Source organism: Ensifer sp. Root142 (genome assembly GCF_001426785.1).
In the GTDB taxonomy this organism is placed as follows: Bacteria; Pseudomonadota; Alphaproteobacteria; order Rhizobiales; family Rhizobiaceae; genus Ensifer; species Ensifer canadensis.
Genome location: NZ_LMFK01000005.1, coordinates 84632 through 142302, shown reverse-complemented (window position 1 = coordinate 142302; position 57671 = coordinate 84632). Strand labels below are relative to the sequence as shown.

Genomic DNA, 57671 nt, shown 5'->3' with positions numbered 1-57671 from the left:
CTCCGAGGGAGCAGTGCCAAAGGCGCGTTTGAATGCGACCGCGAAATGACTTGAACTCCCGAACCCGCAATCGAGGGCAATGTCGGTGGCTGAGCGATCCGTCCCCCGCAGAAGGTCGACAGCGCGTTTCAGCCGCAGATCCGCGACAAAGGCGAAGGGTGACATCCCGGTAGACTGCTTAAACGCACGAAAGAAGTGGCGCCTGCTGACACCTACTTCCGCGGCGAGTTCATTTAGGTTTGGCGGGTTCACAAGACGCGCGTTGATCAGGGCGACGACCCGATTAAGGTCGAATGGTGAGAGCCCGCCTTTCAAAGGCTCCAATCCCGAGCCGTTCAACCTGGCGAGTTGGATAAACATCTGGACCGCCTGGCTCTCTGCCATGATGATGCTGGCCGGATCGGGATTCTTGAGTTCGGCCACGATCGTGTGGAGACAAGCCTCAATCATGCCGTCTCTAAATCCGATAGCTGGATGCAACCCTCGGACATGATCGGCGCCGAGCGTCTGCTCGATGAAGGTGGGGTCGATGGAGACAAAAAGGTAGCAGCCTCTAGCGTCCCCCTCGTCCCACCCGGTCCACTCGCTATGCGCCGGCAAAAAAACGACCGATCCGGGCCGCCGAGGGGTGAACGCCACACGCCGCCCATCCACATAGTCGTCCCCGGATCGCGCGTCACCCTGCAAATTGAACAATAAGGCGTGCTGCTCTGGCGCGAACCGAGTCTCCTGTCGGAGCAAACCGGTTCGCTTTACAACATGGGCCCGTACTACGCCCCAATCCATGTGCTGGTGTACGACCGTCTTGTGATTAGAACGGCGAACCTCATCAGGCTGGAAGCCAAGCGTCTCCGTCAAGAGAAGCAATCCCTCAATATTCGTTTCAAAATCACCCGGATCATAGAATCAACTTGAGCTGCCGAACAACTCTGGATAACCCGCAGTTGGGTGATCGTGGCACTTTCGTGCAAAAGTGGCATGCGCATGAAAGCGCGTTGCCGAAACCGGCGTTACCCCTGGAATAAGGCGCCGCCCGCGGAAAGGCAAATCTAAGCGCATGAAATTTGTGCGCCACTGCGGTTGCAGCTGGCAGCGTCGCCCCTCTGGTTATCTGCTTAGGTGTATTGCGATGCAAAATTTCAAAGAGTTTTTCACCGAATGCGATCGTGCCCCGCGTTTGAATCATCTAGCCGGTTTCTTCGCCGAGACAGCCGCCGGCAATGGTGGCGCACCAGTTCGCAAACCGACCGTGGATACGCGCCTCCTGCCCGACGACCCGTTGTTGCATCGGCTCGTCGAATTGCATTCGCGCCGCCAGGGCTTCTTCGATCAGCATTATCACGGCAGCATTCCCTATCGTCTCGAGGAAGAATTCCGTATGGCCCATGCGGTCCTGCGCTACAGCCAACTGAGCACGACCAAGGTCCTGCTTTATAGCCTCGGCACCGCCGAAGGGACGATGGCGCGCACGCTTTCCGAGATGAGCCGAGGCAAGATCCAGTCTTTGTCCTGCAGCCCTAACGAGGAAAACTACAAGTGCTTCCTGGCTTTTGGCGAGCCGCCGCACGCCAGTTTCTTTCTCGGCTCCTTTCATCGATTGACGAAAGAACATCTCCATTCCGAAATCCACCTTGAGCCGTTCACTGGCGGTTTCGATATCATCCTGGAAGATACGACATTCCAAATGTACTCACCCAACAGAAGTCAGCAGATCGCGTTCGTCGCGCAGCATCTCAAGGAAGATGGGATTCTGCTCTTCGTGGAGAAATTCCGTGCGGCGGATCTCCGGGAGTATCAGTTGCGGGAGTTTCAAAAGGACTACGGATTCAAGTCCCGGTACTTCGGGGCCGAGGAAATAGAGCGTAAGTCCAAGCTGGTGCTGGCGACAATGCGTCACAGCGAGGTCACGTTAGCCGAGATGGCAGCAGCGGTATACGCTCATTTCAGGCATTGCGTCATCACGTGGAATAGCGGGAACTTCTACGGGCTGGCCGCTAGCAACAGCAAGGAAAACCTCCAGCGCTATCTTTCATTGATGGCGCAGCCCGCAATCCCCGCCGAATACGTCTACGATCCTGAACCCTACACCGAACTGGCGACTTAGGCTGATGATCGCAGGACATAGCAGGCATCTCGTCTAGCAGCGTGACGCGAAAAAGCACGGACATAAATTATAATTTACATCACCATGCGTAATAGTTTGCTTTGTGAACCGCCGAGGACCTGCATCTAATAATTGAGCTCGTCCTTGGCGGTATCGTAAGGGTAAAATGGGAGGCCGCGATGCCAATCGAGAGTCCAGCAGACATTGTATCTCACCTGGCACAGCAAATGGTGGAGAAAGGAACGAGTCCCCGCAAGCTCGCGCTGCTGACTGGAGTTGCCGAAAACAGATTCGAACTCATTCAGATGGGCGACTGGAAAAATCTGACCATTCGGGAAATTGCGGTCATCTCCGAGGCGCTTGAGGTCGACCTGTGCAGCCTTATCGTAGGCGGTTCAGAAACCTTGTAACGACTGCTCGAAACTTGCGCCCGAAGCAAACGCGGTGGTTTTCTCCTGAGCAGGAGCCGCTGTCCACTGACGGCGATAAGAAGCAAAGCTTAGTGCGAATTGCGAAACCCCATGGACTGGGAAAGAGATTGCGATTCTTCAAGGTCAGGACGCCGGGAACGACCATCTTGCGTTCGTCCGATTGCAGCCAGGCCAAGGAAGACCATGCTGTCATCATCGTTCACGGTCCGGAAAGGCTCGCCCTTGCCGCCAACGAGCAGGAAACATGATGCTGGTATTGTTTCTCCCGCCGCCGGTGATAGCAGCAGGGTCTTACATAGGATGACGCTGGCGCGCCCGTTGTAGACAGCCTTGGCGTAATCGCGCGCGGCATCGACACAGCTCCATGTCTGCACACGATTATAGAGAACCTTTTCTGACGGGCAGGCGTTCAAGCCCCGTAGGCTGATCTCGCGGCCCCCTATCGTTCGCTTGACAGGGCCTTCGATCCCGACCTCGGCTTCCACCTTTTCTAAGGAACGTGCCACAAGCTTTCCCTCGGCGTCGAAGCGCTCCAGCACGAACATCTTCATCCCTTCCTGTACGAACTGCCGAAGGTAATTCGGGGACGGCTCCGCATAGGGATCCTCACCGTCCGCCCTCAAGAGCGTCGCGTTTACGGAAAGAAGCGTGACGGCAAGGCTGATAACCTTAAGTTGCTGTATGCGCGCGTGCATGGCCATTTCCAGGTTGACAGAGAAGTCTAATGCGAATTAATTATAGTTTACTCGGCGGCGTATCAACCTGGGGCCAAGAATTTGAAAATTACCCTGCTTCCTCTCCTCATCTCCGCGTCGACTGTAACGGCGAATGCTTGTGAAGCGGTCGACACTACCGACGTTCTGGAGATGGTGAGGACGATTGCCGCCGAGGAGGAGCTAGATCCGGATCTGGCCCTCGCCGTGGTCGACGTCGAGAGCGCCGGCGGCAAACATCAGGTCTCCGACGCGGGCGCTATCGGTGTCATGCAACTGATGCCGGAAACCGCGTCCGACTACGGCGTAACCGATCGCTGCGATCCTCGATCCAATATCCGCGGCGGCGTGCGTTATCTCAAGAAACTCTACGGGGAGTTCGAAGATCCGCTGCTGATGCTCGCTGCCTACAATGCCGGTCCAGAGCGGGTTTACCAGAAGGGTGGCATCCCCGAATTCAATGAAACCGCCCAGTACATTGTCAAGGTGATGAACCGGTGGAAGCTGAATGCAAAGGCAACAGCGGCCCTGGAAAAGCGCAGCGGTAGCGCGCATCGACAAGAGACGGTCGCATTGGCGCCCTCCCCATGGCGCGAGGAACACGTGTGGACCGCGGAGTAACGACGCTCACCACGACTTCCATCCTCCCAAAAATACGAAGGACATTCGAATGAACATTCTTCCCATGATGCAGCGATCGAGAAGCAAAGTTATTCTGTCACTGGCGCTGCTGGCAACGCCCGCCGCGTTGGTGCCGGAATTCGCCTATGCGCAATCTGCGGCCCCGATCGAAGGCATTCTTGACTGGTTCGTCGGTGTCCTGCAGGGCAACGTCGCGCGATCTTTCATGATCATCGCAGTGTGCTTCCTCGGCTTTCTGTTCCTCTCTGGACGCATGGCCTGGCAGGTTGCAATTTCGATCATCATCGGCATTGCGATCATTTTCGGTGCGGCCGAACTGGTCGACGCTATGAAGTCCTCGGCGGGCCTCTGATATGCAAGACGATGCTCCCGATGTCGAACCGCTCATCCTGCCGCTGACGAGGCCTCCAATGTATTTCGGGGTGGATATCATCGTGTTCGTGGTGAACGGCATCTTTGGGATCGTCATCTTCATCGCATCATCGAATTTCCTGGCGCCGCTGGTCGTCCTGCCGATCCACTTCGTCGCGCTCTACCTATGCCAGCGGGATATCCACATCGTCCGGGTCGTGCAGGTGTTCCTGTCGATGCGCAGAGCGATCCGCAACAGGCGCTTCTGGAAAGCGGGGAGCTACGCCCCATGAACATCGTCAATCGCGACTTGAAGTTCGGGCGCGAACGCGCCCGCGACATGGGGATCGGCACGCATGTCCCGTATCTCCGCCATGTCGATGAAGCGACGATCGTCACCAAATCCGGCCTGTTGCTGCAGGTAATCCGGTTATCCGGCCTCCCATACCAAACGATGGATCAGGCGGAGATCAATGCGCGCCTGGCCAACCGCAACATGACAGTTCGGTCGCTCGGATCGTCGCGTTTTGCCCTTTACGCCACTATCATCCGTCGCCAGATCGTGCCAGCAATCGACGGCGATTTCGATAATCCCTTCGCCGACGAGCTGAACGCCCGCTACATGGACGGGCTGAAGCACCGGACCATGTTCGTCAATGAGCTTTACCTCACGGTCATCCGACGGCCTATGACCGGGCGCGCCGGCAAGGTCGACCGCATGTTCGACGTCTTCCGCATGGCTGACAATGAGGTCGAAGCCAGCAGCGAGGCGTTGCGCGACCTCAACGACATGGTCTCTGGTATCGTCGGCGACTTTCGCTCCTATCGCCCGGAAATTCTTTCCTGTGTTACCCGTGACGGCGGTATTTATTCCGAGCCTGCCGAGTTCTTAGCCAAGATCCTCGCCGCCGGCGACGAGCGGACGATGCCGCTGCCTCGCATGTCGCTTGCCGACTATATCGGGACCGGGCGGATCATGTTCGGCCGCAAGGCAACAGAAATCTGGTCGGCGGATGGCTCGTCCTCCAAGGTCGCGGCGATGGTGTCGATCAAGGAATATCCGCCGATGACGACGCCCGGTCAGCTCGACGGATTGCTCCGCCTGCCTTACGAATTCATCGTTACCCATTCTTTCGCGCCGGAAGATCGGACAACGGTCACGGAGGCGATCGTGACGATCAGCAGGCAGATCGCAAACTCCGACGATGGCGGCACGGTGGTCGAAGACGACATCGAGACGGCGCGCGACCGGCTCGCCTCGGGCGAAGTCGTGTTCGGAAAACATCACATGACGGTTGCGGTGTTCGAGCGCGATCTCTCGCGGCTAAACCGTGCCGTCGCCGACGTTTCTGCCGAACTTGCGCGCATGGGCGTTGTCGCCGTTCGCGAGGACCTCAATCTAGAAGCCGCCTGGTGGGCGCAACTGCCAACCAACTTCTCCTATATCGCACGTCAAGGGCTGATCTCGTCGGTGAACTTCGCCGGGCTGTTCTCCGCGCATAACTTCCCTTCCGGCCAAACACATAAGGTCCATTGGGGCGTTCCCATCTCGTTGTTGGAGACCACCAGCCAAACCGCCTACTTCTTCAATTTCCACGAGGCCGATGTCGGCAACTTCACAATCATCGGCCCGACTGGATCGGGCAAGACGGTGGCGCTTTCCTTCCTCTTGGCGCAAGGCATGCGGGTCGAGCCACGGCCGCGCTGCGTCTTCATCGACAAGGACCGCGGCGGCGAGATTTTCGTCCGCGCCATGGGCGGGCGCTATGAACGACTTTCGCCGGGTGAGCCGACGGGCTTTGCACCGCTCCAGCTTGAAGACACGCCGGCCAACCGAAGCTTTGGCAAGACGCTCGTCTCCTATTTGGTCACACCTTCGGACCGCGTGCTCAATGCCGAAGAGATGGCCGTCATCTCCGATGCGGTTGATAGCATCTATACGGATTTTGACCGGCAACAGCGCCGGCTCGATATGCTCGCCGAGGCCATGCGAGGGCGCATGCGCTCTGGCATTGGCGACCTCGCCGACCGGCTGAAGGAATGGACTACCGGGGACAAGGGCTGGCTGTTCAACAATCCCGCCGACACACTGGACTTTTCTGGCTCGCTGATCGGCTTCGACATGACGGAGATCCTCTCCGACAAGCGGACGCGATCGGCAGCTCTCCTCTACATGTTCCACCGCATCCAGGAGATCCTCGACGGCCGACCGTCGATGATCTTTCTCGATGAAGGCTGGCGGCTGCTCGATGATGAGGTCTTCTCCGGCTTCATCAAGGATTGGCTGAAGACCATCCGCAAGATGAACGGCATCGTCGGCTTCGGCACGCAATCAGCAGCCGACGTGGTGCGCTCAGAACTGCGCAACACGATCATCGAACAGACGATGACCAACATCTTCTTCCCCAACGCCTCCGCCGACGAGGAGAGTTACCGCAAAGCTTTCGGGCTCTCGGATAAGGAGTTCCGCTTCGTCAAGCAGGCGGATAAAGCGAGCCGCACGTTCCTGATCAAGCATGCACAGGACTCAATTATCGCTCGGCTCGACCTGTCGGCGATGCCCGATCTGGTGAAGGTGTTGTCCGGTCGGCCGGACACGGTACGCGAATGCCAGACGCTACGCCTGAGCTATGGCGAGGAGCCTGCCGCCTGGCTCCCACATTTTTGTGGCTGGACCCTCCCGGAGGCGACCAGTGCGTAGAACGATCCTTCTCCTGCTCTCCGCTGCATTGGTCACAGCACCAGCACCCGCCCTCGCGGACGTTCCTGTTAACGACAACGACATGAAGGAAAAGCGCTCCGAGGATGAAGGGCATTCGAAGAAGGACACGGAGACACGAGGCCATCAACTCGAGGAGCAGACGATCACGAATTGCAACATCTCAAACAAGGAGAAGTACCGCCGTCTCTACCGCTCACCGGCGCAAGCCGTAAACGAGGATGCCAAAAACGTCGAGCTGATCAAGCACTATGCAAACAAGCACAATGTCCCGGTCGGCCTTGCCTTGTCTGTGGCCCACGCCGAGTCCGGAATTTCGACGTGCTCAGGCTCTCCGACCGGCGTGAAGGGCGTCATGCAGCTGACGAAGAAGACCGGCAAGGGTATGGGTTTCGACCGGGAGATCAATGAGGAGAACATTGAGGGCGGCGTCAAATATCTCGGCATGGGCGTAAACAAATGCGGCAGCACCGACTATGCGTGCCTGGCCTCCTGGTACAACGGCTCGACTGCTTCGGAGCAAAGCAACTGGGCCGGCAAGGTCGGTCGGAACCATTCCTGGTTCAACGCCTATGCCGGCGGCTCGAATATCGAGGACATTTCTTCGCCGTCGTTCAAATCCTATGTCGACTATGGATCCGGCGCTACGCGTAGCTCGAATAGCGCGGCAGTAGGCGCGGTCGGTCGCGTCGTTCCCGGCATCGATGCAAGCACGGCACGCGTCCAGGAGGCGGGCCGGCGCATTGATAGTCTTTCAGAGTCCGCTGGGGCCTCGGAAATCTATCAGGAGGCTTGGGATGACAATACACAGGCGCGAGCCTTCAATGCCGAACTGGTGAATAACCTGATCACGGCACGCACGCTCTTCAACGAGCTGCTTCAGGCCAGAATGCAGATGAAGCTGTCGAAGATCTCGGAGACAGCCAAAACCCTGAAGTCCGATCCAAAGGTCAATCCGTACAGCTGCGATCCGGTCATCCTAGAACAGATGACGTTGTCGCGCGACGACTGGCCACGCTGCGCCGTAGTCGTGGATGCAGATGCGGAAACCACGATCATGTCCCCCCAAGGCACCGACGGCGCGATCGGCAACAATCTTCTCCTCATCCAGAATGCCGCAAACGCGGCCGATCAAGGAGGTCTGCAATGAAAAAGACGTTCGCCGTGGCTACCGTCCTCGCCTTCTCGACACCGGTCCTCGCCGACGTTCTAGTGATCGATAAAAAGAACCTGGCGATCGCCAGGAAGAACGCCGAAAACACCGGCGAGATCATGAAAACCAACACCAACATCCTCGAAAAGACCAAGGAGATCCTCGGCGCGCTGTCCGGCAGTCGCGACGGGTCGATGGGGATTTCCTCGACCGGCCTCGGCGGCAACATGTCCGTTTCGGCGGCGCCATCGTTCTCCTCGATCATGAACGGCGGCACGCTGTCATTCGGCGGTCTTGGCTCCGACGCACAGAACGTTGCGGCGACGCTGATCAACGGGCTGCAGCTCGTCAAGCAAGTGAAGGCGATCGTCGAAGGCGAGGATGCCGGGGCGATGAACCATGCCTTTTCCGGTACAGTCAACACGGCCGCCCTGCTCTCGGCGCTGACCCAGCAGGCATCGCAAGGCGTTTCGCAGCGTGAGCAATCGCTGCAGTCGGCAACTGGCCAGATCGGCTCGGCCGAAGACGTCAAGGGTTCGGTCGACGCCAATACCCGCATGCAGCTGGAAACGGCGCGCACGATCAACGAGCTGATCAGTGTCTCGAACGGCGGGGTTTCGGCGCTGAACACAGAAATGCAGATGCGGCTCACTCAGCAGTCGGAGACAGCCAAGATGCTGCAGTACAAAGACGTCAACCCGTTCAAGTGAGGCCGCATGCCATTGCTCGTCGCGATAATGCTTTCTGGTCTCGCGCTGGTTGCCGGATGCCAGACGAAGGGTGAAAAGAATGCCCCCTGCCCGCCGATATCGAGCTTTGTGGAGGCGGATGAGTTGTGCGGTCCGGCACGGCCCGTCAACGGCGTCTTCGCGCCTGTCCTGAGGGAATGAACGGATGGCGGCAACCACGATCATATCGGACATTTTCGCAAAGCTGGACGCGATAGGCGAGACGTTCGTTCGGAATGCCTACGAGGGCCTTGCGCTTCAGGTGAATGTCCTGTTCGGGTCGATGCTCACCCTCTACGTCGTCTGGTGGGGCTATATGATACTTGGCGGTCGCGCCGGCTTCTCCGTGCCGGAGGCGGCCTGGCGGCTCGGTAGGGCCTTCCTCATCTATTACATGGCGACCAACTGGGGCGCTTTCTCCGCCACGCTCTACAAGCTCGTGCAGTCCGTGCCGAACCTGATTTCCGACACGATTATCGAGTCGATCGCTGGGTCCGGAGGCGTCCTCAATGGCGGAACCGACGATACGACCGGCGTGGTGAAGATCCTCGACGCTGTCTTTGAAACGGCGGGCAAGGTTTATGAACAGGTGGCGACCGGTACCTTCGAATATGTCGGGGCGTTGATTGGCGCTGTCGTGTTCGTCGTCGCGATGATCTTCATCGCCGTCGCTGGGGCAGCGATCCTTGCAGCCAAGCTGATGCTGTTCATCACGCTAGCGTTGGCGCCGGTGTTCATCATTCTGGCGCTCTATCGCTGGACCTTCCGCTTCACCGAGGGCTGGCTGTTGCTGATGGTCAATCTGATGGTGACGCAGACTTTGATAATGGCGTTTCTTGCCTTCCTTTACCAGCTCATCGAGCTTGCCATTAACACGGCCAACAGTACCGCGACAGAAAGCAAGCTGTCCTATGTGGCACCGTTCGTGATTGTCTGCCTGCTGGGGATCGTCGTGTTCCGGTTTATCCCAGCCTTTGCCACAGCGATCGCCGGCGGCGTGGCGCTCGGTCAGGGTGATGTACCGCTGCACGGCGGATTGGAGTCTTGGCGACGTGCTCGAAATCAGGTCACCGGCCGAGCGCAAATCTTGAGGAGCGGTCTAGGTCGCCGACGCACGTCCGCCAGTGTTTACGCAGCCCAAGCGCGCGCAATACAGAGGGAGACTGAAAAGAACGGGCAACTTTAAGCTGAAGATACATGAATACCACTGCTAACAATTTTTTGTTCACATGGAGGCTACCATGAACCCTTGGGGTGACGATCGCCGGTATCAAGCCGCACTCCACCAGCAGGCTCAGATCAACGAGGAAGCTGCGGAACATGCTCGCAACGAAGCCAAGAAAGGTGGCGGCTTCGGTTTCCTGGTGTTTATGGTCGCCGTCATCTTCTTCAAACCGTTTGCCGAGTATTGCATCGATCTTTACAACACGCTCGCCGGATGTGTTCACAGCCTCGGCAGCTTGTTCGGCTTTTGACGAGGAGGCTTTTTGATGATGAAAATAGCCTCGACGATCATAACAGTCGGCTTGCTGCTTCCCGGCGTGGCATGGGCGCAAACGTTAAGTTCGATCTTGCCCGTGATGATCGGCGCTTATGCACCCGCCGAAGGCGGCTGCGAAGCCGCAGCTGCGGCGTTCATCTATGTCGAGGACAAGGGCCTCGGCGCGAACAAGACCGCCGGGAAAGTTCTGGCCCTCAAACAGGAAGGCAACTCCTTTGTTCTCGAAGTCTTGTGGATCGAGGCCGGCTCCGATGAAACGGACGGCGATCGTGACACGGTCCAGATCGACGTGAAGGATGATCGCTCCTTCTATTTCACGAACACGGCTTCGAAGAGGATCCTGATGCGATGGTGCAGCTAGGTTCCTAACCGCTGCGCCGGAGCTGAGCGACTCCAGAATTCAAGGCTATCCGGCTCCCTCCCCGCACGGATGTGGTCGGTAAAGGCGATCACTTGGCCTAGTGAATAAACTATAGTTAATTATGCCGCAGACGGCGGACCATCGGATAAACCCCAATGAGCAACGCAACCGCGAATATGCCCGAAACCCCGCCGATCGATCTCACCGCCTACTGGGTAGCCGGCGCATCATGGGAGGCGGAACTCTATCGCAAGGAGCGCCGCTCGCGGAAAATCGCCTGGACAGTCGCGACGGTGGCTGGCTTTTCCACCTTGCTCAGCCTTTCGGCTCTCAATCTGCTGGTGCCGCTTAAGCAGTTCGAGGCTGTGGTGGTGATCTCCGACAAAACCACCGGCTTCGTGGAAGTCGCCCGCTCCTTGAACGAGAGCAAGCTTTCCGAAAACGACGCCATCAAGACGGCGAACATCGTGCGCTACATCCGGGCGCGCGAGACGTATGATCCTCGGGCACTCAAGGACAATTACGATCTAGCCCAGCTTTACTCGACCGGCCAGGCCGCCTCGGATCTCCGTCACGAATTCGAGCCCGCGAACCCGCAGTCGAAGGACAAGATGCTCGGACGCAATACGCGCATCGCGGTTACCATAAAGTCGGTCTCGTTCCTCAACTCTTCCACGGCGACGGTCCGCTTCTCAACCGAGACGCGTCGCGACAACACCCTTCGGCGCGAACACTGGGTTTCGGTGGTCCGCTTCCGCTATACGACGGCGCCGCTAAAGAACGAATATCGCTTCGACAACCCGCTTGGCTTCCAGGCCACCGAGTATCGGCGCGATCAGGAATCGCTGCCGGAAGTTCTGCCGGCGGACAAGGCGGCGCGCTGATGCGGAAATCTCTCCTTTCATTCGCGGCGCTATCGCTACTTGCCGTAGCGACCACCCCAGTCTCGGCCGATCCCCGCATCCGCTACATCACCTTCAACAACAATGCGGTCGTGACCGTGCCTGCGGGTCTCGGGGTCTCGACCATGATCCAGCTTGGTAGCTCCGAGGTGATCGAGACGATCTCGGCCGGCGACACGGCGAGTTGGTCGATTGTCCCGAAGAAGGGGTCGGGGATCCTCTTCGTCAAGCCGCTACGCGAGAACGCCGAGACGAACGTCAACATCGTCACCAACCAGCGCGTCTACGCCCTTCTGCTGAAGGGCTCGGCCGCGGCCGACCTTCGGGCTGCATTCCAGGTTCGGTTCAAATATCCCGACGAAGATGTCAACGCCCGGCTGTTGGCCGCCGCGCAGGAGAGTGCCAAGGATCCCCTGCTGAAGGATCTCGACCCGAGCCGGCTGAACTACGATTACGTCTTCCGCGGCGATACCAGCCTGAAGCCGCGGGTCGCCTTCGACGACGGCACGCATATGTATCTGGAATTTCCGGACGAGATTCCGGCCATCTTCGTCGTCGAAGGCAAGCGCCGGGAATCGCTCGTCAACCTGCGCACGCAGGGAAAGTATGTCGTCGTCGACAAGATCGCCGGCCAGTTCACGCTGCGCGCCGGCGACAAATGGCTTTGCCTCTACAACCGCCAGGCCAATCGCCATTCCTTCGATCTCATCGAGGACGCCTACGGGCCAAAGCGCCTCGACCGCAAAGAGGAGCGCCAGCGATGAGCAAGATCGACTTCGACCATCTCGACGGGCAAAGCAGTGTGGCGAGCGAACGTAACGGCCGCCTCGGCAAGTTCGCGCTTCCGCTTCTGCTTGTCGTCGGCGCCGGCGTCCTTGCCTACGTCAACTGGCCGATGGGGCCGCAAGACGCCAGCATTGCCGAGGGTTCCGGCGAGACATTCGAGACCTCGAACTCCAGCATCCGCAACTTCCCGGAGGAGCCGGTAAAACAGGCGGCCGATCCGAACCTTGTGCAGATTCCGACTGCCGAAAAGAAGCCAGTGGAGTCCGCGGCGGTCAACCTCACCGTGAACGCGGGCGACGATCTGGAAAAACTGCGTCAGCTCGAAGAGGCGCGTCGCCGCGCCGAGGAAGAACGACTTCGCATGGAGGAGGCGCGCCGGCGCACCGAAGAGGAAGCTCGGCTTGCCGAGCTGGAGGCTAAGCGCCGGGAAGAAGAGGAGAAGGCACGTTGGGAGCGGCTGCGCTCCGAGCAAATCATCGTCGACGGCTCCGGCGGCGAACGCCTGTCGGCCGGCGAACACTCGGTGGCGGCTGCTGACGACGGCCAGCTCGTCGCAGTTCCCGGCGCGGAAAGCGACGCGAACAAGGCGTTCCTCGCCCAGTCTGAAAAGCAGACGGCCAGCATCGTAAAGGCGACGCGGTTTGATCGGACCGACGCGCTTGTAGCCCAGGGCACGATGATCCGCGGGTTTCTGGAGACGGCGATTAATACCGACCTTCCCGGCATGGTGCGCGCTGTCGTGCGCGAGGATGTCCGTTCTCTCGACGGTGGGCGCATCCTCATTCCGAAAGGCTCTCGCCTCATCGGGGAATACAAGTCCGGGCTGGCGCGCGGCCAGAAGCGCATCTTCATCGTCTGGTCCCGCGTGATCCGGTCCGATGGCCTGTCCGTCGAGATCGCCTCGCCCGGCGCCGACCGTCTCGGCCGCGCCGGGCTCACCGGCGAAATCGACACGCATTTCTGGGAACGCTTCGGTTCTGCGATCATGCTGTCGGTGATCGGCGGCGCGGCGGAATATGTTTCGGCGCTCGGCGACACGGCGGCGGAAAGCGCTCGTTCGATCTCGACGGTCGATCCCATCACCGGCGCGGTCACGACGATCACAACCGAACCGAGCCGCACGGCCGCGGAGGCGCGATCGATCGCCGCGGAGAAGTCATCGGCGATCCTTCAGGACATTGCCAACGAAGCTTTTAAGGAAAGCTCGAAGATCCCGCCGACGATCTATGTCGCCCAGGGCGAGTCGATTATCGTTTATCTGCGGCGCGATCTCGATTTCTCCGACTTCTATGCCGATCCTGTCCGGCAGGAGATGATGCGGCTGAAGCGTGGCGGGCAAATCCGGCGCAACGTCGATTCGACGCCCTATTATCCGATCGCGCCGATCCACAAATGAGGCAGTTCCCCTTTCTCGAAAAGGCGCTGGAGCGGTTGAAGCCCTATCTCTCGGATGATCGAGTCTCCGAAATCTCGATCAACCGGCCCGGCGAATTGTTTATCGAGCGGCTCGGCGTTGGCGGCATGGAACGCGAGGTTGATGCGCAGTTTACCGCCGATTGGATACGGATCTTGAGCGAGCGCGTTGCCGGCTCCACCAACCAGGTCGTCAACGACGAGCATCCCATTTTGTCGGCATCGCTCCCGACCGGGGAACGCTTCCAATGTGTTCTGCCGCCGGCCGCCCCCGACGGCGGCGCGATCTCCATCCGCAAGCAGGTCATCCACGACATAGGGCTGGAGGTCTACAAGAACCGCGGCGCGTTCGAGCATACCCAGGTCGGGCGGCAACTCAGGCTATCGGCGGCCGAGGAAGAGCTTGCAGCCATGATGAAGGGCGAGGTCAACGCCATGCAGTTTCTTCAAACTGCCGTGCGCTCGCGAGTTTCGATCGCCATATCGGGCGGTACGTCGACAGGCAAAACGACCTTCCTAAATGCACTCCTCAAGGAGGTTCCGGAAGAGGAGCGCATTGTCACCATCGAGGACACGCGCGAGTTAAAGCCGATCACCCCGAATACAGTCGCGTTGCTCGCGTCGAAGGGAGGCCAGGGCCGCGCCAAAGTGACGCCGCAGGAGCTACTCGAAGCCTCGCTGCGCATGCGTCCAGATCGGCTGATGTTGGGCGAGCTTCGCGGCGCCGAGGCGTTTTCCTTCCTGCAGGCGATCAATACCGGCCATCCGGGCTCGCTGACAACGGTCCACGCCAACTCGGCGCGCTCGGCCTATGACCGCTTGGCCCTCATGGTCATGCAGAGCGGCGTTGCGCTCGAGAAGCAGGAGATTATCGACTACCTCAAGGAAGTCATCCCTGTCGTTGTCCAGCTCTCTCGCGTTCCGGATGGTCGCCGCGTCGTCTCTGAAATCGTCTTTACAAAGGGGAACATGCTATGAACCCGGCAATCCTGCTGTTCGGGCTCGCGATTGCCGCCGCCGTAGCCTCGTTCGTCGCCTCGCTCGCCTATGCCGGCCTCTACTATGCGTTCGACAACTCGAAATGGATGTTTCAGGCGCTGCAGGACGATATCCTCGCATCCTTTAGAGCGGCACGGCTCGATCTCGCCGCCGGCGACTGGCATCGGCCGGCGATAGCGGCCGCGGCTGGCCTGTTTGCCGGTGGCGCTGTGCTTGTTGCCGCCATAACAGGTAAGAAGAAATCGACCGACGCTCGCTTTCTCAGTACGCAGGAGGCCCGCGCCCTTGGCCTCACGCGTACCGGTGGCGTATTCGTTGGTCGGATCGGCGGCAGCTTGATGAAGGTTCCGGGCGGTTTCACGCAGCGCGGCTCCGGCCGGCGTCGGTTCATGAAGCCTATCCTGTTCGGCGGAAAGAAGCTCTGGATCGACGGGGATGACGTCGGCGGCTTCGTGATCGGACCGCCACGGTCGGGCAAAGGCGCATCGCTGATCGTGCCGAACTGTCTGCTATGGCCGGACAGCATCGTAGTGCTCGACATCCGCGGCGAGACCTATGAGGCCACGGCCGGATATCGTTCGAAATTCTCGCGCGTGTTACGTTTCTCGCCGGCAGACGAAAACGGCGATACGGAATGCTACAACCCGCTCGACTTCGTTGCCATCGACCCCGACCAGCGCGATATCGACATCAATTCCATCGCGACGGCTCTTTTGCCGACGCCGAAGGGCGACGCTTACTGGATCTCCGACGCCCGCGCACTTTTCGCCGGTGTTACGTCATGGGTACTGGAAAATCCGGATATCTCCGACAAGGATAAAAACCTTGGGACGGTCCTCAATGTGATCGAAGGCGGCAACAAGCCGCTTCGTGAGTGGTTGGAGGAAGTCGCCAATACTAAGCTTCGCGCCGAATGGATTAGTCCCTTTACATACACCACCCTTGCCCGCTTCGCCGTCATGGCTAGCAAGCAATTCGATGGTGTCTATGGCTCGCTCGCCGCAGCGGTGCGGCCGTTCAAAAACAATCGGATCCTGCGGGCGACGGCGCGATCGACGTTCGACATCCGCACCATGCGCCGGCAGAATATGAGCCTTTATCTGGATTTCCGCATCCAGCAGATCGGCTTGATCGGCCCGATCTTCAATGTATTGATGGTCCAGTTCATGGATTACATGTCGCGAAACATGATGGCGCGTAACGAACGACGCGTGCTCGTTCTGCTTGATGAATTCCAGAACCTCGGCAAGCTGGAGAACGCGCTCACCGTCGCGACCGTCCTCGGCGGCTACGGCATTCCCTGCTGGTTCTTTGTCCAATCGCTCCGGTCGATCGATAACGTCTATACGCGCGAAGGCCGTCAGACGCTCGTCAACTCCGCCCGCGCTCAAATCTTCCTTGGAGCGCAGGATCCCGAAGATCAGCGGTATATTTCGCAGCTGCTGGGCGAGCGGAAGGAGGTGACGGTCGACAAGGCCGTTTCCACGGGCTTGACCCTGTTTGATCGCAAGGGCACCACGATGTCTCAAAAGACCACGATGCGGCCCTTGATGCGCCCTGACGAACTGGGCTCAATGGACGAGACGCGGTGCATCATCAAGCTTCGAAATCAGCAACCAATTTTTGGGGTGCGGAATTTCTACTATGCCGACAACGAACTATTGAAACGCGCGTGGCTGCAAATGCCCGCGCCGAAAGGTCAGCACGTCACCAATTACGCAACCAGTTTCACGACGGGGCATCCTGAAGATCGTTCTGATAGTCCACCTCCCCCTGATACAACACCTGGAGGGAAGTTTGCGGAGAGAAGCTTGGCGGGGATAATGACGCCGTCGAGCAGTTCCATACCTGAGCGAAGTTTCCGGTTACCAGATGCTTCTCATACGTCAAAGCACGCCGACGACCCTCGCAGCGTCAATTCAGTGGGAAGCGAACCGGACTTTAAATCAGCGATGAAAAAGAGCGCGGTGCGAAAGGCCGAAGCAGATAAATCCCTCGAAAGGATATTGACCATATTCGAGAGAGCGCCCGTAAAAAAACGGGCGGCTAAGAAGGTCAAAAAGGAGATCGCGTCGGCTTTTGCTGACGAATAGTCGTGACTTTACCAAGCGTGAAACATCGATGCGTTTTTCGAACGGGGAGCCTGCTCGATTAAACCGAAGCAAGCCGAACTCGCGTGCGTTCTCTCAAGCAGGTCTCTCACTTAACAAGCGCGACCTCCTGCCGCCCCTTCCAGACGGCAGGGGAAGCATGTGATGTCACGGCGTCACGATGTTGAACCAGAAGTCGAAACTGTCGAGCATTGAAACGAGCTGGCCGAGTTTGGCGTTGTCGCCGGCGACCTTGACCTTACCGTCGGAACGGCCTGATCGAGTTTTGTCTCCCCAAGCGCAATGCTGTTTAGATCGGCTCGCGTCAGGGTGACGGTGGCATCGGCCTCGTCGGCCTGCTTGTCTTTCGTGTTGTTCAGGACACCGTTCTCAAGTTCGACGAGATACTTGCCGTCGGCACCAAAGTCGAAATTGAGGACGATGTGAGCGTCGCCGGCCTTTTCAGCATTGAGCCGTACGCCGAGATAGTCGAAGAACAGGTCCAGCGACATCGCACGCACGGTGTCCGGGCTCGCTGTATTCGGCGTCGGAAGTTTTTTAACACCCTCGCGCAGCTCTTTTGCACCCGTGAGGTAGAAGTTGCGCCAGGGTCCGGACTCCGCCTGATAGCCGAGCTGTTCCAGCGCATCGGCGACCAGGTCCTTGGCGGGCTGGTTGTTCGGATCGGCAAAGACGACATGGTTTGCGACCTGGGCAACCCAGCGGTAGTCCCCCGCCTCGAACGACTTCTTCGCCTTGTCCAGAACGGCGTCCGAACCGCCCATGAACTCGACGTATTTCTTGCTCGCCTCGACCGGGGGAAGTTCGTGCAGCGTCGACGGATTGCCGTCGAACCAGCCGAGATAAAGCACGTATGTGGCAGCGACATCGTGATAGATCGAGCCGTAATAGCCGCGGTTTGCCCAGAAATTGTCGAGGCTAGGCGGCAGTTTGAACGTCTCGGCGATTTCCCGCATAGTCATCCCATGGTTCACCATGCGCAGTGTTTCGTCATTGATATAGCGATAGAGATCGCGCTGCTTTTCAAGCAGGTTCACGACCTTCTCGTTGGTCCAGGTCGGCCAGTGATGTTGAGCGAACATGACCTCCGCCTTGTCGCCCCACATGACGAGCGCCTCGTTCAGATACTTGGACCACGGCAGAGGCTCGCGGATTTTGGCGCCACGAAGCGAGTAGGTATTGTGGAGCGTGTGGGTCGCGTCTTCGGCGGCCGAGATCGCCTTTTTCTCCTCGATGTACCACAGCATTTCCGAAGGCGCTTCGGAGCCAGGGGCCATCAGGAATTCGTAGGTGAGGCCGTCGATTGTTTCTTTCTGACCGGTCTTGGTGATGATGTCGGTCGGAGGAATGAGCGTCACCGTTCCGGCTGATGTCGTGGTGCCAAGTCCAGCACCGACCTGGCCTTTCGGATCGGGCGCAAGCAGGTTGCCGTACATGTAGCTTGCCCGGCGGCTCATGGCGGTACCAGCCATCACGTTCTCCGCCACAGCGGCTTCCAGGAAGCCTTCTGGAGCGTAGATTTTAACTTTGCCGGAGGTGACGTCGTCTTCTGAAACCACGCCGCGCACACCGCCGTAGTGGTCGACATGGCTGTGCGTGTAGATGACCGCCTTCACAGGCTTGGTGCCCCGGTTCTTGAAGTAGAGGTCGATGGCAACCTTTGCCGTCTCGGCAGAGACGAGCGGGTCGACAATGGTGATGCCCTCGGTGCCTTCAATGATCGTCATATTGGAAAGATCGAGGTTGCGGACCTGATAGATTCCGTCGGTTACCTCAAACAGGCCGCTCATGTTGATGAGCTGCGACTGCCGCCAAAGGCTAGGATTGACGGTCGCCGGCGCTTCGGCCCCTTCCTTGATGAAGCCGTACTGTTCAGGGTTCCAGATCGCGTTCCCGCTCTCTCCCTTGATAAGTTCGCTCGGCAAGGGAGCGACTAGGCCGCGTTTGGCATCCTCGAAATCAGTCGTGTCGCTGAAAGGAAGTTGTTGCAGCAGTTTGCCATTGGCAGCTTTCGTTGCCTCCGTCGCGTCCTTTTGCGGCTGTGGACTTTGTGCATGGACGGGCATTGCAGTGGCCGCAATGATGGCAATGATCGACAATCCACAAAGATATTGCTGAATTCGCATGCTCGTTTCTCCCAGTTTACGCAGATGAGATGATCGAGTCGGCCCCGTCGGTGAGACCGGGGTTTGTGAAACCTCGCTGAACTTCCTCGCAACAGCTATCGCCGCTGTGACATCGTTTACCTAGCGCGCACGGGGGGTGGGGAAAGTACGTTACTGTTAATTGTCACGATAATGTTAGATACATCAGGCGTGGCGATTGCCGGTCGAAGAAGCAGTTCAATTGATTTGAAAATTCTCGAAATGTTCAAAGCGCCGCCGAGGTGCTTATTCCAAACGATACATGGCCTTTATCAGCGAAAGACAGCAATATTCTCGTTATCCCAGGGTTACCATGCGATTCCGCGGGCATGTGCAGCGACCAGATGACGTCACACCCCGCACTCCGGCCGCGGCTTTCTTTCTGAAAGCTGCCGTTCGCTTAATAAGATAGGTTGGGAAAGCGGACATGCTGGTCCAACGGCTCGTCCCGTGCCTTGCGGAACCGCCTCGGTCTTCTAGCGCGCCACCAGCGCTTCAGTTTGTTTGACAAGGTCGACCCGGGCAACAGACGCGCCGTTGTCTGATGGACGGAGGCCTGGGCTGCGATTGACGGCGCAATCAGTCGCCATCCCTTCTGGCGTCGCGGCTTGTCCTGAACGCGAAGAGCCCGCTGACGCAGCGGACTCCCATGACGATAGTGGCGAAATCTGGCCTGTCCGCGGTTTACTTGCGGATTGCGGCAAGCTCGGCCAGGATGCCATCGACGACATCGGCGCCGATCTCGGCCTTGTGCTTTTCATAGACGACCATGGACTTCTCGCGAATGCGGGCCTGCTCTTCTGGCGAAAGCACATTCACCTCAAGACCAGCGGCCTTGATCTTCTCCAGCGACTTCTTGTTCAGATCGCCGATTACCTGGCGCTCGACGTCACGCCCGACGACAGCGCACTCCCGCAAAGCGGCCTGCTCCTCGGGCGCGTAGGTATCGAAGATCGCCTTGGAAAAGAGGAAGAGGAACGGCGTGTAGGCGTGGTTGGTCTGGGTGACATATTTCTGCACCTCGAAGAACTTCGACGTGTCGATGGTCACATAGGGATTTTCCTGGGCGTCGATCGTCTTGGTTTCAAGAGCCGAGAAGACTTCGCCGAATGCCATGGGCGTCGCGTTAGCGCCAAGGTTCTGGAAGGTATCGAGGAACACGTTGTTTTGCATGACGCGAACCTTCATGCCTTCCAGGTCTTCCCATTTGTTCACCGGACGAACCGAGTTTGAAAGGTTACGGAAGCCGTTTTCCCAATAGGCGAGATTGACGAGACCCACGGCCAGCAGCTTCTCGTTCATCATATCGCCGAACTTGCCGTCGAGCACCTTATAGGCTTCCTCCGAGGTCGAGAAGAGGAACGGCAGATCGAAGACGCCGAGTGCCGGCTCGATACCAACGAGCGGCGAAGAGGACGTCACCACGGCTTCCTGAACGCCGGATCGGAGCGCCTGGGTCGCCTGCAGGTCACCTCCCAGAGCACCACCCCAGAATGCCGTCAGCTTCAGCTTCCCGCCTGACTTTTCATCAAGGCATTTCTGCATCGCCGCAATGCCGTTGCCGACGGGGTGATCGGCATTGATGCCGTTGGACACGCGTATGTTGCGCTCGGTGAATTCGGCGAATGCCGGCGCGGAGGCAGACAGGCTGAAGGCGATGGCAGTCGTGGCAAGTAGCAGTTTTCGCATGATATCCTCCCATGGATGTTGAAACAGAAGTGGCTTTCCGACCTCAGTGCAGCCAGCGAGCCGGTACGATAACCAGGTCCGGAAACAGGACCAGGAGCAGAAGTACGAGCGTTTGGGCCAGTAGGAACGGCCAGACACCTACCGTTACCTTGCCCAAGGGAACGCGGCCGACGCCACTGACAACGTTGAGAACGACGCCGACAGGCGGGGTCAGAAGGCCAATGCAGTTGTTCATGATGAACAGGACGCCGAAATAAACCGGATCGATGCCTGCCTGCTTGATGATCGGCATCAGGACCGGCGTCAGGATCAGGATGGTCGGCGTCAGGTCCAAGGCCGTCCCGACGATCAGCACCAGGATCATGATAACGAACATCAACAAGGTCGGACGATCGATCAACGGTTCGATGAGGCCGGTAATTTCCGCGGGGATGTTGGCGGCGGTGATCAACCAGGCGGAAACGAGCGCTGCGCAGACCAGGAACATGATGACGGAGGTCGTCTTGGCCGCATGGAGGATAACCCGTGGAAGCTCCCTCGGCGCGAGCTCCCGGTAGATTACCATGCCGACGAACAGCGCATAGGCCGCGGCGATCACGGCAGCTTCCGTCGGCGTCACAACGCCCGCCTTGATGCCGCCAAGGATGATGACAGGCATTCCGAGAGCCCACAGAGCGCGACCGGTCACCCGAAGTTGCTCCGCACCCGACGCACGCGGCAACGGCTGGACATTGTCTTTGCGCACGACAATCAGCCATGTCACGACCAAGGCAAGTCCCATCATCAGGCCCGGTACGATACCGGCCATGAAGAGCTGCGTGATCGAGACGTTGGCAGCAACACCGAAAACGATGAAAGCCATCGACGGCGGGATGACTGGCGCGATGACGCCACCTGCGGCAATGAGGCCGGCCGAGCGCGGTACGTTATAGCCTGCCTTGGCCATCATCGGGATGAGAATGGCCGCAAGCGCAGCAGTATCGGCCGCCGCCGAACCGGAAATGCTGGCCATGATCAGGGCCGCGACGATCGCGACGATGCCCAGGCCCCCGCGGATATGTCCCACGCAGGCAATGGCGAAATCGATAATGCGCCGCGACAGGCCGCCGGCATTCATCAGCTCTCCGGCCAGAATGAAGAACGGGATGGCGAGCAGCGTGAACGTATCGGCGCCGGCAATCATGTTCTGCGCGATGATCTGGGTATTGAACATTCCCATGTACCACATGAGAACGACACCGCAGAACATCAGCGAGAATGCGACCGGCACCCCGATTGCCATGGCGCCAATCAGTGAAGCGACGAAAACGAAAAGCGTCATCAGGTCCGCTCCGCCATCTGTTCGATCGTGAGATTCTCGCCCGCAAACGCTTCAATTTCCTCCTGCGTTACCCGACCGGTGAGCAGGCGGAAAAGGCGCTCCAGCGCGATGACCGCGCAACAGAAGCCGGTGAAGAAGCCACTGCCGTAGACGAAACCCATGGAGAGGCCGGTCACCGGGGCCTTCATGCTCCAGTTGATCGGCAGTTGCTTCCAGGTGCCCCAGAAAAAAATGGCCGAGCAGGCGATGATCACCAGATTGCTCAGGATCATGCAAAGGATGCGACCCTTGCGGCCGAGCAGAGCAACGAGGGTTTCCACGCCGAGATGCCCATGCTCCCGAAACGTCACGACGGCGCCGATGAAGGTCAGCCAGATGAAAAAGTAGCGTGCGAGCTCGTCCGAGACCGTTAGGCCGGAATTGATCGCATACCGCAGGATGACGTTCACGAAGACCATGATCGCCATTCCCGAAAGAAGGACGATCAGCAGGAATTCGAGAGCCTTGTAAAAGTGGTCGACTACCTTTTGCACGCTTTCCTTCCAGTCTGCGTTACAACAGGCCGCGCTTGGCCAGGTTTCTCATCAGCGCACCGAGGCCGAAGGTCCATTCGGGGCAAGCGTCACTGCGATCGACCCAGTTTACCAGACGGCCAAGTAGGGGTGTCGAAATTTCCACCCGGTCGCCGATTTCATGCGTAAATCCCTGGCCCGCCCCGCGCCGGTCCTTCACGGGGGCGAACATGGTGCCGAGGAAAAGTACGGCGCCATCGGGATATTGATGATTGCGATTGAGCAACTGGCGGGCAAGGTGGGAGGGCTTGCGGCTTATCGCTTCCATCGGGCTCTCGCCCGTCATCCGGAAACCGTCCTGTCCCTCGACGGACAAGGCAACGCGGACCTTCCCGAGTTCCTCCAGCGTGAACTTGTCATCGAAGACGCGAATGAAAGGGCCGATCGAACACGATGCGTTGTTGTCCTTCGCCTTGCCGAGCAACAGCGCCGAACGCCCTTCGACATCGCGAAGGTTGACATCGTTGCCGAGCGTGGCGCCGACGATTTCGCCGGAAGACCGCAGGACCAGGACCACTTCCGGCTCGGGATTGTTCCACTCCGAGATCGGATGAATGCCGACCAGCGAACCGCAGCCGACCGCCGACATGGGTTGCGACTTGGTGAAGATTTCGGCATCCGGCCCGATGCCCACCTCAAGGTACTGCGACCATAGGTTCATCTCCTGCAGAAGTTCCTTCACCCGTGCAGCCTGCTCGGAACCGGCGACGACACCACGAAGGCTGCCCCCCAGAACCGGCGCCAAACGCTTGCGGATATCGGACGCCCGAGACGCATCTCCCTTTGCCTGCTCTTCGATCACACGTTCGAGCATGCTGTCGGCAAACGTAACCCCGGCCGCCTTGATCGCCTGCAGATCGATTGGAGCCAGCAATTGGCCAGCCTGGCCCGACAGGAAATCATCGATCGAGCCGAGATCGGGAAGCTCACCCGACGCATGCAGCTTGCAAGCGAAATCCTCAAGCTCAAGAAGCTCGGAAACGGTTGCGGAAACCGACGACACGTCCAGAACCCGCTCGCCGCGGACCGCGACGGGGCAAGGGCCGTCAGCCGAATTCGACCAGACGCGGCCAACAAGCAGCGCATCTGTGGCATCTGCAGGTAAAATATCCGCAGCTCGAAGTGTTCTGGTCGAACTCAAGCAAAACCTCCTCACATCCACGACACGATGGCCTCCCGCCATCTTGCCAGATTGTCAGGATGTCTGACAATAGTGGACCTGCTTTGTAGTCATACTCCCTTGCGCTGTCTAGCGCCGAAAATCATACCCGGACAAACGGCGCCTTGGGGAAGGTGGCACTCTCCGCAAAAACGGCAAGCGGCCAGCGCCGGAAGATTTCAGCCCGTTTCAAGGGTCAGATCCAGCCGACTGGCAGCAGCGAGCAGATGCCGCTTCATCGCTTCGCGCGCGCGTTTCGGGTCGCGGCTGGCAATCGCGTCGCGGATCGCCACATGCTCGGCAATCGTCAGTTCCACAATCTCCTCAAGAACCGCCGCGGCCCGCGCAGCGTTGATGGCAAGACTGATACGCTCCGCTATGAAGCCGACGAACAAAGCGAAATATTCATTGCCGGTCGAAGCCGCGATGACACGATGAAAGATTAGGTCAGCAACGATCCCTTGATCCGTCCATTTGTCCGCCCCCATCATGCTTGCCAAAGCCTCGTCGAGCTTAGCCAGATCACTATCGACATGATGAGTTGCCGCAAGGCCGGCGGCTTCGATTTCCAGCGGCATGCGCAACTGAAACAGATCCCGGAAGCTCGCGCGGTCATAAAGATCATCCTGCTCGATGCGGATCGACTGGCGCGCCTTGATCTCGGTTGCGAAGGCGCCGACGCCTTGTCTGGTCTCAACAAGACCCTCGTTGCGCAACTGAGCAATCGCCTCGCGCACCACCGAGCGGCTGACGCCGAAACTGCTGGCGAGAAAGTGTTCGGTCGGCAGCTTGCTTCCCGGCGGAATACGGCCGTCCGTGATCTCGCGCGCAATCTGGGCGGCAATTCGCGCCGGAAGATGCTCATTGCGCCTGATCTGTCCAAAATCCAGTGACATGCCTTTTCGCCTCAAAAAATTGCTGCCTATGAATGCCGCTCGAAATCCAGTTGGCAACCCGGATTCATCACGCCTAGCGGATCGACAGCCTTTTTCAATGCCGCAACCAATCCCCGTCTGACCGGAGCGATACACATCTCTCATAGTCTGTTTCTTCAGACGTCCAATACCGTGCTCGGCACTGATCGAGCCGTGATGGCGCCGCAATTAAATATTCTGCTTTCTAACGAATGATATAAGGTTATCAGACAACCTTACAACGGAATATATACGATGCCGTCGTATTACCTCGGATCGGCGTGCAGAAAACGGGAGGAAGAACAGGTGCACATTTTCATTATTGGCGCCGCCGGCATGGTCGGGCGCAAGCTCGCGCAGAGCCTGGCCAAAGACGGCACGCTGGACAACCGGCCGATCGAAAGCATGACACTCGTCGATGTCGTCACGCCAGAGCCGCCACTGGGCTTCGCCGGCAAGGTGACGTTGGAAACGGCAGACCTCTCGGCTCCGGGCGAAGCGGTGCGGCTCGTCGCCGGACGCCCTGACGTCATCTTTCATCTCGCCGCCATCGTGTCGGGAGAAGCCGAACTCGACTTCGACAAGGGGTATCGCATCAATCTCGACGGCACGCGTTTCCTGTTCGACGCGATCCGCCTTGCCAATGGTGAGGATGGCTACAAGCCCCGCGTCGTGTTCACCTCCTCGATTGCCGTGTTCGGCGCGCCCCTGCCCTATCCAATCCCTGACGAATTCCATACCACACCGCTGACCAGCTACGGCACGCAGAAAGCGATCTGCGAGCTGTTGATTTCGGACTATTCCAGACGTGGCTTCTTCGAAGGCATCGGAATTCGCCTGCCGACCATCTGCATTCGTCCCGGAATGCCTAACAAGGCGGCTTCCGGCTTCTTTTCGAACATCCTGCGCGAGCCCCTCATCGGGCAGGAAGCCGTTCTGCCCGTGCCGGAAGAAGTGCGCCACTGGCATGCATCGCCCCGCTCCGCCGTCGGCTTTCTCAGCCACGGCGCGACGATCGACGTCGAGAAGTTGGGCCCCCGGCGCAACCTGTCCATGCCCGGGGTCAGCGCGACTGTCGGGGAGCAGATCGAGGCGCTGCGCCGCGTCGCCGGCGAAAAGGCAGTGGCGCTGATCCGGCGGGAGCCTGATGAGGTGATCATGCGCATGTGCGCCGGCTGGGCGCCGGGATTTGAGGCGAAGCGGGCAACTGCGCTCGGTTTTACCGCCGAAAAATCCTTCGACGACATCATCAGGGTTCATATCGAAGACGAACTTGGAGGCAGTCTGCAATGACAACCGGAACGGGACAAAAGGGGCGAGGCATCGCCTTTCTCGGAACCGGCCTCATGGGCGCACCGATGGTGCGCCGCCTCTTGAGCGCTGAGTATGCCGTCACGGTCTGGAACCGCGATCGCTCCAAGGCGGAGGCTTTGGCTGCGCAAGGCGCCGTCGTCGCGACCACAGCCGCCGATGCCGCGCGCGATGCCGATGTCGTCTTCACCATGCTGAGCGACGGCAGCGCAGTCGGCAATGTCCTGATCGACCAGGGCGTGGCGGAGGTGCTCAAGGCCGGCGCCGTTGTCATCGACACGTCGTCAATCGCGCCGCCGGTCGCGCGCGCGCATGCCGAAATGCTGGCCAGGCGGCAGGTGCATCACGTCGATGCCCCGGTTTCCGGCGGTACGGTCGGTGCTGAAGCGGGAACGCTTGCGATCATGGCCGGAGGCGACGGCGCCGTCATCGAGCGGCTGCACGACATATTCGCGCCCCTCGGCCGCGTCACCCATGTCGGCCCCTCTGGCGCCGGCCAGATCTGCAAGCTTGCCAATCAGCAGATCGTCGCCATCACCATCGGCGCCGTTGCGGAGGCGATGATGCTGGTTAAGGCCGGTGGTGCGGATCGCGGCAAATTCCGTGATGCGATCCGGGGCGGGTTTGCCGAAAGCCGCATCCTGGAGCTTCACGGCAAGCGGATGGTGGATCGAGCCTTCCAGCCGGGAGGGTCGTCGCGGTTGCAACTGAAGGATCTCGATGCCGTCGCGGCAATGTCGGACGTGTACTCGCTCGACCTGCCGTTGACCTCCATGATACGTGACGCGTTCCGCGCTTTCGTCGCCGATGGGCACGGAGAGACCGATCATAGCGGCCTGCTGCTGCATCTCGAAAAGATCAACGGCCACGAGGGGGAGAAGGTCCGGTGAGCAAAGACCAGAAGGAAAATCACCGGCTGCGTTCGCAGGACTGGTTCGACAACCCGGATCATCTCGACCTGACCGCGCTCTACCTCGAGCGGTTCATGAACTATGGCACGACACCGGAGGAACTGCGCAGCGGCAAGCCGATCATCGGTATCGCCCAGTCGGGCAGCGACCTGAACCCTTGCAACCGCCACCACCTCGACCTCGCCAAACGGCTGCGAGACGGCATTCGCGACGCCGGCGGCATTCCCATCGAGTTTCCAACCCACCCGCTGTTTGAAAACTGCAAGCGCCCGACCGCGGCACTCGATCGCAATCTCGCCTATCTCGGGCTGGTCGAAATCCTCTACGGCTATCCGCTGGACGGGGTCGTCCTGACGACCGGCTGCGACAAGACCACGCCATCGGCGCTCATGGCAGCCTCGACCGTCGATATTCCAGCGATCGTTTTCTCCGGTGGCCCGATGCTGGACGGCCACCATGATGGGGACCTGGTCGGCTCCGGCACAGTGATCTGGCGCTCGCGCCGCAAGTACGCCGCCGGCGAAATTGACCGCGAACAGTTTCTCGAGGCTGCGCTGAGTTCGGCGCCGTCTATCGGCCACTGTAACACGATGGGCACCGCATCCACGATGAACGCCATGGCCGAGGCGCTCGGCATGTCGCTGACCGGTTGCGCGGCCATTCCGGCCGCCTATCGCGAACGCGGCCAGATGGCCTATCGCACCGGCCGCCGCGCGGTCGAACTGGTACTGCAGGACATTCGTCCGTCGGATATTCTGACACGCGCCGCCTTCCTCAACGCAATCAGGGTGAATTCGGCGATCGGCGGATCGACCAATGCCCAACCGCATCTGATGGCGATGGCCAAGCATGCCGGCGTCGACCTCAGCCCAGACGACTGGCAGGTTCACGGCTTCGATATCCCCCTGCTCGCCAACGTCCAGCCGGCGGGCGCCTATCTCGGCGAGCGGTTCCATCGCGCCGGTGGCGTGCCTGCGATCATGTGGGAACTGCTTCAGGCGGGTAAGCTGGACGGGGAGTGTCCGACAGTCACCGGCAGGACGATGGCCGGGAACCTGGAAGGGCGTCAGTCCGATGACCGTGAGGTGATCAGGCCCTATGCGGACCCGCTTCGCGAACGCGCCGGCTTCCTGGTGCTGAAGGGTAACCTGTTCGACTTTGCCATCATGAAGATGAGCGTCGTATCGGAGGATTTTCGCCGGCGTTACCTGAGCGATCCCGGCCATGAGGGCGTGTTCGAGGGCAAGGCAGTGGTGTTCGATGGATCCGAGGACTATCACAGACGGATCAACGATCCGTCGCTCGCGATCGATGAGCGTTCGATCCTGGTGATCCGCGGCGCTGGCCCGCTCGGCTGGCCCGGCTCGGCCGAAGTCGTCAACATGCAGCCGCCCGACCACCTGCTGAAGCGCGGCATCATGAGCCTCCCGACGATTGGCGATGGCCGGCAATCAGGAACTGCGGACAGCCCGTCGATCCTCAATGCCTCGCCGGAAAGTGCGGCGGGCGGCGGGCTTGCCTACGTCCGGACCGGCGATGTCATTCGGATCGATTTCAATGCGGGCCGATGCGACATGCTGGTCGATGACGCGGAAATCAAGCGGAGGCACAGCGATGGCATCCCGCACGTTCCGGCCGACGCCACCCCCTGGCAGATGCTTTACCGCCAGACAGTGACGCAATTGGCCGACGGCGCCACCATCAGACATGCGGACACGTTCCGCCAGATCGCTAAGGTGCCACCCCGGCATAATCATTGAACGCAAATAAACGATCGTTGCCCCGAGGTGATCAAGATAACGCCTTTTGAACACCAGCCCGCCCCGAAGAAGACGGGGCGGACGGTTCACGCTTTCCCGTTTCAGGTATGCGTGATTTTTGTTCCGAGCACGTTGAGGCACTCTCGCATGAAAGCGGCAAGCCCCGTCCAGCCCTTGGCCGACACCATGTTGCCGTCGACATAAGCCTCCGTGGGCTTGACGTCGATATAGGTGCCGCCAACGGCCGTAACTTCCGGCTCGCAGGCACCGAGGCCCGCGACCTTGCGGCCCTTCAAGACACCTGGCACTGCCATCAGGATCTGCACGCCATGGCAGATCGTGAAGATCGGCTTGCCGGTCTCATGGAAATGGCGGACCATGTCCTGGATGCGCTTGTCCGTGCGGATGTATTCCGGTCCGCGGCCACCCGCCGCGTAGACGGCATCATATTCCTCGACGCGCACTTCGGAGAATGTCATGTTGATGTCGGCATAATGGCCGAGTTTTTCCGTGTAGGTCTGATCGCCCTCGAAATCATGCAGCGATGTCTTGATGCGATCGCCGGCCTTCTTGTCGGGACATATGACGTGGACCGTATGGCCCACAGCTTCCATCCCCTGCTGGAATACAAAGATCTCATATTCCTCGGTGAACTCGCCGGTCAGCATGAGGATTTTCTTGCCGCTCATAATGTATCTCCTGTTGGAATTGAATGATCGGCGCCCGGAGTGGCCGGGCGCCGTTACGTATCAGAAGGGGGAATCCGGGAAGTAGAACTGGTCGGCATTTTCCGGCGTGATCAGCGGCGCACCGAGCAGGAACGACCCGCGCACCGGAGCCTGCCCGGTGAACTGCGCGGCCGTCATGTACATCGCAGACTTGATCATCGACGGCGGATAAGGCGTCGAGATCGGCGTGCGCTCGTTCTTCTCCTTCACCATCTCGATAACCTGCTTCATTCCGTTGCCGCCGAGCGCGTATTTGATGTCCTTGCGACCGGCATTATCGACTGCTTCGAGCACGCCGAGCAGCATGTCATCGTCGTTGGCCCAGACGGCGTCGATCTTGGGATATTTGGCGAGATAATCCTGCATCAGCTTGAAGGCTTCGTCCTGGTTCCAGTTGGCATACTGGATATCGAGGATCTTGATGTTCGACTTGGCGACGACATCGGAGAAACCCTTGATGCGTTCGTCATCGATGACCGTGGGAATGCCGCGAAGCACGACGACCTGGCCCTCGCCTCCAAGCTTGTCCACGAGCCAATGCGCCGTGTTGGCGCCGACGGCGATATTGTCGCCGGCGACATAAAGATCCTGAACGCTCGGATCGGTCAGGCCGCGATCGACCACGGAAATGAAAGTGCCGTTCTGCTTGATCTGTTCGACAGGCCCCGTCAGTTCCTCAGAGGTAAACGGCAGGATCACGAGGGCGTCGAGTTTGCGGCTCGCAGCCAAATCTTCGAGCGCAGACACCTGTGCGGTTGCCGAGGATGCCGTGGACAGAACGACGTCAATGTTCGGAAACGCAGCCTCCAGCTCCTTTTCCGCCTGCTCGGCGTGATAAACGACGCCTCCGGTCCATCCATGCGTGGCTGCCGGAATGGAGACGGCGATCGTCACCTTGTCTTCGGCCTGCGCGCTGCCGAGTGGCAGAACGAGGGCCAATGCTGCGGTCGATAACAAAAGACCGGCTTTCTGGATCATCGACTTCATTTTCTCCTCCTTTGAAGTCAGTGCGATTTTCAGCGGTTGGCGGTAAAGCGGTGCGCCAGCATGGCGATGATGATGATCGCGCCCTGGACGGCGGCAACGAGGTATTCAGAGACCATGTCCGAAAGGACCATGACGTTGGCGATGACCTCGAGAATGAGTGCGCCGGCGACGGTGCCACCAATGCGCCCGCGTCCGCCACGCAGAAGGGTTCCGCCAATGACGACGGCAGTAATGACCTGCAATTCCCAGAGCTGACCGGTCGTCGGCGTCGCCGCGCCAAGGCGCGGCACATAACAGATGGCCGCAACGGCGACGCAGATGCCCTGAATGACGTAGGCGAGGGTCCGCACAGCGGCGACGTTGACGCCAGAGAAGCGGGCGACTTCGACATTGGATCCCGCAGAGGTCAGCCGGCGGCCGAACTTGGTCTTGTACAGCAGGAACGCACCCAGCATGACCACGACGAAGGTTATCAGGACGGGATAGGGTATGCCGAAAAGGCTGCCGAAATAGACCGGTCGGTATGCCTCCCGCAGGGCCCGGTCGATCGGCAGGGACCCGCCATCGGTCATGAAGGTGATGAAAGCCCGGAAAATGCCCATCGTGCCGAGCGTGACGATGAAGGGTTCGATTTTCCCGATCGTGACGATGAGCCCGTTGAACAGACCGCACAGAGCCCCGACCACGAGAGCAAGCGCTGCTCCCATCGGAATGGCCCAGGCACCGAATGAAGGGGCCAGATAGTTCATCACCATGATCATGATGCCGGTGACGAAGGCCATCATCGAGCCGACCGAAAGATCGAGGCCGCCGGACGCGATGACGAAGGTCGCTCCGACAGCGATGATCGCAATGAAGGCGCTGCGGGTCACGACGTTGATCAGGTTTGCGGAGGCGACAAAGTTGGAGTTTACCAACGCGCCCAGCAACACGATCACCGCAAGCGCGATGAAGGGCGCAAAGTCCGCCCAGCGGATGCGGCCTCCTTCGTCAGAGGGTATGATTGTTGCGGTTGCTGCGGTCATTTTCGTCCTCCCCGACGTCGTCGCGCCCGCCGACCGTGGCGGCGTAGACGATGTTTTTCTCATTGATTTCAGCGCCGTTCAGTTCGGCGGCGATCCTGCCTCCCCGCATCACGAGGACGCGATCGGCGAGCCCCACCAGTTCCGGCATTTCCGACGAGATGACGATGCAGGCCTTGCCCGCTCGCACCATGGCGTCGATGAAGTCGTAGATCTGGCTCTTGTTGCCGATATCGATGCCGCGCGTCGGCTCATCGATGATCACCACCGAAGGTTCCGCCAGCATGACCTTGGCAAGCAGCAGTTTCTGCTGGTTGCCGCCGGAAAGCTTTCCGGCGTCAAGCCGAAGGGAACGGACACGGATATCGTAATCGGCGACCACTTTCTCCAGCCGGGAGCGCTCCTCCCGCTTATCGAGCACGCCACCTGGATTGACCGTATCAAGAGCCTGAAGCGTCAGGTTTGGGCCAAGCTTCTCCTCCAGAAGCAGGCCCTTCCCCTTTCGGTCCTCTGTCAGATAGACGAGACCGGCCTCCATCATCGTGCGCACCGATCGGTGTTTGATGTCCTTGCCGTTGAGCACGACGCTGCGGGCATGCGAGGGGCGAAGACCCATCAACCCTTCGATCAGTTCGGTCCGCCCCGCGCCGATCATGCCGCCGATACCGAGCACCTCACCCGGCCGGACGCTGAAGCTGGCACTCTCGGCACCATGATCGACCGCCAGATCCATTACCGAAAGGATAGGCGCTGCTTCTGCGGGCGGGCGTTTATGGGGATAAAGCATCTCCAGTTCGCGACCGACCATGAGCTCGGCCATTTCACGCTGGCTGAGACCGGCGGCAGGCCAGGTGCCGATCATACGACCGTCACGCAGGACGGTTATGCGGTCGGCAAGCGTCTGCACCTCATCAAGACGATGGGAAATATAAAGGACTGCCACGCCGTGATCGCGCAGCATCCTGACGATATCGAGAAGTGCCGCAACTTCGTCATTCGCCAGAACCGCCGTCGGCTCGTCAAAGATGACGACCTTTCGATCGTCGAGAAGCGCACGCGCGATCTGCACCAGCTGGCGCTGGGCAAGCGGCAGATTTCCTGCACGATCACGCGGGCGCGCCGTCGAGCCGACCCGCGCGAGAAGTTCCGCGGTACGCCGGTTCATGGCCCGGTCATCCACCATCAGGCCCCGGCCGATTTCCCGACCCAGAAACAGGTTTTCCGCTACCGTAAGGTCCGGGGCAAGCAGGATTTCCTGATGCACCAGCACGATGCCGGCGTCTTCCGCTTCCACGGCGTTTCGAAATTCCGTCGGCTCGCCATCCATCAGCAACCGACCGTCCGTCGGCGCGACGTATCCGGACAGCAACTTCATCAGCGTCGATTTGCCGGCGCCGTTTTCACCGATGATGGCATGAACCTCTCCCGCACGGACATCGAGCGCCACATCCGACAGGACGGTAATGGGGCCGTACGCCTTACCCAGGCAATCGGCCCGGAGAACCGCGACCGCCGAACTTTCCGGCGGGGCCAGGGGTTGAGGGGAAAGGACCGCGTTCATTCGAAGGCCGACAGCAGCCGATCACGCGAGCGCTCGATATGGATGCGCATGGCATCGAAAGCAGCCTGTGGATCTCCTGATCGTAAAGCGATGAGCAGGTTCTCGTGCTCCTCGAGCGCCTCCTGTGTCACGCGCGTATGAAACATCAGCCGGAAGATATGGAGATGCACATGCTGGTTCGAAAGCGTGTTCCGGATCACATCGTTTCCGGCAATCTTGAGGATTGCATCGTGAAAATGCGCATCCGCCCGAGCAAAGCGTGAATATCGCGTGTTGCGATCGACGGGCGTACCGCCATTGCCCATGTCTGCCGCAGAATTTTCAAGCTGCTGCAAAGCCTCAGGAGTCATATTGATTGCCGCAAGCCTGGCACCCTCCGGCTCGACCAGAAGTCGGAAAGCATAGAGATCCTGGAATTGCTTTTTCGTCCATTGAGGTGCTGCGCTATAGCCGACAAGATGCTCCTTACGCACAAGACCTTCGCGCTCCAGACGACTGAGAGCCTCACGGATCGGCGTCTGTGATACACCGATTTCCCGAGCAAGAACGTCTATCGGTATGCGGGCGCCGGGCGTGATCTCCAGGGACATGAGGCGGTGATAGATGTTGTCATAGACCCCCTCGACCACGCTGCTCGGACGCAGGCTCGTCCCTTTGATTTCTCGTTCCGCTGCAAATGCCACCTTCAATCTCCGGCTTGCTTCTTGACACGCCGACATTTGTTGCAAATAAGATATCGTATGTCAAATACAATATCGTATATGATCCGATATAGGATTTAAAATGAGGATATCACTTGAACGGCTTCGACGACTGGCGACCGCTCTTCTGGAAGCAAGAGGAGCGTCGCCTGCCAATGCTCACCTCCAGGCCGATCTCCTGCTGGAAGCCGAATTGCGAGGTTTGCCGTCGCATGGCCTTCAGCGATTGCCCCTGCTTCTCTCCCGGTTGGAAAAGGGGCTCGCCGACGGGCGCACATATGGAACGGGGACATGGCGCAGACGGTCTTTTCTCAGCATCGACGGCGAGCGCGGCCTTGGACCGGTCGTCATGATGCGTGCAATGGATACGATCCGGCCGGTCTTGAGCGAGACGGGGATCGCCATCGCTGCGATCCGCGACGCCAACCATATGGGTATGCTGGCCTATTACGCAGAGGCTGCAGCAAGGAGCGGCCTGATCGGCATCGTCATGTCGACCAGTGAGGCCCTGGTTCATCCCTTCGGCGGAACCCAGGCCCTGTTGGGCACCAATCCCGTCGCCATAGGCATTCCCGCCAGCGATCGCCCCTTTGTGCTGGACCTTGCGACAAGCATCGTCTCGATGGGGAAAATCAACAACCACGCGATGCGCGGTGCGCCTATTCCATCAGACTGGGCGGTGGATGCGCAAGGTTTCCCGACCACGGATCCACACGCGGCCAAGTCGGGGGCAATCGCCCCGTTCGGCGGCGCCAAAGGGTACGGCCTCGGTCTTGCGATCGAACTTCTCGTTGCCGCGCTTGCCGGCTCCGATCTCGCGCCCGATGTGCACGGGACGCTCGATGATATCCATGCTGCCAACAAGGGTGACCTTCTCATTCTCATCGATGCGGCATCCGGACACGGGAACGCCCGCTCGCTTGCAGCCTATCTCGACCACCTGCGCCGATCCCCGGCATCCGACCCCGAAAAACCGGTTGCGGTACCGGGCGATGGCGCACGCAGGCGCCGCATCGCGGCGGAGAACGCAGGGATAGAGCTGCCGCAACAACTTTTGGAAAGTCTTTTGGCGCTCGAGGCCGCCTGAACCATCGGAGGAGATGTGGAAATGAACCTTTTCGGCACACTGAGGGCGCCGCGCGAACTGCTCTTCGGCTCGGGACAACGGCATGCTCTCGGGAATATTGCCGCCCGGCTGGGCCGGCGCGCGCTGATCGTCACCGATATGCGCCTTTCCGCGGATGCCGATTTTCTCGCGCTCGTCCAGCAGCTCGAAGATGCCGGCATCGCGGTCATGATCGACAGTTCCACTCTGCCGGATGTACCGGTCGACTCCGCGGCAAAAAGCGCAGAGGGCGCCCGCAACTTCGCTCCGGACTTCGTTATTGGCGTCGGTGGCGGCTCGTGCTTAGACATGGCCAAATGCGTGGCTCTGCTCCTGACCCATGGCGGGCGACCGCAGGATTATTACGGGGAACATACCGTTCCGGGCCCCGTGATGCCTCTCATAGCAATTCCGACCACCGCTGGAACGGGCTCCGAAGTCACGCCCGTCGCCGTGCTTTCCGACGCCGAGCGGAGCCTGAAGGTCGGCATTTCCAGCCCTCACCTCATTCCGACCGTATCCATATGCGATCCGGACCTCACCCTCACCTGCCCACCTTCCCTGACGGCAATTGCGGGGTCGGACGCTTTGACCCATGCGCTGGAAGCCTTCACCGCAATTCGCCGAGAGCCCGTGCCCGGCATCGCGCAACAGCGTGTCTTTGTCGGCAAGAACGAAATGTCCGACCATTTTGCGCTGCGTGCCATCTCCTTGCTCTGGCAGGGTTTGGAGGCTGCCTGCAAGGACGGCACGGATCGAGCCGCGCGCGAAAAGGTCATGCTCGGCGCCACGCTGGCAGGACTTGCCTTCGGTGTGGCCGGAACCGCAGCGGCCCATGCCATACAGTATCCCGTCGGCGCGCTCACCCATACCGCGCACGGCCTCGGGGTTGCCTGCCTCATGCCTTACGTCATGACATGGAACGCGCCGGTCATCCAGGACGAGCTTGGGACCATAGCCCAGGCGGCGGGTCTTAAAGGGCCGGACGATGTCGTTCCCGCCCTCATTTCCCTTTTCGCGCACATAGGGATTCCCTCGACGCTCCGTGAACTTGGGCTTGAAGAGAGCCGGATCGGCTGGGTTGCCGAGCAAAGCATCGGCATTGCCCGCCTCGTCCAGAACAATCCGCGGCCCCTGAACCTCGACGACATGCAGAACCTCATCGCCGCCGCCTATCATGGCGACCGGTCGCGCCTGAACTGAAAAGGATTTTCATCATGACGTTTCATGCCAAGATCGACGGATATGCCAATCCTGCTCTTCATGCGGAAGGCCTTTACATCGGCGGCACATGGAGAAAGGGCGGCGGAATAGCCGTCATGGACCCATCCACAGGCGAAAAACTGGCAGAAGTCGCGGATGCTTCTGTTGAAGATGCGCTGCAAGCCGTTGATGCGGCGCATGCCGCTGCCGCCGCATGGCGCGCCACGCCAGCCCGCCAACGCTCGGAAATCCTCCGGCGCTGGTTCCAGCTCATGACGCAACACGCCGAAGAGCTTGCCACGCTCATCGCACTGGAAAACGGCAAGGCGCTGCCTGACGCGCGCGGTGAAGTCGCTTACGCCGCCGAATTCTTTCGCTGGTATGCGGAAGAAGCGACGCGTATTCCTGGCGAATATCGCCATACGCCCTCAGGTTCGCATCATATCATTGTCGATCACGAACCGATCGGTATCGCAGTCCTGATCACGCCCTGGAACTTCCCGGCCGCCATGGCGACCCGAAAGATTGGTCCGGCTCTTGCGGCAGGCTGCACGGTCATTCTGAAACCGGCCTCTGAAACGCCGCTGACGGCCTATGCCATGGCACGCCTTGGCGAAGAGGCCGGCGTGCCGGCGGGTGTCGTCAACGTTCTGACGACAAGCAATCCGGGCGCGGTGACCAACGCCATGCTGGCGGACCCCCGCGTGCGCAAACTGTCCTTTACCGGCTCGACCGGCGTCGGCCGGACGCTACTTGCCGAAGCTTCGAAATCCGTGGTCAGTTGCTCGATGGAACTCGGCGGCAATGCACCCTTCATCATCTTCGACGACGCAGACCTGGAGGCTGCTCTGGACGGCGCGATGATCGCAAAGATGCGCAACGCTGGCGAGGCCTGCACCGCCGCCAACCGTTTCTATGTCCAGGCCGGCATCCACGATGCCTTCGTCGGCCGCCTCACGGCGCGCATGGCCGCGCTGACGATCGGTCCGGGCTACGATCCCGCAACCCAGTGCGGCCCGATGATCACCACCAATGCCGTGCGCAAGATCGACAGGCTGGTCACGGACGCCATTGCGTCCGGCGCACGCGCGACGACCGGCGGCAAGCCGCTTTCGGAAAACGGCTATTTCTATCCGCCAACCGTTCTCGAAAACGTGCCTGCAGACGCCGCAATCGCGCGTGAGGAGATCTTTGGTCCGGTCGCGCCGGTCTATAAATTCGTTACCGAAGACGAAGCTGTTCAACTGGCGAACAACACCGAATACGGCCTTGCCGCCTACGTCTACACCCAGGATCTGAAACGGGCGATGAAGGTCGGCAAACGGCTTGAGACAGGCATGCTCGGGATCAATAGGGGACTGATGTCCGATCCGGCCGCACCCTTTGGCGGCGTCAAACAGAGTGGTCTTGGCCGTGAGGGCGGCGTCACCGGCATTCTGGAGTTTATGGAGGCAAAGTACTACGCAGTAGACTACTGAAACTGGAGGAGCCCGATGACGTCACAAGATCTCTACCGAATTCGCGATTTCGTACCCGATTTCGACACTATCGCTGCCGAATTTACAGAACGCAGCCGGCAGCTCTCAGCCAGGTCCAAACTGATTGCCGATATCCGGTATGGCGCGCGTGACAGGGAGGTCCTGGACGTCATCCTGCCCGACAACGTCAAGGCTGGCGCTCCACTGCATGTCTTCGTTCATGGCGGCTACTGGCGATCCGGTGAGAAGGAAAACTATCGCTTGGTCGCCGCTCCCGTCCTTGAAGCCGGGGGTATCGCCGCTATCGTCGAATATGACCTGATGCCCGGTCAACGCCTGCATGTCTTGGTGAATCAGGTGCGGGGGTCGGTGCTCTGGCTTCAGAAACATGCGACTAACTTTGGCGCAGACCCTCACAAGATGACCGTTAGCGGCCACTCGGCGGGCGCGCATCTTGCTTCCTTTCTAGCCGCGATAGCCCCGGGAGAAACGGAACGCCCTGACCTGCCCGTTCTGCAGGAGATGTTGCTGGTGAGCGGCATATACGATCTGTCTGAGATTCCCGATAGTTTCCTGCGCGATGAAGCTAGGATGACCCCGGCGGAGGCCGCCGCATGGTCCCCTCTGACGGCAAACCAGTTGCCTTCGCCCCGGCGGATAATCGCATTTGGCGCGGAAGAGACGTCCCCGTTTCATGAACAGGCACTGGCGCTGAGCAAGAAGCTGAGCATAGATGACCGTGCCGTGAAACTAATGTCGGTGCCATGTCTCAACCATATGAGCGTCGTCCTGGATCTTGCAGACCCTTTCGGCCGCCTCGGAGGTTTGGTCGTCGAGATGATCTCGCGCGGCTGACAGGGGCTGCTAGTCATTCGGACTGCAGGTGCCGCGTCTTAAAAGCGAGCTCAATGGTGCAATCCATACTCAATATTGAAACGTTCGAAGCACTCCATGACATCGTCAAGGCCGACAAAGTCCGCTATCTCGGCGCGTTCTTGATGCATGCCTGGGAACTCTCGAAAGCGCTGCACCTGCAGAAGGCGAACGGCTGGGCGCACTTCGACCGGGCATCAGAGGCTCTCTATGGTTTGGGGTTCAATCAACCGCCTGTAACCGGCGGAACGACTCGCAACCGTTAGCCGCCGCGGTCGGTTCAAATTTCTTACGCCCGCCGCTCGATAACAACGTAGCTTTCGGGCTTCATAAAACTGCAATCGAACGCCGCCATAGCTCTATCGAATTCCGATTATCGCTTTGCGAGGCTGCAGCGGCAGGAACATGATCGTCGCAGGTCGCGGCCATCCGGTGACGAGGGCGCTCCGTCATGACGACGTCGAGCGCCCTCTGTGTGTCCAACGACAGGTTTCCAATGCCAGAAAAGTCGCTCGTCATCTTCCTGCACGGCACGGGCGCGTCCGGAGCACAAGCTCATGCCACTGGCGTCGTCATGGCGGTCTGGGCTGCCGGCAGCGCGCTTCGCGGCGCCGGACGCGCGTATTCACACCGGTATGGTCATCAATGGTTCTCAACGGAAGGAAATCCGCTCGATCCTGCCCCGACCCTCGCAGCCCGTAATGCCTTGGACTCGATCATCGGCGACGTCGTGGGGCGCGAACGCTCCGAGGACACGCATGACCGGGTCGCGTTCGTTGGCGTTTCCCAGGGGGCCATCGTTGCCCTGGACGCCGTGGCATCGGGACGTCGTTCGCCGGGCTTCCCGGTCATCGGCCAGTACTTTCGGTGTACGAGGTCATTTGCCAACCCCTCCCCGAATCAGAGGATTCGAAGCGACTGACGCCAGCAGGGGGAAATTCAGAAGCTTCGATCGGATATCCGTCAAGATTTCTTGGGTACATTCCGGATAGCTGACTTCTGTCAGTCGCCCTCGACGCCGTCCATTGCACCATGGTGTAACTCGTCCGACGTTCTTCCAACAGAGATCAGAGCCAATACCTTAGTATAGTGTGCTTGGTGCAAGTTTGCGATAAACTCAGCCTGATGGTGGATGCCACCCATGCTTCCAAGTCACCGCACGCGGGGCGCATCCCACCAACTGTGCTGAAATTACTTCGAAAAGGTTTATCTGCGGACGATACGGCCAGAATTGACGGAAAAATGAACTGGGGCGGTCTACAAAGTCATCAGACTATCCGCTGGGCGGTCGCCTACGGCTTGTTCGGCGCGCCCCGCTCAGGAGCGTCGATAGCCTTCGCCTTGGCAGCACTCTCGATCACGGGCAACCCCGCCAGTGGGGCAACGGCGCTCGCGGCCATGACAACCGCGCAACTTGTCGGAGCCTTGCCAATTGCCCGGTTGGGGCGGGGTGCGAACTCAATCGCATTCTTCAAGGCTCTCATCTTTATTCGGACGGTAGCACTGTTCGCTTGCGCTACTGCATGTGGAGTGGGTGCGCCGTACGCGGTTTTCATCGCTGCGGCAGTGGCCGCCGGCCTCGTGCAAGGTGCGGCCTTCGGCTATCTGCGTGACAGCGCAAACTATCTTGTTGTGCAGTCACAGATGACAAGGGCCCTTGCCTTGGCAGCTTTTGCATCGGACCTCACCTTCCTCGTCACCCCGATTTTGGCAGCCAGTCTTGGATCGGTGTCCGCATCCTTCTCGATAGCTGTAATCGCGATACTCGGCGCGGTGCCTGCAATGATCTTGCCGTCCGCAAATGGCAATGTGGAGCCGCAAGCGGTGGAAACCCGAACAAGATCGCTCACGCCTGAAGTCCTTCTCTGGCTCGGATGCGCCTGTGCCAGTTCCGCCGCGATCAGCGGCATCGAAGTTGGCGCGGTCTCGCTTGCGATGGGGTTCGACCTGCAAGCAGGGTACGGCGCGATATTCACTGGAACCCTGTGTGCGGCGTCGCTTGTCGGATCAGTGGGAAACGGCCTGCTCAACAAAGCCTACTCGAAACAGCATGTCGCGGCGATGTTCCTCTCGATCATTATCGGCATAGCGCTGATACTTCAGAATTCCTTCGGTTTATCGATACTCGGCTGCGCGCTTGTCGGGATATGCGCCCCCTCGCTCGGCATCCACTACTCATTGCAGCTCAACAGACTGGTGACGCCAGAGATGAGGGCTGAGGTTTTCTCCGTGCTGAAAATTTCGACTTCATTGGGAACTATCCTAGCCTCGGCGACGCTCGGTTGGACTTCTGTCACGTTTGCCCTGACCGCTTCGATATGGATGCTCGCTTGCGCGCTGGCCGCAATTCTCTCGAAGGACTTCATCATTGGGCGACGGTTGACCGAGACGCGCCTCAGTGGCGGCGCCGAACTAGCGACGGCCCCTGCCCTGACTGCGGGGCGACGAAGTGAACGGAACGACCGTTGATGTCAATGTCACTTGACGAGGACGCAATCACGTATGGGTCCAACGACGGCCAAGGAATCTTGAACAGCCTTCCCGGCCTGGTCTGGACAACGGACGAAACAGGCGCCCTGTGCTACGCGAACTCGCGCTTCACAGAGTTCACTGGACTGATGATCGATCAGGGTGGCTCGCGGCAGTGGGCAAGCTATCTCCATCCGGACGATCATCTCCTCGTCGTTCCGGCGCAGAAGGGTGGAGCTCAACCCTTCGCTGCCCGTTTGCGGCGACGGGACGGACAATTCGAATGGTTCAATCTTTCTGCTTCGCCAATGAAAGGGTTCGGAGGGGAGACCTGTTGGCTTGCGACAGAGCGTCTTGAGAGGATCGACAACCAGGTTGGCAACGCCGATCGTGACTTTCGGAGTTTCCTAGATTCCCTGTCACTCCAGGCGCTTCTACTAACGCCTTCCCTGGAACTTGAGTTTGCAAATCAGGCAGCATTGCGGTGGTACGGCTTGTCACCAAGCGCCCACGTGCAAGACAGATCAGTCCACTTCAATCCTAGCAAACTGAAAGAAATCGCTTTTCATTTGCAGGCCGGGCAGGGCCGAAATAACTCAGCTGTCGTGTCGTATCAAGCGCTCTCTGCGGACGGAACGCTGCGCTGGCTGGAGGCACAAGTCGTACAAATTCGAATGCAGAACGGAGAGTTGGCGGGCTATTGCGTCCTTCAGACCGACGTTCAGGACAGCCGGGATTCCTCCCACCTGCTCGGGCAGGAAATGGAGATACTCGAAATGGTCGCGCGAGGCGCACCGTCGGCAAGTGTTCTTCAACGGCTCTGCGACGTTGTCGCGGATCTGGTTCCGGACCTCGTTTGCGGGTTCCTCGAGCTTTCGCTTGACCGCAAGCTCTTCCGCATGGGCGCGGCTACCAGGCTGGCAGGAGAGTTCAGGGAGATCTTCGACGGCAGGAGCGTGATTTCGGACAAGAACCCCTGCTCCACGGCCGCTCTGACAAAAAGGACTGTCGAGATCGCGAATATGGCCGAAAGCGACCAGCGCGAGACCTTGATGGGCGAGATCATGTTGGCCAACGGTCTGAATTACTGCAAGGCCATTCCCATTCTGTCCCCGTATGGGAACACGGCCGGGATACTTGCAATCCTAAGGCATCAGCAAGCAGACCTCGGACCTCGCGAGCAGCAAATAGTCGATCGAGCCAAGCACATCGCAGCTATCTCGATAGACCGGACTCGTCACGAGGAAGCTCTAGTCAGGCGAGAGACGCAGGTCGAACGGAGCCAGGCGCAGCTCGTCGCCGCTCAACGGATTAGTTCAACAGGCAGCTTTACATCTGATATCCAGCGGGATGAGAACATCTGGTCCGAAGAGTTCTATCGAATTTTTGACCTCGACCCGAAGCTAGAGCCCAGCATCGATGCGGTCAGGGAACGGATTCATCCACAAGACCTGGATCTCTTTGACTTCGAGATGAAGAGAGGGTTTGCTGGCGAGGATGCCGATTTCGTCTTCCGGATCATCAGGACAGATGGGACCCTCAGGTTCATTCGAGGACTTGCGAGGGTTACACATTACATTGGCGATCACCCAGTGTTCATGGGAACGGTACAGGACATCACCGAGATAAGACGAGCGGAAGATGCTCTGCGACGCGGCGAGGAAGCACTTGCGAAAGCCCGAGAAGAACTCGCGTATGTGTCCCGCGTGATGACAATAAGTGCTCTGACGACGTCCATAGCGCACGAGGTGAGCCAACCACTTTCGGGCATTCTCGCGAACGCCAATGCATGTGTCCGTCTTTTGGCGCTCGATCCGCCGGACATCGCCTCCGCAACAGACACTGCCCGGCGGACGATCCGAGACACGATGCGTGCGACCGAAGTTATCAAGCGACTTCGGGCTATGTTCAGTCGACAGTCTCCAGCCATGGAGAAGATCGACCTTAATGAGATAGCTCGCGAGGTCATTGCATTGTCGGCGCGAGACATGCGTGAAAAATTTATCGTCCTGGAGGTCCGGCTGGCGCCAGAGTTGCCGCCTGTCACAGGCGATCACATTCAGCTTCAGCAGGTCATTCTCAATATGGTATTGAACGGGATCGAAGCCATGGCGGAGACCGAGGAGCGGCCTCGCCGTCTGCTCGTGCGAACTGCACTGGTGAGCGAGGATATGCTCACGTTGTCCATCTCGGATGCGGGCGTCGGAATCGCCGCTGACGCTGCGGACAAGATGTTCGAACCGTTCTTCACGACGAAGCGCCACGGGATGGGCATAGGCCTCTCCATCAGCCGCTCGATAGTTGAAAATCATGGCGGCCGAATGTGGGCGATGTCGAATGACGGACCAGGCGCAACCTTTGCCTTCTCTCTTCCGAGCCCTGGCAAGCCGACAGACCGATCGGCAACGTGAAGGGCGCGCCAGATGGCCGATACCTAAGTCTGGTTTTGCAACGGCTCGAAGATGGCTATTCTCTGATGATCGCCTCCTCCTCCTATGGCGATACGCTGATGCAGCAACAGCGCTCCCGCGTCCTCCCCTCCGCCGGAGCGTGCGGATCCTCCCGGTCCGCTGAAGGCCGTCTCCACCCGCCCGGAGGCGGCCTTCGTTCGGGCGCACGTTACCCGTGACAGCGGGCGATACCATTGTGCAATAGGATTCAAGCCTTAGGCGCGACTAGGTGGTTGCCTAGCAGCGACGAGAGGTAATCCATATGAGCAAGCAAATCGAACTTAAGTTTGCCGCTCCTGGCTCGGTTCGGGCGACATTCAACAATCCGCCGATACAGTCGGCATCACCGAGATCCCAGGCAAGGCACTCCTCAAAGGCATGGAACGGGCTTTCGGTTTCCAGCCCCACGCGGCCAAGGGCACAACGCCGTAGGGACCATGGAGGCCATCATCGCGCGCGAGTCAAAGGCTTTGATCCGCCTCGTCGGAAATCTTCCGGTCGCGATGTCGGATCATAAGGCTACGTTTGCGGGAATGCGAAGGCTCGATCTTGCTGTCCACATCGCAACGAAGCTGAACCGCTCCCACCTCCTCGTCGCGAGGACATCCCTTATCCTGTCCTGACTTGGTCGAACGGATCTCGATAACTCAAGCGCTAGGCCCCAGCGGTCACTATCCCGAGGGTTCCTGAAGCCGCCTGGCGACATGGTCAGATCCGAACTGCGATTATAGCTGGAATAGCGAAGGCTAGGCTTGGTGATCGTCACGGCATCGACTGGGACGGCCTTGTTGGAGATTACGATCGCATCCGCGACAAGCTCGAGGCGGTCTTCTCCGATTTCTTCGACTTCAATGCGCGGTTCGCAATCCGGGTGGTTTCCGATTGGACGTTGCGGCCTCCTTCCGTCGCTGGAATACCGTCAACGGCAAAGATTACCTTCCTGATCGCGCCCTCCGCGAAGAGCGCTCGCAACGAAAGAAGCGCTCGTCCTGACGACGATCCGTAGCCCCGATCAGTACAACACCACCGTCTATGCCTTGATGATCGCTGCCGAGGAGTTTTTGGTCGACGCGACGTTGTCTTCATGAACCAGGAGGACTTGGTCAATCGTGGGCTCGCCGACGGAGATCAAATCGAAATCTGCGGGCTTCATGGCGATGAAGAATCGCACTCGATCGCCGGCCTTACTGCCGTGGCGTATGACATCCCACGCGGCTCCATCGCAGGCTATTATCCGGAATTGAACCTGGTGATGTCTATCTCATTTCGATCCGCAATCGGGCACACCCTCATATAAAGGGGTACCTGTTACGGTGACACGAGCCGCCGGAATTCCTATATCAAGCTCGGTAGTTCAATAAGGAAATTCGAGCATGACGATCATTGGAAACCTGCTTATCGCGGGATCGGAAAAACGCGGCACCAACGGCGAGTTCCACGGAATCGAGGCAGCCACTGGCAACCCGCTTCCGGTGTCCTTCGGCGGAGCAACGCCCGAGGATGTCGAACGTGCTGCAAGCAAAGCCTGGGCGGCTTTCCAGCTCTATCGGGAGACCGATCTCGGATCCCGGGCAGCTTTCCTAGAGACAATTGCGGAAGAGGTCGAGAGCATTGGCGACAGTCTTATCGTCAGAGCGATGGCAGAGACTGGTCTGCCGCGTGGAAGGCTTGAAGGCGAGCGTGCGCGCACTCTCGGCCAGCTTCGACTGTTCGCCAAGGAGGTTCGCGATGGGCGCTTCCAGGAGCTGCGTTTCGATGGTGCCGATCCGTCTCGCAAACCAGCGCCGAAACCAGATCTTCGGTTGCGAAACGTCCCACTTGGCCCGGTGGCGGTATTCGGTGCCTCCAACTTTCCCCTCGCCTTCTCCGTCGCCGGCGGCGATACGGCCTCGGCTCTAGCAGCTGGTTGCCCAGTTATCGTGAAGGCCCACTCGGCGCATCCGGGAACTTCCGAACTCGTTGGTCGGGCGGTGCAACGCGCCGTGGCGCGAGCGAACCTGCATCCCGGCACATTCTCCCTGATTTTCGATACCGGATTCGAGGCTGGGCAGAACTTGGTCGCAGATCCGCGAATTCGCGCAGTCGGCTTCACCGGATCCCGCCGAGGAGGAACTGCTCTGATGGAGATAGCCTCGCGTCGGAAACAGCCGATCCCGGTCTACGCCGAGATGAGCAGCATCAATCCAGTCATCCTCTTTCCAGATGCCTTAAAAAACCGCGCGCGTGATATCGCCTCGGCGTTCGTTGCTTCTCTTGTCCTTGGAGCTGGGCAGTTCTGCACGAACCCCGGCTTGCTTCTGGCTATCGATGGAGCAGACCTCGACACGTTCACCCAAACGGCTGCGGAGCTGCTTCCCGAGATTAGCGCGCAGCCGATGCTGACACCGTCGATTGCGAGGGCCTATTGTGATGGAGTGGCAAAGCTCGAGCGGCACCCGGAAGTCCGATCCATCGCGTCGGGGAAAACCGGATCGGCGTACGAAGGTGCGGCCGCACTCTTCGAAACCTCGGCCGAAGCTTTCCTTGCCCACCACGAACTGCAGGACGAAGTGTTCGGCGCCGCTGGCCTGATCGTGCGCTGCAGGAATTTGGCTCAGCTGAATGAAGTCGTGGATGCGTTGGAAGGACAGCTCACTGTCGCGCTTCACATCGCTAACGGCGATCAGGAGGCAGTGACTTCCCTCATACCGAAGCTTGAATTGCTTGCTGGACGACTGCTCGTGAACGGGTTCGGCACGGGGGTGGAAGTCTCCCCTGCGATGGTCCACGGCGGTCCCTACCCGGCGACTTCCGACGGAAGATCGACCTCCGTAGGCACGCTCGCGATCTACAGGTTTCTGAGACCAGTTTCGTATCAGGACTTCCCTATTATACTGCTTCCCGAGCCCCTGCGGTAAGACGCTATCCTGTGGGTGCTGACCAAAATCAATTGGCCACCCCAATTCCGCTTTTCATAAAGTCGCCGTCTGAGCTCCTCCTCGGTGCTCAGGCCGTTCTGATATAGAGTGACCAAGTACCTGGCGGCCTCCTCGGCAACGTCTCCTTGTCTGTCGCATCGCTGCTGAGAGCAGTATTCCCTCAGCAGACTGCGCATCATCGCGATTTCTTCGGCGCCAAGCGGCCGCCCACCTATCGAAAAGCTTTCGTGGATCCGCGCCGCTGACCACTCTTACGCCGGGTCGGTCGATCTGCACTGTGGTGCACAGGTCTCGCCGGCATTCCGAATCGAGTTGCTAGCGCCTGTCGAGGCAGGTACCCAAACCCGTGCGGCCTGCGTCGGCTGCCTCACGGACACCAACGCGACAATTAAGGCGGCGATGGCCACCAGGATAACGAAGACCGGAAAGGCGGATCCCGGGGGGCGGTAGTCTTGCGACATAATCTTCTCCTTTCGGTCGTCTGAACGCCGTCATGGAGAACGAGTATGTCGAATCCCGTCTTGGGCGGGATTGAACATAGGTATCGCCGATACCTTGGTATGACCAACACCTTCGTTTAGTAGCCGCAAGCGATTCATCTCTCCAAAGTCCTAATCGACTTCGTTCTTGGACACCCCCCGATAACGGATGGGTCCTACGCCATATCGAGGAGAAGACAATCATGAGCACCACCGAGCTTGCTATCCTGACCCGCCGTTCATTCAGTGGCGCTGCTCTTGGCTTGACTGCCACGGGAATCCTCGGCGCCATCGTGGGTACTGCACGCGCGGATCAGACCAGCGGCCCGAAACCGACGGCACTTCCTCTCACCGCCAGCGAAACAGTCGATGCTGGCGACCTCAAGGTAGCCTACTCAGCGGTCGGCCCGCAGGATGGATCACCCGTGATTCTGCTTCATGGGTGGCCGTATGACATCAACAGTTTCGCAGAAGTTGCTCCGATCCTAGCTGCACGGGGCCACAGGGTAATTGTCCCGTTCCTGCGCGGATATGGCGGCACCACGTTTCTTTCGAAGGAGACGAAACGAAACGGACAGCAGTCGGCGCTCGCCATCGACGCCATCAAATTGATGGATGCCCTCAAGATCGATCGCGCCACCATCGCCGGGTTCGACTGGGGCGCTCGCACCGCCGATATTGTGGCCGCGCTGTGGCCCGAGCGCTGCAAGGCACTGGTCTCGGTCAGCGGTTATCTCATCGGCAGCCAGGCTGCCGGAAAAGTTCCCTTACCCCCGTCCGCCGAGCTCCAGTGGTGGTATCAGTACTATTTCGCAACTGAACGTGGGCGCGAGGGTTACGCGAAGTACACGAACGATTTCGCCAAGCTGATCTGGAAGCTCGCCTCCCCTCAATGGCAATTCGACGACGCTACTTTCGACCGGACGGCGACCGCGTTCACAAACCCGGACCATGTCGAAATCGTCGCCCATAACTATCGATGGCGCCTCGGGCTGACTTCGGGAGAAAAGCGGTTCGACAAATACGAGGCAAAGCTCGCGACGGGACCGGAATTGTCCGTCCCCACGATCACTATGGAAGGCGATGCCAACGGCGCGCCGCATCCCCATCCGAAGGCCTATGCAGGCAAGTTCATCGGAAAATATGAGCACCGCCTGATCTCGGGCGGTATCGGTCACAATCTTCCCCAGGAGGCACCTGCTGCCTTTGCCCAAGCGGTCATCGACGTGGATGCGTGGTCCTAGCTGAAGAAGTGGACACCACAATGATAGATCTGGCCCACGAATACCCGAAACGCATCCTCGACAGCTTTTTTTATCGGGTGAGAGCTACTGGATCGAAATCTAAGAAGCTTGTCAGTCCCGCTGATTGCAAAACGCTTGCCGACGTGCCGATAGCAACGGCAGACGAATTCGGTCTGGCAATCGCGTCCGCGGCAAACGCCTTCGAGCATGGGACATGGCCCAGGACCCACCCAAGCGAGCGCGCAGCAATGATGCCCACGTTCGCCGAAGCGCTCGAACGACGCATGTCCCTTTTCGCGAAGCTTTGGACTGCCGTCGCTCTGGCAAGTCGGCTGACACCGCTCGCTGTAGCTCGGTTGCGGTACTTCGCAGGCCTCGCCCTCACCTACGAGTTCGAAAAGGAGCGTAACACGACGCTTGGCTTTGCGCCGATCCTTCCGAGCCAGTTGGTCCGGCAGCGATCATACGCGGCCTTTCCGATCCTGATGACCAAGCTGAGTGCTGCCCTTGCCGCCGGATGCACGTGCGTTATCAAGCCTTTCCGCTGAAAGTCCACCGGACGCATATCTGGTCGTTCAGTGCGCAATGGAAGCGGGCATTCCACCGGGCGTCATAAATGTATTTCTCGCAGATGCGGAAGGAAGCGCCCGCTTTCAAGAGACATGTCAATCGCCAGGGAGGAAATCTTCGGACCTGTGGTCACCATTCACACTTTCGAGGACATCGACGAGGCCATCGCGATTACCAATGACACGGACTTCGGACTGAGCGGCTCGATATTCGGAAATCCGGCAACAGCTTTCGATGTCGCCCGCAGGATTCGGATGGGCCAGGTGCACATCAATGGAATGGAGCTCGCACCGTCCGCACCTTTCCGATGTTCCAAGGAGTCATTGATTGGCCGCGAGGGTGGGCCAGAGGGGCTCGCCGCATTTCTCGAGACCAAGGCTGTCCTATTCCCATCCTACGGCAGCCTTGAAATTCCGCGAGATCACGGCAGATAGCGCCTACGCCTCCTTGTTGTCGTTCAGTCCCAGAATGGCCGCGGCTTGCAGCGCCGCCGGATCGTCTGACTTGGCGCGCAGATATCCGAGAAGAGAGGAAAAGTCCGTGGCGCACATATTTGCGGGCATAAGAATTCCGGTCGAATTCATTTCGTCCAGGTCGACATCGCCGTCTCCGTTGTGGTCGAGCTTCTGCTTCATGTCGACCGTGGGGCGGCCGTTATCATCGAGTGCTACGCCCGGTCTGAGAATCTGATCAAAGTTATTGAGTTCGTCCCCCGTCAGCTTGTTGTTCCCGTCCCTGTCGAATTTGGCGAAAGCCTTGTTCAGCATCTGGGAAAGCGGCGAGGCGTCGGCAACGACGGTCATCAAAATCTCCTGTGAGCGATGAGATTCAATATAATTCGGTACGATTCATCGTGGCGAAATTATCGTCCATTTATCTTGAGCGGGCCTGACCGGACGCGGCGCAAGAAGCGGCAATCTACACCGCCGCTCGCTCTGCCTATCGGCCAAAAATCAGGCGCTGGTAGTCGCGAAGCATATCCGCGTCCTCAACCGAGCCATGGTGATGGAGCTGCCGCCAGAAACCATCAAGTCTGACGAGCCAACGCGTCGTTCGAAATGCGATCTCCAGCTCTTTGTCCGCGGTAACGCACTTGCCACGCTCTCTTCCGACAAAGAGATGCCAATCGGGTCCTCCCTGACTCGTAAAGTCATGAAAGGTGACGTGGACCTCCGCAGGTCCGCTGAAGAGCTTGGAATAACCCTCCTCGATCGCAATCCAGCCCCGACGGATGCCGCCGATCGGGTTGTCCATGCTCGGGGCCTCGCCTGCAAGCCACACGGATTCCAGGCCCCGAAGATCGCCGGCGTTGAAGGCCCGGTAGAAATCGATCAGGACATCGAGGGGGCCGCCGTCTCCGGATTTGAGCTCGACGCCTTCAATCTCCGAAAGTTGGGTCTTCATGACAGACCTCGCCGATCAGAGAAGGCCGAGCAGCGATCTCGCCGCTGCAGTCGACGAGGCGGGGTTCTGGCCCGTGACAAGGTGGCCATCCACGATCGCGAAGCTTTCCCAATCGCCCGCCTTCTCATAATGCGCCCCCAGCGACTTGAGATCATCTTCGACCAGGAACGGGACGACCTTGGTGAGCTGTACCGCCTCTTCCTCAGAGTTCGTGAATCCGGTCACCCGCTTGCCCTTCACCAGCGGGTTGCCCTGGAACGTCACGTGGTGGAAGACGGCAGGCGCGTGGCAAACCGCTGCAACGGGTTTTCCGGAGCCATAGAATTCCTCGATCAGCGAGATCGACTTCCGGTCCTCGACGAGATCCCACATGGGCCCGTGCCCGCCCGAATAGAAGATCGTGTCGAAATCCTTGGCATCTACGGTCGCGAGGCGCACCGTGTTTGCAAGGACGGACTGAGCATCCTTGTCGCCCTTGAACCGGGTCATGGAAGCTGTCTGATTGCCTGGCTCGTCGCTCTTGGGATCGATCGGCGGCTGCCCGCCCCGCGGAGAGGCGACGGTAATGCTGGCGCCTGCATCCTTGAAGACATAGTAGGGAGCCGTAAATTCCTCCAACCAGAACCCGGTCTTTAGGCCCGTATTGCCAAGCCGATCATGCGAAGTGAGAACCATCAGGATGTTGCTCATCGTTATCTCCTTACAAAAGTTAAGACGTTCGGCGTCTTGTCCGGTCTGGCGAACAGAGGCCAGCTCGCTAAACTGAGCTGCCGCGCTCAATCGACCTCATGAGCATGCTCAAGTGACGGGGCGTATGCCATTGTACGATGGTGTCGTGGAAACAGGTCGAAAACGGATGTCGATACCATCGTACAATGGATTTTCGCCAGGAAACTCGCATGCTCTGCGTCGAGGGGCAGCGGGATATCGATCAGGGCAATAGTGCCCGCGCCCACACATGATATAGTGTTTGCACTCGATGAGCTTGCGCCCACTTAAGGAGGCAGCACATGTACCGGATGACCTCGGCGATGAATCATGCGACTACCGCGCCTCTGAACGCTCTGAGTGGATCGACGGTGTTTGTGGTTGACGACGACATTTCTGTGCGGGAATCTCTGGAACTCTTGATCGGGTCGGCAGGGTGGCGGCCAATTCTTTTTGATTCTGCTCAGGCATTTCTGAGCGCCACACCAAATGCAGGACCGAGCTGCCTCGTTTTGGATGTGAACATGCCCGGGCTCAATGGCCTGGATCTCCAGTCCTTGATCACGAAGAGCGGCAATCGAACCCCGATTATATTTGTGTCGGGCTTCGGCGATGTCCCCATGACCGTAAAGGCTCTGAAGGGTGGCGCTCTCGATTTCCTGACGAAACCGATCGACGCGGAGGCACTCCTTGCCGCTATACAGTCAGCTCTCTCAAAGAGCGAGGCACTCATTCGCGATGAGGAAGAGCTGATGCGCCTTCAAGTGTGCTACGATGCCCTGACCCCGCGGGAACGTGAGGTCATGTCGGGGGTGGTGAAGGGTCTATTGAACAAGCAGGTCGCGTTCGAGCTCGATATCAGCGAGATCACAGTCAAGGCGCACCGCGGCCAGGTTATGCGAAAAATGAGCGCCCGGTCCCTACCGGATCTCGTGAATATGGCGGCAAAGCTCAGGATCGACGACGGTCGAGAGATCCACTAGCGATCCTGAGGCCTGTGATGAACCCTGGCCGGGAACATCACGATCATCGCCACCAGCATCACGGCCCCTACGACCAACGTTATGCTTGCAATGCCTAGGGCGAGAGCAAACGCACCCTCGGAGTTTCGCTGGCGGGCAAATATTGCGCCTACGACTGGCGGCCCCAAGATCTGGCCGACTGCGAACATCGCCGTCAGCAGCCCCATGTAGCGGGCGTGATGACTTGATCGGATCCTTCTGACCTCGTTCATGGCAAAGTAGCTGATCGCGGTGAACGGGACACCGACCAGAATGCTGCTTAGGGCAAGACCGACTGCGTCCTCCCAAACGACAGACACTGCTACGCCTGCCGCCTGCACGAGATACGAACCGACGAGGTACAGTCGAGCGTCGGCGTTCTTCCGCACACGCGATGCCAGAAGTGAACCCACTACGGCTGAAACGCCGAACAGCGGCCAGAAGACCGTGAGCAAAGGGGAATCCGGTATTGCGTTCTTCGCGATAACAGGCAGGTATGTCGCAGTCACGATGTAGCCGAAACCAGCGAGCCCGTAGGCGACTGCGAACACAGGCATTTCGGTTCGCGGGACCCGACCCGAACTCCCCGCGCTGCCGACATAAAATGGCTCCACGTCTCTGCCGGACTTTCGAAAGACACGCCAGATAACTGCGCTTATCACCGCCGACATGACGGCAAATGCCGTCCAGCCCCACTGCCCAGTGAAACTCAATGTTGTCATAGCGCTGGCCGCCAGACCCGATATCGCAATCCCAGCTCCCGGCCCGGTGAAGATTGCACTGCCGATCGAGCCGGGTGCCCCGGAGAGCTCCGCCAAGCACCAGCCCGACGTAAACACGAAGCCGATCGCCGACGCGACACCTGCGAGAAATCTCAGTCCTATCCATGTCGACGGAAGCGGAAGCGCCATCAGTGCAGTCAGCACAATGGTGAGGACGAGAGCGGATTTGATGATCGCCGTCTGCGACCACGCCTTGGGTATAAGCATCGCCGCCAGCGCCCCGACGAGATAGCCGACGTAGTTTGCTGTTGCGAGCCTTCCTGCAAAAGCGAGATCGACCGTTCCATCGTGCAGCATCATCGGCAAAATCGGGGTGAATGCAAAACGACCAACACCCATCGCGATTGCGAGAGAAGCGGATCCTGCGAGAACGATTGTGAGTTGATCGGCCACTCGTCGCGACATGCGGATTCCTCCGGCGTTAGACGGTCTGATTGTTAAATTGATGTGACTTGTAGGGAGCTCCTTGAAAGGCTCCGCAGGTTTGGCGTCTATGCCGTACGACGCGCTGCGGGGGGCAGTTTGCCGCGCACGGCTACAGTCGCCTGATCGCCAAACCCGCCTCCAGGGCTGCCATTGCGTCCTCGAACAACTTCACGGTAAGTTCCGCTGAGGGAAGCCACTTCGCCAAACCAAGGGCCTGCCCCGCCCAGAGGTTGGTGAAGTCATCGCGTCCCTCCTCCTCCGCCCTCGCGCGGATCGCGGCGAGCGCCACTCCGGCGGTCGGAAAGGCGGGCGCCACGTCCGAAAGCGGACCCAGTTCTCGCATCAGTCGGTTCACGACGCCTCTCGCGGGCCTTCCTGTAAAGACATTGGTGATGGCGGTACTGGCGTCGCCGGCACGACCCAGAGCATCGGCGTGCAGATCCGGAATTTTGGCCTCTGGAGTTATAAGGTAAGCAGAACCGATCTGCACCGCTGACGCTCCAAGCATTAACGCCGCCGCAACTCCGCGGCCATCTGCGATTCCCCCGGCAGCAATGACCGGAACCTTAACCGCGTCCACGACCTGCGGAACGAGCGCCATCGTTCCTACTTGGGTTGTCATGTCCTGCGTAAGAAAGTTTCCGCGATGCCCGCCAGCCTCGAAACCCATTGCGATCACTGCATCAACACCATGTGCCTCGAGCCAGACGGCCTCCGCGACGGTCGTCGCGGACGATAGCACTTTGGCCTCCGCGGCCTTTACCCTATCAACGAGTCTTCGATCGGGAAGACCGAAATGGAAGCTCACCACCTTGGGGCGGAACTCTTCGACGACCTCGCAGAACTCGTTGCCGAAGGGCGCACGTCCGGGGCCGCTGATCGGGGCAGCGGGGTCAAGGCCAAGTTCGACGAAATACGGCGCCAAGAGTGCTCGCCACTTCATCTGACCAACAGGATCGGCCTCGGGCGTCACGTGGCTGAAGAAATTCACATTGATTGACTTGGCTGTTCTCGCAGTGATCTGCGTGAGCGCCTCATGTAGTTTCTGAGCCGAATACTGCGCGCTCGGCAACGAACCTAAGCCGCCAGCTTCAGAAGCGGCAATCACCATTTCTGCCGTCGTCGCTCCTGCCATCGGCGCCTGTATGACGGGAAGCTCGATTTCCAGAAGGTCGAGGATCCGGCGATCATGCCACGTTCTCATTTAAGGCTCCGTTCGATGCGCTGCGCTCCAAGAATTATTTGAATAGGCAATAGCGGTCTATTGGACCTTGGTGTCCTCCAACAGCCCTAACCAATCCAAAGGTATCGGAGACACCTTCGTACAATAGCGTCTGCACATTCTTTGGCGCGAAAGTCGCCACCAGTGTCCCAAGGGGCAGCCCCTGAAATTTGACAGCTGCGATACTCCGGCGCCCGTTCGTCGGCCGCTGTCGCTCGGAAAAGAAAAAATGGAGGTAGCACAAAATGAGTGTGCACAAGACGGTTGTGATTACCGGTGCATCACAGGGCATCGGCGCCGGGCTCGTGAAGACGTTCCTGGACAAAGGCTGGAGCGTCGTCGCGACGTCTCGGCGGATCAGTGAGGCGACATCGTTCGATCGTGCGGGAAGGCTTGAGCTTATCGATGGCGACGTTGGCGATCCCAAGACGGCGGAGCGCGTCTCTCAGGTAGCTGTCGAACAGTTCGGCTCCATCGACGCCCTCGTGAATAACGCAGGCGTTTTCTTCACCAAGCCATTTCTCGAATACACGATCGAGGACTTCCGGCGCCTCTCGGCAACAAATCTCGAAGGCTTCTTCCATTTCACGAAACACGCTGTCAGACAGATGCTTCGGCAGAAATCCGGTGGAAGCGTCGTCACGATTACGTCGTCGCTGACCGACCATCCGATCGCTGGCGTCAAGGCATCCCTGCCGATAATTACCAAGGGCGGGCTGAATGCGATCACCAAGAGCCTGGCGCTGGAGTTCGCCAGCGACAACATCCGAGTAAACGCGGTTTCGCCTGGTGTTGTTGACACACCGCTCCATGCTACGGGTTCACGGGACTATCTTCGATCCTTGTCGCCGATGGGCACCATCACGGCGGTGCAGGAAATCGTGGACGGCGTGATCTATCTCACGGAAGCGTCCAATATCACTGGGGAGGTGCTGCACGTCGACAACGGCGCACATCTCGGCAAATGGTAACGGTGAGCGCTGAGGCGCGAATCCTGGAGACCTCACTGGCACTGCCACCGCCGCCGACTCCGTTCGGGGCGTATGTCGAAGCTGTTCAGGTCGGCTGCCTTCTCTTCCTGAGTGGCATGCTCCCCGTCGTCGGACACGCGCCACAGTACATTGGACGGGTTGGCAGGGAGCTGTCCGTTGCCGAAGGTTACGACGCCGCGAGGACCGCGTGCCTGAGTGGGTTGGCGGCCGCGCGAGCGCATCTCGGATCCCTTGATCGCATACGCACCGTGGCGAAGCTGGGCGTGTACATAGCCGCCCCAGACGACTTTCGCGAACACCCCAAGGTCGCAGACGGAGCTTCCGAGCTGCTGCTTTCGGTCTTCGGCCACATGCGCCTTCCGCCGCGCATCGTGCTCGGCGTCTCCAGTATTCCGCTGGGGATGCCGCTCGAGGTCGAGCTCGTTCTCGACATCGCCCGATAGCAATCCCCTCAACAGCAATGGAGACCGCAATGAAACCGAACTCAAATCGATCCATTGGGATCGCGATGTCGTCGAAATTCCTGACTGCCGCCGCCCTGCTCATGCTCCCAGAGCTGGCGCTTTCCGGCGAGACCATGGTCGCCGAGACGCGCAGTAAGCCTGGAGACATCACAGCCACACCCGGCAGCGAACGGCCGCAGATCCGTGTCGAGAAGCGCACGCCCGCCTACTGGCGCGTGACCTTCGATAACCCGCCCTTCAACATCTTCGGCCCGGAAACGATCCCGCAGATGGAAAAGGTGGTCGCTGAAATCGAGGCGGATCCCAAGCTCCGGGTGGTCGTTTTCGACAGTGCTGTCCCCGGCTTCTTCCTGACACACTACAACTTCACGCCGCCTTTCGCCGAGTCGACCAGCCTCCCTGCGGGGCAGACTGGCCTGCATCCCCTGCCCGACATGCTCGTCCGCATCAGCAAGGCACCGATCGTCTCAATCGCACTCATCCGCGGTAGAGCCACAGGCGTCGGCAGCGAGCTCGCCCTGGCGAGTGACATGCGTTTCGCCAGCCGCGAGAAAGCGATCCTCTCTCAGTGGGAAGTTGGCGCAGGTTTCGTACCGGGCGGCGGGCCTATGGCTCGTCTGCCGAGGCTGATGGGACGCGGGCGCGCGCTCGAGGTTCTTCTCGGCTCCGACGACGTCGATGGCGATCTCGCCGAGAGGTACGGCTACGTCAACCGTTCATTCGATGACGATAAGCTCGATCATTTCGTCGACGCACTCGCCACCCGCATCTCCGGTTTCGACAGGCAGGCGATCGCCGACACCAAGCGCCTAGTTGATTTCGCCAGCCTTCCCGGCGACCCGGAAATCGGCGCTGGATGGGACGCCTTCATTTCCTCTGTTCAGCGCCCGGTTGCCCAGAAGAATATCGGCCGCCTGATGGAGATGGGGCTGCAGACGAACACGGACATCGAAGCCCGTCTGGGGCACTACACCGGAACCTTGGCCGAAAAGTAGGCCAACCGGCACCCGCGCATGAGCCCGGCAGGGTTGCGTGGGTGCCGACGTTCGCCATCATGTCACCTTCGCTTCAGCTGGACGGCCGCGCCAGGAATGGAATGGCCGGAATTGAAACCATCAGATGCACCATGGTGCCCAAGCGCTGCTCAATAGACGCCAGTCAATAGGTTCGAGCCTGGCGGATGCAAACGACCTCGAAGGAGCCACCGGATACGTCGTGCGAGATTATTGCGCCAACGAAGAGCGCTCTATGAGAGCCATAAACGCCCTCCAGACGGAGAGGCTGACCCGCTCAATATCTTTCCACGGAACCGGCATCGCCTCGCTCTCGACAATAACACCAACTCCCAGTTCCAGCATGTGAGGCATGGCAAGCTGATCGCGGTTTTTGATCTCTCGTGTCCAGACCTCCACAGCGCCAGCGATGTCATCATCGATCGAGGCCGTGCTTTCGGCCACGTGATTTGCAGCCTCATTGGCACTTGCCTGACAGAAACGGGAAGGAGCAGTCGGTGCTTGTCCTGATTACTCATTAGTTTGATGAAATTCTGATCGGCGCCAAATCTCGTGCGTATGCCTTCTATCTGCTTTATGGCGTCTGGGGCTAACCATCAATGCTTCTGCGCTCGTTCGAATTCAACGGTTGCACAGACGTCCAAACGGAAACTGAACCCTCGACAGGTCACCGCCGGGTCCGCGGCGTCGACGACACCGAATCGTGGTGTCTGCGCCGCCCGTAATCTTCTCCGGCCGAGGACCTGCAGCAAGAGCAAGAGTATGCAATCGCCACGAACGGCAAAGCTTCTGACGGCTACAAGGCTGACCGAGAATCGAAAGCGTCAACGAAACTTGCATTTCCTTGACGCTCGATGGTTCCTGCTGGTTACTGTTGGGAAGCCTTCGCGGCCATCGTGGCCTTCGCCCACCAGGCCAACTCGTCGAGCGCGGTGTTGGCCGACGGCAAGAGGTTGGCCTCGATTTCTTCGATCGGCTTATTGCCGCCGAGCGGTGAAGTAGCAAAGAAATCGCCGGCGCCGATGTGAACGGCGGCATGGGTCGAAACCATCTGCAGCTCCACACCGATTCCGCGGAGATGTTCGAGTGCGCGCGAACCGCCCATGCTTCCGTACGCGATTGCAGTGAACGGCTTGCGTCCCCACTCGATGTAAGCCTGGTCGAGCGCATTCTTCA

53 protein-coding genes and 3 pseudogenes (2 of these 56 running past the window's edge) are annotated in these 57671 nt (G+C 59.3%); 36 read left to right on the top strand and 20 right to left on the bottom strand.

What is annotated here, in order from left to right:
* On the bottom strand, positions 1–858 hold the 5' portion of the coding sequence (locus ASD52_RS08750; protein ID WP_063991821.1) for an AraC family transcriptional regulator. It extends 24 nt beyond the left edge of the window; 858 of the gene's 882 nt are visible here — the first part of the coding sequence; its start codon is at positions 856–858; the stop codon falls past the left edge of the window.
* Between the two features lie 271 nt (positions 859–1129).
* Between ASD52_RS08750 and ASD52_RS08745 the strand changes: the two genes are divergently transcribed.
* Together ASD52_RS08745 and ASD52_RS08740 are read left to right on the top strand one after the other, a co-directional pair.
* A complete protein-coding gene (locus ASD52_RS08745) occupies positions 1130–2104 on the top strand; it encodes a class I SAM-dependent methyltransferase (protein WP_057223940.1) in 975 nt (324 codons plus the stop codon).
* Between the two features lie 179 nt (positions 2105–2283).
* Complete coding sequence (locus ASD52_RS08740) at positions 2284–2514, top strand: hypothetical protein (RefSeq protein ID WP_057223938.1); 231 nt, start codon at positions 2284–2286, stop codon at positions 2512–2514.
* 89 nt (positions 2515–2603) lie between these two features.
* Here the strand turns inward: ASD52_RS08740 and ASD52_RS08735 are convergent, their stop codons facing one another.
* Complete coding sequence (locus tag ASD52_RS08735) at positions 2604–3230, bottom strand: hypothetical protein (RefSeq protein ID WP_057223937.1); 627 nt, start codon at positions 3228–3230, stop codon at positions 2604–2606.
* Positions 3231–3311: 81 nt separating this feature from the next.
* On the opposite strand from ASD52_RS08735, the gene ASD52_RS08730 reads away from it, so the two are divergent.
* From ASD52_RS08730 to ASD52_RS08665, 14 genes are all read left to right on the top strand, one after another.
* Complete coding sequence (locus ASD52_RS08730; protein ID WP_244497443.1) at positions 3312–3869, top strand: lytic transglycosylase domain-containing protein; 558 nt, start codon at positions 3312–3314, stop codon at positions 3867–3869.
* Between the two features lie 49 nt (positions 3870–3918).
* Positions 3919–4242, top strand: a complete 324-nt coding sequence (locus ASD52_RS37085; RefSeq protein ID WP_057216055.1) for a TrbC/VirB2 family protein — start codon at positions 3919–3921, stop codon at positions 4240–4242.
* Position 4243: 1 nt separating this feature from the next.
* Positions 4244–4534, top strand: coding sequence for a VirB3 family type IV secretion system protein (locus tag ASD52_RS08720; RefSeq protein ID WP_057210336.1), 291 nt, complete (start codon positions 4244–4246; stop codon positions 4532–4534).
* Entirely contained in the window at positions 4531–6942 is a 2412-nt protein-coding gene (locus ASD52_RS08715) for a VirB4 family type IV secretion/conjugal transfer ATPase (RefSeq protein WP_057223932.1), read from the top strand. The genes ASD52_RS08720 and ASD52_RS08715 overlap by 4 nt, the downstream gene beginning before the upstream one ends.
* Positions 6935–8110, top strand: coding sequence for a transglycosylase SLT domain-containing protein (locus ASD52_RS08710; protein ID WP_162254156.1), 1176 nt, complete (start codon positions 6935–6937; stop codon positions 8108–8110). The genes ASD52_RS08715 and ASD52_RS08710 overlap by 8 nt, the downstream gene beginning before the upstream one ends.
* On the top strand, positions 8107–8823 hold the full coding sequence (locus ASD52_RS08705) for a type IV secretion system protein (protein ID WP_057223928.1): 717 nt from the start codon (positions 8107–8109) through the stop codon (positions 8821–8823). The genes ASD52_RS08710 and ASD52_RS08705 overlap by 4 nt, the downstream gene beginning before the upstream one ends.
* Before the next feature lie 184 nt (positions 8824–9007).
* Positions 9008–10027: a type IV secretion system protein gene (locus ASD52_RS08700; RefSeq protein ID WP_057223925.1), complete on the top strand. Its 1020-nt coding sequence runs from the start codon at positions 9008–9010 to the stop codon at positions 10025–10027.
* Positions 10028–10082: 55 nt separating this feature from the next.
* Positions 10083–10316, top strand: a complete 234-nt coding sequence (locus ASD52_RS08695) for a hypothetical protein (RefSeq protein ID WP_057223923.1) — start codon at positions 10083–10085, stop codon at positions 10314–10316.
* Positions 10317–10331: 15 nt separating this feature from the next.
* Positions 10332–10703: a hypothetical protein gene (locus ASD52_RS08690; protein WP_057223921.1), complete on the top strand. Its 372-nt coding sequence runs from the start codon at positions 10332–10334 to the stop codon at positions 10701–10703.
* A 176-nt stretch (positions 10704–10879) separates the two neighbouring features.
* Complete coding sequence (locus ASD52_RS08685) at positions 10880–11587, top strand: type IV secretion system protein (RefSeq protein ID WP_057223994.1); 708 nt, start codon at positions 10880–10882, stop codon at positions 11585–11587.
* Complete coding sequence (locus tag ASD52_RS08680; protein ID WP_057223920.1) at positions 11587–12369, top strand: TrbG/VirB9 family P-type conjugative transfer protein; 783 nt, start codon at positions 11587–11589, stop codon at positions 12367–12369. Before ASD52_RS08685 ends, ASD52_RS08680 begins: the two co-directional genes overlap by 1 nt.
* Positions 12366–13787, top strand: coding sequence for a type IV secretion system protein VirB10 (virB10, locus tag ASD52_RS08675; RefSeq protein ID WP_057223918.1), 1422 nt, complete (start codon positions 12366–12368; stop codon positions 13785–13787). Before ASD52_RS08680 ends, virB10 begins: the two co-directional genes overlap by 4 nt.
* On the top strand, positions 13784–14782 hold the full coding sequence (gene virB11, locus ASD52_RS08670; RefSeq protein WP_057223916.1) for a P-type DNA transfer ATPase VirB11: 999 nt from the start codon (positions 13784–13786) through the stop codon (positions 14780–14782). Before virB10 ends, virB11 begins: the two co-directional genes overlap by 4 nt.
* The gene (locus ASD52_RS08665; protein WP_057223914.1) at positions 14779–16896 is read left to right on the top strand and encodes a type IV secretory system conjugative DNA transfer family protein; all 2118 of its coding nucleotides are present in this window, start codon (positions 14779–14781) and stop codon (positions 16894–16896) included. Before virB11 ends, ASD52_RS08665 begins: the two co-directional genes overlap by 4 nt.
* 165 nt (positions 16897–17061) lie before the next feature.
* Here the strand turns inward: ASD52_RS08665 and ASD52_RS08660 are convergent.
* The 6 genes and pseudogenes from ASD52_RS08660 to ASD52_RS08635 form a co-directional block, all read right to left on the bottom strand.
* Positions 17062–18641: pseudogene (locus ASD52_RS08660) on the bottom strand (alkyl sulfatase dimerization domain-containing protein).
* Between the two features lie 1101 nt (positions 18642–19742).
* Positions 19743–20747, bottom strand: a complete 1005-nt coding sequence (locus ASD52_RS08655; RefSeq protein WP_057216014.1) for a TRAP transporter substrate-binding protein — start codon at positions 20745–20747, stop codon at positions 19743–19745.
* A gap of 43 nt (positions 20748–20790) precedes the next feature.
* Positions 20791–22068: a TRAP transporter large permease subunit gene (locus ASD52_RS08650; RefSeq protein ID WP_057223912.1), complete on the bottom strand. Its 1278-nt coding sequence runs from the start codon at positions 22066–22068 to the stop codon at positions 20791–20793.
* A complete protein-coding gene (locus ASD52_RS08645; RefSeq protein ID WP_057220469.1) occupies positions 22068–22601 on the bottom strand; it encodes a TRAP transporter small permease in 534 nt (177 codons plus the stop codon). The genes ASD52_RS08650 and ASD52_RS08645 overlap by 1 nt, the downstream gene beginning before the upstream one ends.
* A gap of 19 nt (positions 22602–22620) precedes the next feature.
* Complete coding sequence (locus ASD52_RS08640) at positions 22621–23781, bottom strand: fumarylacetoacetate hydrolase family protein (protein WP_162254155.1); 1161 nt, start codon at positions 23779–23781, stop codon at positions 22621–22623.
* A 197-nt stretch (positions 23782–23978) separates the two neighbouring features.
* The gene (locus tag ASD52_RS08635) at positions 23979–24695 is read right to left on the bottom strand and encodes a FadR/GntR family transcriptional regulator (RefSeq protein ID WP_057216003.1); all 717 of its coding nucleotides are present in this window, start codon (positions 24693–24695) and stop codon (positions 23979–23981) included.
* 324 nt (positions 24696–25019) lie between these two features.
* Between ASD52_RS08635 and denD the strand changes: the two genes are divergently transcribed.
* Genes denD through ASD52_RS08620 form a run of 3 tightly spaced genes read left to right on the top strand, consistent with a single transcriptional unit; the run spans position 25020 to position 28695 of the window.
* The gene (denD, locus tag ASD52_RS08630; RefSeq protein ID WP_057223909.1) at positions 25020–26006 is read left to right on the top strand and encodes a D-erythronate dehydrogenase; all 987 of its coding nucleotides are present in this window, start codon (positions 25020–25022) and stop codon (positions 26004–26006) included.
* A complete protein-coding gene (locus ASD52_RS08625) occupies positions 26003–26914 on the top strand; it encodes an NAD(P)-dependent oxidoreductase (RefSeq protein WP_057215997.1) in 912 nt (303 codons plus the stop codon). The genes denD and ASD52_RS08625 overlap by 4 nt, the downstream gene beginning before the upstream one ends.
* Complete coding sequence (locus tag ASD52_RS08620; protein ID WP_057215994.1) at positions 26911–28695, top strand: IlvD/Edd family dehydratase; 1785 nt, start codon at positions 26911–26913, stop codon at positions 28693–28695. The genes ASD52_RS08625 and ASD52_RS08620 overlap by 4 nt, the downstream gene beginning before the upstream one ends.
* 101 nt (positions 28696–28796) lie before the next feature.
* Here the strand turns inward: ASD52_RS08620 and ASD52_RS08615 are convergent, their stop codons facing one another.
* Genes ASD52_RS08615 through ASD52_RS08595 form a run of 5 tightly spaced genes read right to left on the bottom strand, consistent with a single transcriptional unit; the run spans position 28797 to position 33682 of the window.
* Positions 28797–29384: a DJ-1/PfpI family protein gene (locus ASD52_RS08615; RefSeq protein WP_057215991.1), complete on the bottom strand. Its 588-nt coding sequence runs from the start codon at positions 29382–29384 to the stop codon at positions 28797–28799.
* A gap of 60 nt (positions 29385–29444) precedes the next feature.
* Positions 29445–30410, bottom strand: coding sequence for a substrate-binding domain-containing protein (locus tag ASD52_RS08610; protein WP_082555481.1), 966 nt, complete (start codon positions 30408–30410; stop codon positions 29445–29447).
* Positions 30411–30439: 29 nt separating this feature from the next.
* Positions 30440–31435: an ABC transporter permease gene (locus ASD52_RS08605; RefSeq protein ID WP_057215988.1), complete on the bottom strand. Its 996-nt coding sequence runs from the start codon at positions 31433–31435 to the stop codon at positions 30440–30442.
* Positions 31401–32993 (bottom strand): sugar ABC transporter ATP-binding protein, encoded by a 1593-nt coding sequence (locus ASD52_RS08600; protein WP_057215984.1) that lies wholly within the window; start codon positions 32991–32993, stop codon positions 31401–31403. The genes ASD52_RS08605 and ASD52_RS08600 overlap by 35 nt, the downstream gene beginning before the upstream one ends.
* Positions 32990–33682, bottom strand: a complete 693-nt coding sequence (locus tag ASD52_RS08595) for a GntR family transcriptional regulator (protein WP_057215981.1) — start codon at positions 33680–33682, stop codon at positions 32990–32992. Before ASD52_RS08595 ends, ASD52_RS08600 begins: the two co-directional genes overlap by 4 nt.
* 94 nt (positions 33683–33776) lie before the next feature.
* On the opposite strand from ASD52_RS08595, the gene ASD52_RS08590 reads away from it, so the two are divergent.
* The 13 genes and pseudogenes from ASD52_RS08590 (at position 33777) to ASD52_RS08525 (ending at position 48917) form a co-directional block, all read left to right on the top strand.
* A complete protein-coding gene (locus ASD52_RS08590; RefSeq protein WP_057215978.1) occupies positions 33777–34781 on the top strand; it encodes an Ldh family oxidoreductase in 1005 nt (334 codons plus the stop codon).
* A 21-nt stretch (positions 34782–34802) separates the two neighbouring features.
* Positions 34803–36002, top strand: a complete 1200-nt coding sequence (locus tag ASD52_RS08585; protein WP_057215976.1) for an iron-containing alcohol dehydrogenase — start codon at positions 34803–34805, stop codon at positions 36000–36002.
* 14 nt (positions 36003–36016) lie between these two features.
* On the top strand, positions 36017–37480 hold the full coding sequence (locus ASD52_RS08580) for an NAD-dependent succinate-semialdehyde dehydrogenase (RefSeq protein WP_057215974.1): 1464 nt from the start codon (positions 36017–36019) through the stop codon (positions 37478–37480).
* Positions 37481–37495: 15 nt separating this feature from the next.
* Complete coding sequence (locus ASD52_RS08575; protein ID WP_057215971.1) at positions 37496–38335, top strand: alpha/beta hydrolase; 840 nt, start codon at positions 37496–37498, stop codon at positions 38333–38335.
* A 77-nt stretch (positions 38336–38412) separates the two neighbouring features.
* Positions 38413–38532, top strand: a pseudogene (locus ASD52_RS39865) (aldo/keto reductase); the annotation flags it as partial.
* Positions 38533–38804: 272 nt separating this feature from the next.
* Positions 38805–39275, top strand: coding sequence for a hypothetical protein (locus ASD52_RS08565; RefSeq protein WP_082557372.1), 471 nt, complete (start codon positions 38805–38807; stop codon positions 39273–39275).
* A gap of 203 nt (positions 39276–39478) precedes the next feature.
* Entirely contained in the window at positions 39479–40822 is a 1344-nt protein-coding gene (locus tag ASD52_RS08560; RefSeq protein ID WP_244497442.1) for a hypothetical protein, read from the top strand.
* Entirely contained in the window at positions 40822–43233 is a 2412-nt protein-coding gene (locus tag ASD52_RS08555) for an ATP-binding protein (protein WP_057223905.1), read from the top strand. The genes ASD52_RS08560 and ASD52_RS08555 overlap by 1 nt, the downstream gene beginning before the upstream one ends.
* A 372-nt stretch (positions 43234–43605) precedes the next feature.
* Positions 43606–44633, top strand: a pseudogene (locus tag ASD52_RS39860) (molybdopterin dinucleotide binding domain-containing protein); the annotation flags it as partial.
* Positions 44634–44645: 12 nt separating this feature from the next.
* Positions 44646–46169, top strand: a complete 1524-nt coding sequence (locus ASD52_RS08545) for an aldehyde dehydrogenase (NADP(+)) (RefSeq protein ID WP_057223903.1) — start codon at positions 44646–44648, stop codon at positions 46167–46169.
* Positions 46170–46872: 703 nt separating this feature from the next.
* Positions 46873–47913 (top strand): alpha/beta hydrolase, encoded by a 1041-nt coding sequence (locus tag ASD52_RS08535; RefSeq protein WP_057215954.1) that lies wholly within the window; start codon positions 46873–46875, stop codon positions 47911–47913.
* A gap of 20 nt (positions 47914–47933) precedes the next feature.
* Complete coding sequence (locus tag ASD52_RS08530) at positions 47934–48461, top strand: aldehyde dehydrogenase family protein (protein ID WP_057223901.1); 528 nt, start codon at positions 47934–47936, stop codon at positions 48459–48461.
* A gap of 114 nt (positions 48462–48575) precedes the next feature.
* A complete protein-coding gene (locus ASD52_RS08525; RefSeq protein ID WP_057215949.1) occupies positions 48576–48917 on the top strand; it encodes an aldehyde dehydrogenase family protein in 342 nt (113 codons plus the stop codon).
* Between the two features lie 3 nt (positions 48918–48920).
* Here ASD52_RS08525 and ASD52_RS08520 read toward each other — a convergent pair whose 3' ends face one another.
* The 3 genes from ASD52_RS08520 to ASD52_RS08510 all read right to left on the bottom strand — a co-directional run bounded on the left by ASD52_RS08520 (position 48921) and on the right by ASD52_RS08510 (position 50577).
* Positions 48921–49286, bottom strand: a complete 366-nt coding sequence (locus tag ASD52_RS08520) for an EF-hand domain-containing protein (RefSeq protein WP_057215946.1) — start codon at positions 49284–49286, stop codon at positions 48921–48923.
* Between the two features lie 136 nt (positions 49287–49422).
* Positions 49423–49887, bottom strand: a complete 465-nt coding sequence (locus ASD52_RS08515) for a nuclear transport factor 2 family protein (protein ID WP_057215944.1) — start codon at positions 49885–49887, stop codon at positions 49423–49425.
* 15 nt (positions 49888–49902) lie between these two features.
* The gene (locus ASD52_RS08510; protein ID WP_057215941.1) at positions 49903–50577 is read right to left on the bottom strand and encodes a type 1 glutamine amidotransferase domain-containing protein; all 675 of its coding nucleotides are present in this window, start codon (positions 50575–50577) and stop codon (positions 49903–49905) included.
* A 320-nt stretch (positions 50578–50897) separates the two neighbouring features.
* Between ASD52_RS08510 and ASD52_RS08505 the strand changes: the two genes are divergently transcribed.
* Positions 50898–51578: a response regulator gene (locus tag ASD52_RS08505; protein WP_057215938.1), complete on the top strand. Its 681-nt coding sequence runs from the start codon at positions 50898–50900 to the stop codon at positions 51576–51578.
* Here ASD52_RS08505 and ASD52_RS08500 read toward each other — a convergent pair.
* Together ASD52_RS08500 and ASD52_RS08495 are read right to left on the bottom strand one after the other, a co-directional pair.
* Positions 51575–52771 carry a YbfB/YjiJ family MFS transporter gene (locus ASD52_RS08500; RefSeq protein ID WP_244497441.1) on the bottom strand — a complete coding sequence of 399 codons (1197 nt, stop codon included), beginning with the start codon at positions 52769–52771 and terminating at the stop codon, positions 51575–51577. The two genes, ASD52_RS08505 and ASD52_RS08500, sit on opposite strands and share 4 nt — an antisense overlap.
* A 142-nt stretch (positions 52772–52913) precedes the next feature.
* Positions 52914–54008 carry a nitronate monooxygenase family protein gene (locus ASD52_RS08495; protein ID WP_057215931.1) on the bottom strand — a complete coding sequence of 365 codons (1095 nt, stop codon included), beginning with the start codon at positions 54006–54008 and terminating at the stop codon, positions 52914–52916.
* Between the two features lie 263 nt (positions 54009–54271).
* Here ASD52_RS08495 and ASD52_RS08490 point away from each other — a divergent pair, with 263 nt between their 5' ends.
* Genes ASD52_RS08490 through ASD52_RS08480 form a run of 3 tightly spaced genes read left to right on the top strand, consistent with a single transcriptional unit; the run spans position 54272 to position 56477 of the window.
* Positions 54272–54997: an SDR family oxidoreductase gene (locus ASD52_RS08490; protein WP_057215928.1), complete on the top strand. Its 726-nt coding sequence runs from the start codon at positions 54272–54274 to the stop codon at positions 54995–54997.
* The gene (locus tag ASD52_RS08485) at positions 54991–55461 is read left to right on the top strand and encodes a RidA family protein (protein ID WP_057215925.1); all 471 of its coding nucleotides are present in this window, start codon (positions 54991–54993) and stop codon (positions 55459–55461) included. The genes ASD52_RS08490 and ASD52_RS08485 overlap by 7 nt, the downstream gene beginning before the upstream one ends.
* A 29-nt stretch (positions 55462–55490) precedes the next feature.
* The gene (locus tag ASD52_RS08480) at positions 55491–56477 is read left to right on the top strand and encodes an enoyl-CoA hydratase/isomerase family protein (RefSeq protein WP_057215922.1); all 987 of its coding nucleotides are present in this window, start codon (positions 55491–55493) and stop codon (positions 56475–56477) included.
* Positions 56478–56705: 228 nt separating this feature from the next.
* Here ASD52_RS08480 and ASD52_RS39065 read toward each other — a convergent pair whose 3' ends face one another.
* Together ASD52_RS39065 and ASD52_RS08470 are read right to left on the bottom strand one after the other, a co-directional pair.
* A complete protein-coding gene (locus tag ASD52_RS39065; RefSeq protein ID WP_057215918.1) occupies positions 56706–56939 on the bottom strand; it encodes a hypothetical protein in 234 nt (77 codons plus the stop codon).
* Between the two features lie 424 nt (positions 56940–57363).
* Positions 57364–57671, bottom strand: the 3' portion of a protein-coding gene (locus tag ASD52_RS08470; RefSeq protein WP_057215915.1) for an NADPH-dependent FMN reductase. 286 nt of this gene lie beyond the right edge of the window; 308 of the gene's 594 nt are visible here — the last part of the coding sequence; the start codon falls outside the window, past its right edge; its stop codon occupies positions 57364–57366.

Excerpts from the sequence above, each read along its gene's own strand:
- ASD52_RS08490 (WP_057215928.1), top strand. The coding sequence starts at position 54,272 with ATGAGTGTGCACAAGACGGTTGTGATTACCGGTGCATCACAGGGCATC.
- ASD52_RS08580 (WP_057215974.1), top strand. The coding sequence starts at position 36,017 with ATGACGTTTCATGCCAAGATCGACGGATATGCCAATCCTGCTCTTCAT.
- ASD52_RS08525 (WP_057215949.1), top strand. The coding sequence starts at position 48,576 with ATGTCAATCGCCAGGGAGGAAATCTTCGGACCTGTGGTCACCATTCAC.
- ASD52_RS08690 (WP_057223921.1), top strand. The coding sequence starts at position 10,332 with ATGATGAAAATAGCCTCGACGATCATAACAGTCGGCTTGCTGCTTCCC.
- ASD52_RS08680 (WP_057223920.1), top strand. The coding sequence starts at position 11,587 with ATGCGGAAATCTCTCCTTTCATTCGCGGCGCTATCGCTACTTGCCGTA.
- ASD52_RS08715 (WP_057223932.1), top strand. The coding sequence starts at position 4,531 with ATGAACATCGTCAATCGCGACTTGAAGTTCGGGCGCGAACGCGCCCGC.
- ASD52_RS08685 (WP_057223994.1), top strand. The coding sequence starts at position 10,880 with ATGCCCGAAACCCCGCCGATCGATCTCACCGCCTACTGGGTAGCCGGC.
- ASD52_RS08480 (WP_057215922.1), top strand. The coding sequence starts at position 55,491 with ATGAAACCGAACTCAAATCGATCCATTGGGATCGCGATGTCGTCGAAA.
- ASD52_RS08560 (WP_244497442.1), top strand. The coding sequence starts at position 39,479 with ATGGTGGATGCCACCCATGCTTCCAAGTCACCGCACGCGGGGCGCATC.
- ASD52_RS08585 (WP_057215976.1), top strand. The coding sequence starts at position 34,803 with ATGAACCTTTTCGGCACACTGAGGGCGCCGCGCGAACTGCTCTTCGGC.
- virB11 (WP_057223916.1), top strand. The coding sequence starts at position 13,784 with ATGAGGCAGTTCCCCTTTCTCGAAAAGGCGCTGGAGCGGTTGAAGCCC.
- ASD52_RS08530 (WP_057223901.1), top strand. The coding sequence starts at position 47,934 with ATGATAGATCTGGCCCACGAATACCCGAAACGCATCCTCGACAGCTTT.
- ASD52_RS08735 (WP_057223937.1), bottom strand. The coding sequence starts at position 3,230 with ATGCACGCGCGCATACAGCAACTTAAGGTTATCAGCCTTGCCGTCACG.
- ASD52_RS08700 (WP_057223925.1), top strand. The coding sequence starts at position 9,008 with ATGGCGGCAACCACGATCATATCGGACATTTTCGCAAAGCTGGACGCG.
- ASD52_RS08610 (WP_082555481.1), bottom strand. The coding sequence starts at position 30,410 with ATGAAGTCGATGATCCAGAAAGCCGGTCTTTTGTTATCGACCGCAGCA.
- ASD52_RS08635 (WP_057216003.1), bottom strand. The coding sequence starts at position 24,695 with ATGTCACTGGATTTTGGACAGATCAGGCGCAATGAGCATCTTCCGGCG.
- ASD52_RS08650 (WP_057223912.1), bottom strand. The coding sequence starts at position 22,068 with ATGACGCTTTTCGTTTTCGTCGCTTCACTGATTGGCGCCATGGCAATC.
- ASD52_RS08505 (WP_057215938.1), top strand. The coding sequence starts at position 50,898 with ATGTACCGGATGACCTCGGCGATGAATCATGCGACTACCGCGCCTCTG.
- ASD52_RS08740 (WP_057223938.1), top strand. The coding sequence starts at position 2,284 with ATGCCAATCGAGAGTCCAGCAGACATTGTATCTCACCTGGCACAGCAA.
- ASD52_RS08545 (WP_057223903.1), top strand. The coding sequence starts at position 44,646 with ATGACGATCATTGGAAACCTGCTTATCGCGGGATCGGAAAAACGCGGC.
- ASD52_RS08615 (WP_057215991.1), bottom strand. The coding sequence starts at position 29,384 with ATGAGCGGCAAGAAAATCCTCATGCTGACCGGCGAGTTCACCGAGGAA.
- ASD52_RS08695 (WP_057223923.1), top strand. The coding sequence starts at position 10,083 with ATGAACCCTTGGGGTGACGATCGCCGGTATCAAGCCGCACTCCACCAG.
- ASD52_RS08745 (WP_057223940.1), top strand. The coding sequence starts at position 1,130 with ATGCAAAATTTCAAAGAGTTTTTCACCGAATGCGATCGTGCCCCGCGT.
- ASD52_RS08665 (WP_057223914.1), top strand. The coding sequence starts at position 14,779 with ATGAACCCGGCAATCCTGCTGTTCGGGCTCGCGATTGCCGCCGCCGTA.
- ASD52_RS08575 (WP_057215971.1), top strand. The coding sequence starts at position 37,496 with ATGACGTCACAAGATCTCTACCGAATTCGCGATTTCGTACCCGATTTC.
- ASD52_RS08705 (WP_057223928.1), top strand. The coding sequence starts at position 8,107 with ATGAAAAAGACGTTCGCCGTGGCTACCGTCCTCGCCTTCTCGACACCG.
- ASD52_RS08485 (WP_057215925.1), top strand. The coding sequence starts at position 54,991 with ATGGTAACGGTGAGCGCTGAGGCGCGAATCCTGGAGACCTCACTGGCA.
- ASD52_RS08510 (WP_057215941.1), bottom strand. The coding sequence starts at position 50,577 with ATGAGCAACATCCTGATGGTTCTCACTTCGCATGATCGGCTTGGCAAT.
- ASD52_RS08535 (WP_057215954.1), top strand. The coding sequence starts at position 46,873 with ATGAGCACCACCGAGCTTGCTATCCTGACCCGCCGTTCATTCAGTGGC.
- ASD52_RS08600 (WP_057215984.1), bottom strand. The coding sequence starts at position 32,993 with ATGAACGCGGTCCTTTCCCCTCAACCCCTGGCCCCGCCGGAAAGTTCG.
- ASD52_RS08555 (WP_057223905.1), top strand. The coding sequence starts at position 40,822 with ATGTCAATGTCACTTGACGAGGACGCAATCACGTATGGGTCCAACGAC.
- ASD52_RS08565 (WP_082557372.1), top strand. The coding sequence starts at position 38,805 with ATGACGACGTCGAGCGCCCTCTGTGTGTCCAACGACAGGTTTCCAATG.
- ASD52_RS08655 (WP_057216014.1), bottom strand. The coding sequence starts at position 20,747 with ATGCGAAAACTGCTACTTGCCACGACTGCCATCGCCTTCAGCCTGTCT.
- ASD52_RS08495 (WP_057215931.1), bottom strand. The coding sequence starts at position 54,008 with ATGAGAACGTGGCATGATCGCCGGATCCTCGACCTTCTGGAAATCGAG.
- ASD52_RS08625 (WP_057215997.1), top strand. The coding sequence starts at position 26,003 with ATGACAACCGGAACGGGACAAAAGGGGCGAGGCATCGCCTTTCTCGGA.
- ASD52_RS37085 (WP_057216055.1), top strand. The coding sequence starts at position 3,919 with ATGAACATTCTTCCCATGATGCAGCGATCGAGAAGCAAAGTTATTCTG.
- virB10 (WP_057223918.1), top strand. The coding sequence starts at position 12,366 with ATGAGCAAGATCGACTTCGACCATCTCGACGGGCAAAGCAGTGTGGCG.
- ASD52_RS08720 (WP_057210336.1), top strand. The coding sequence starts at position 4,244 with ATGCAAGACGATGCTCCCGATGTCGAACCGCTCATCCTGCCGCTGACG.
- ASD52_RS08590 (WP_057215978.1), top strand. The coding sequence starts at position 33,777 with ATGAGGATATCACTTGAACGGCTTCGACGACTGGCGACCGCTCTTCTG.
- ASD52_RS08520 (WP_057215946.1), bottom strand. The coding sequence starts at position 49,286 with ATGACCGTCGTTGCCGACGCCTCGCCGCTTTCCCAGATGCTGAACAAG.
- ASD52_RS08605 (WP_057215988.1), bottom strand. The coding sequence starts at position 31,435 with ATGACCGCAGCAACCGCAACAATCATACCCTCTGACGAAGGAGGCCGC.
- ASD52_RS08515 (WP_057215944.1), bottom strand. The coding sequence starts at position 49,887 with ATGAAGACCCAACTTTCGGAGATTGAAGGCGTCGAGCTCAAATCCGGA.